The organism is Shewanella sp. A22 (genome assembly GCF_053850585.1).
The window spans coordinates 1-41,430 of the sequence record NZ_JBSQBN010000027.1 but is presented as its reverse complement, the minus strand read 5'-3'; the positions used below and the strand labels follow the sequence as shown (position 1 = coordinate 41,430).

38 protein-coding genes are annotated in these 41,430 nt (G+C 41.7%); 5 read left to right on the top strand and 33 right to left on the bottom strand.

Annotated features, from left to right (window positions below):
- Positions 1 to 516 precede the first annotated feature (516 nt).
- Genes ACWXWT_RS07235 through hinT form a run of 3 tightly spaced genes read right to left on the bottom strand, consistent with a single transcriptional unit; the run spans position 517 to position 1,843 of the window.
- Positions 517 to 984: a PaaI family thioesterase gene (locus ACWXWT_RS07235; RefSeq protein WP_456040946.1), complete on the bottom strand. Its 468-nt coding sequence runs from the start codon at positions 982 to 984 to the stop codon at positions 517 to 519.
- On the bottom strand, positions 981 to 1,490 hold the full coding sequence (locus tag ACWXWT_RS07230) for a PaaI family thioesterase (protein WP_456040945.1): 510 nt from the start codon (positions 1,488 to 1,490) through the stop codon (positions 981 to 983). Before ACWXWT_RS07230 ends, ACWXWT_RS07235 begins: the two co-directional genes overlap by 4 nt.
- Positions 1,490 to 1,843, bottom strand: coding sequence for a purine nucleoside phosphoramidase (gene hinT / locus ACWXWT_RS07225; protein WP_456040944.1), 354 nt, complete (start codon positions 1,841 to 1,843; stop codon positions 1,490 to 1,492). The genes ACWXWT_RS07230 and hinT overlap by 1 nt, the downstream gene beginning before the upstream one ends.
- A gap of 204 nt (positions 1,844 to 2,047) precedes the next feature.
- On the opposite strand from hinT, the gene ACWXWT_RS07220 reads away from it, so the two are divergent.
- Positions 2,048 to 3,805: a M61 family metallopeptidase gene (locus tag ACWXWT_RS07220; RefSeq protein WP_456040943.1), complete on the top strand. Its 1,758-nt coding sequence runs from the start codon at positions 2,048 to 2,050 to the stop codon at positions 3,803 to 3,805.
- Between the two features lie 83 nt (positions 3,806 to 3,888).
- On the opposite strand, the gene ACWXWT_RS07215 is transcribed toward ACWXWT_RS07220, so the two are convergent.
- The 25 genes from ACWXWT_RS07215 to yceD all read right to left on the bottom strand — a co-directional run bounded on the left by ACWXWT_RS07215 (position 3,889) and on the right by yceD (position 29,797).
- Positions 3,889 to 4,740: a CsgG/HfaB family protein gene (locus ACWXWT_RS07215; protein WP_456040942.1), complete on the bottom strand. Its 852-nt coding sequence runs from the start codon at positions 4,738 to 4,740 to the stop codon at positions 3,889 to 3,891.
- A gap of 2 nt (positions 4,741 to 4,742) precedes the next feature.
- The gene (locus tag ACWXWT_RS07210) at positions 4,743 to 5,144 is read right to left on the bottom strand and encodes a curli assembly protein CsgF (RefSeq protein WP_456040941.1); all 402 of its coding nucleotides are present in this window, start codon (positions 5,142 to 5,144) and stop codon (positions 4,743 to 4,745) included.
- Positions 5,145 to 5,157: 13 nt separating this feature from the next.
- Entirely contained in the window at positions 5,158 to 5,754 is a 597-nt protein-coding gene (locus ACWXWT_RS07205; RefSeq protein ID WP_456040940.1) for a curli production assembly/transport protein CsgE, read from the bottom strand.
- Positions 5,751 to 6,383, bottom strand: a complete 633-nt coding sequence (locus ACWXWT_RS07200; RefSeq protein ID WP_456040948.1) for a LuxR C-terminal-related transcriptional regulator — start codon at positions 6,381 to 6,383, stop codon at positions 5,751 to 5,753. The genes ACWXWT_RS07205 and ACWXWT_RS07200 overlap by 4 nt, the downstream gene beginning before the upstream one ends.
- 138 nt (positions 6,384 to 6,521) lie before the next feature.
- Positions 6,522 to 8,042, bottom strand: coding sequence for a beta strand repeat-containing protein (locus ACWXWT_RS07195; protein ID WP_456040939.1), 1,521 nt, complete (start codon positions 8,040 to 8,042; stop codon positions 6,522 to 6,524).
- A gap of 41 nt (positions 8,043 to 8,083) precedes the next feature.
- The gene (locus ACWXWT_RS07190; protein WP_456040938.1) at positions 8,084 to 8,611 is read right to left on the bottom strand and encodes a curlin; all 528 of its coding nucleotides are present in this window, start codon (positions 8,609 to 8,611) and stop codon (positions 8,084 to 8,086) included.
- A gap of 483 nt (positions 8,612 to 9,094) precedes the next feature.
- A complete protein-coding gene (locus tag ACWXWT_RS07185) occupies positions 9,095 to 10,885 on the bottom strand; it encodes a protein kinase domain-containing protein (RefSeq protein ID WP_456040937.1) in 1,791 nt (596 codons plus the stop codon).
- Between the two features lie 55 nt (positions 10,886 to 10,940).
- Positions 10,941 to 12,407: a NarK family nitrate/nitrite MFS transporter gene (locus ACWXWT_RS07180; RefSeq protein ID WP_456040936.1), complete on the bottom strand. Its 1,467-nt coding sequence runs from the start codon at positions 12,405 to 12,407 to the stop codon at positions 10,941 to 10,943.
- A 10-nt stretch (positions 12,408 to 12,417) separates the two neighbouring features.
- Entirely contained in the window at positions 12,418 to 12,744 is a 327-nt protein-coding gene (gene nirD, locus ACWXWT_RS07175; protein WP_456040935.1) for a nitrite reductase small subunit NirD, read from the bottom strand.
- Complete coding sequence (gene nirB / locus ACWXWT_RS07170) at positions 12,741 to 15,344, bottom strand: nitrite reductase large subunit NirB (RefSeq protein ID WP_456040934.1); 2,604 nt, start codon at positions 15,342 to 15,344, stop codon at positions 12,741 to 12,743. Before nirB ends, nirD begins: the two co-directional genes overlap by 4 nt.
- Positions 15,345 to 15,584: 240 nt before the next feature.
- The gene (locus ACWXWT_RS07165) at positions 15,585 to 16,259 is read right to left on the bottom strand and encodes an ANTAR domain-containing response regulator (protein ID WP_456040933.1); all 675 of its coding nucleotides are present in this window, start codon (positions 16,257 to 16,259) and stop codon (positions 15,585 to 15,587) included.
- A complete protein-coding gene (locus ACWXWT_RS07160; protein WP_456040932.1) occupies positions 16,247 to 17,425 on the bottom strand; it encodes a glycosyl transferase in 1,179 nt (392 codons plus the stop codon). Before ACWXWT_RS07160 ends, ACWXWT_RS07165 begins: the two co-directional genes overlap by 13 nt.
- Positions 17,418 to 18,296: a uroporphyrinogen-III C-methyltransferase gene (gene cobA, locus ACWXWT_RS07155; protein WP_456040931.1), complete on the bottom strand. Its 879-nt coding sequence runs from the start codon at positions 18,294 to 18,296 to the stop codon at positions 17,418 to 17,420. Before cobA ends, ACWXWT_RS07160 begins: the two co-directional genes overlap by 8 nt.
- Complete coding sequence (locus ACWXWT_RS07150) at positions 18,296 to 21,109, bottom strand: nitrate reductase (RefSeq protein ID WP_456040930.1); 2,814 nt, start codon at positions 21,107 to 21,109, stop codon at positions 18,296 to 18,298. The genes cobA and ACWXWT_RS07150 overlap by 1 nt, the downstream gene beginning before the upstream one ends.
- 291 nt (positions 21,110 to 21,400) lie before the next feature.
- A complete protein-coding gene (gene cctA / locus ACWXWT_RS07145) occupies positions 21,401 to 21,736 on the bottom strand; it encodes a tetraheme c-type cytochrome CctA (RefSeq protein WP_456040929.1) in 336 nt (111 codons plus the stop codon).
- 327 nt (positions 21,737 to 22,063) lie between these two features.
- On the bottom strand, positions 22,064 to 22,939 hold the full coding sequence (locus ACWXWT_RS07140) for an NAD(P)-dependent oxidoreductase (RefSeq protein ID WP_456040928.1): 876 nt from the start codon (positions 22,937 to 22,939) through the stop codon (positions 22,064 to 22,066).
- 13 nt (positions 22,940 to 22,952) lie between these two features.
- Positions 22,953 to 23,441: an acyl-CoA thioesterase gene (locus tag ACWXWT_RS07135; protein ID WP_456040927.1), complete on the bottom strand. Its 489-nt coding sequence runs from the start codon at positions 23,439 to 23,441 to the stop codon at positions 22,953 to 22,955.
- Between the two features lie 111 nt (positions 23,442 to 23,552).
- Complete coding sequence (fabF, locus tag ACWXWT_RS07130) at positions 23,553 to 24,794, bottom strand: beta-ketoacyl-ACP synthase II (RefSeq protein WP_456040926.1); 1,242 nt, start codon at positions 24,792 to 24,794, stop codon at positions 23,553 to 23,555.
- 162 nt (positions 24,795 to 24,956) lie between these two features.
- Complete coding sequence (gene acpP / locus ACWXWT_RS07125) at positions 24,957 to 25,190, bottom strand: acyl carrier protein (protein WP_011496723.1); 234 nt, start codon at positions 25,188 to 25,190, stop codon at positions 24,957 to 24,959.
- A gap of 163 nt (positions 25,191 to 25,353) precedes the next feature.
- Entirely contained in the window at positions 25,354 to 26,100 is a 747-nt protein-coding gene (fabG, locus tag ACWXWT_RS07120) for a 3-oxoacyl-ACP reductase FabG (RefSeq protein ID WP_456040925.1), read from the bottom strand.
- A 10-nt stretch (positions 26,101 to 26,110) separates the two neighbouring features.
- Entirely contained in the window at positions 26,111 to 27,037 is a 927-nt protein-coding gene (gene fabD / locus ACWXWT_RS07115; RefSeq protein ID WP_456040924.1) for an ACP S-malonyltransferase, read from the bottom strand.
- Positions 27,038 to 27,071: 34 nt separating this feature from the next.
- Positions 27,072 to 28,031, bottom strand: a complete 960-nt coding sequence (locus ACWXWT_RS07110; RefSeq protein WP_456040923.1) for a beta-ketoacyl-ACP synthase III — start codon at positions 28,029 to 28,031, stop codon at positions 27,072 to 27,074.
- 8 nt (positions 28,032 to 28,039) lie between these two features.
- Positions 28,040 to 29,068, bottom strand: coding sequence for a phosphate acyltransferase PlsX (gene plsX / locus ACWXWT_RS07105; RefSeq protein WP_456040922.1), 1,029 nt, complete (start codon positions 29,066 to 29,068; stop codon positions 28,040 to 28,042).
- 15 nt (positions 29,069 to 29,083) lie between these two features.
- Entirely contained in the window at positions 29,084 to 29,254 is a 171-nt protein-coding gene (rpmF, locus tag ACWXWT_RS07100) for a 50S ribosomal protein L32 (protein ID WP_011636967.1), read from the bottom strand.
- 18 nt (positions 29,255 to 29,272) lie between these two features.
- Positions 29,273 to 29,797, bottom strand: coding sequence for a 23S rRNA accumulation protein YceD (gene yceD, locus ACWXWT_RS07095; protein WP_456040921.1), 525 nt, complete (start codon positions 29,795 to 29,797; stop codon positions 29,273 to 29,275).
- Between the two features lie 248 nt (positions 29,798 to 30,045).
- Between yceD and ACWXWT_RS07090 the strand changes: the two genes are divergently transcribed.
- On the top strand, positions 30,046 to 30,645 hold the full coding sequence (locus tag ACWXWT_RS07090) for a Maf family protein (protein ID WP_456040920.1): 600 nt from the start codon (positions 30,046 to 30,048) through the stop codon (positions 30,643 to 30,645).
- Between the two features lie 76 nt (positions 30,646 to 30,721).
- Here ACWXWT_RS07090 and ACWXWT_RS07085 read toward each other — a convergent pair whose 3' ends face one another.
- A complete protein-coding gene (locus ACWXWT_RS07085) occupies positions 30,722 to 31,363 on the bottom strand; it encodes an HAD-IA family hydrolase (RefSeq protein WP_456040947.1) in 642 nt (213 codons plus the stop codon).
- Positions 31,364 to 31,407: 44 nt separating this feature from the next.
- Positions 31,408 to 32,364 (bottom strand): 23S rRNA pseudouridine(955/2504/2580) synthase RluC, encoded by a 957-nt coding sequence (rluC, locus tag ACWXWT_RS07080; RefSeq protein ID WP_456040919.1) that lies wholly within the window; start codon positions 32,362 to 32,364, stop codon positions 31,408 to 31,410.
- Between the two features lie 627 nt (positions 32,365 to 32,991).
- On the opposite strand from rluC, the gene rne reads away from it, so the two are divergent.
- On the top strand, positions 32,992 to 36,408 hold the full coding sequence (gene rne / locus ACWXWT_RS07075) for a ribonuclease E (RefSeq protein WP_456040918.1): 3,417 nt from the start codon (positions 32,992 to 32,994) through the stop codon (positions 36,406 to 36,408).
- Between the two features lie 255 nt (positions 36,409 to 36,663).
- On the opposite strand, the gene ACWXWT_RS07070 is transcribed toward rne, so the two are convergent.
- Complete coding sequence (locus tag ACWXWT_RS07070) at positions 36,664 to 37,578, bottom strand: bifunctional methionine sulfoxide reductase B/A protein (protein ID WP_456040917.1); 915 nt, start codon at positions 37,576 to 37,578, stop codon at positions 36,664 to 36,666.
- Between the two features lie 158 nt (positions 37,579 to 37,736).
- On the opposite strand from ACWXWT_RS07070, the gene ACWXWT_RS07065 reads away from it, so the two are divergent.
- Both ACWXWT_RS07065 and ylqF read left to right on the top strand, forming a co-directional pair.
- Complete coding sequence (locus ACWXWT_RS07065) at positions 37,737 to 38,576, top strand: isopenicillin N synthase family dioxygenase (RefSeq protein ID WP_456040916.1); 840 nt, start codon at positions 37,737 to 37,739, stop codon at positions 38,574 to 38,576.
- 120 nt (positions 38,577 to 38,696) lie between these two features.
- A complete protein-coding gene (gene ylqF / locus ACWXWT_RS07060) occupies positions 38,697 to 39,638 on the top strand; it encodes a ribosome biogenesis GTPase YlqF (RefSeq protein ID WP_456040915.1) in 942 nt (313 codons plus the stop codon).
- Positions 39,639 to 39,710: 72 nt separating this feature from the next.
- On the opposite strand, the gene ACWXWT_RS07055 is transcribed toward ylqF, so the two are convergent.
- Both ACWXWT_RS07055 and ACWXWT_RS07050 read right to left on the bottom strand, forming a co-directional pair.
- Positions 39,711 to 40,208, bottom strand: a complete 498-nt coding sequence (locus tag ACWXWT_RS07055; protein ID WP_456040914.1) for a low molecular weight protein-tyrosine-phosphatase — start codon at positions 40,206 to 40,208, stop codon at positions 39,711 to 39,713.
- A 74-nt stretch (positions 40,209 to 40,282) separates the two neighbouring features.
- Entirely contained in the window at positions 40,283 to 41,131 is an 849-nt protein-coding gene (locus tag ACWXWT_RS07050; RefSeq protein WP_456040913.1) for a DNA ligase, read from the bottom strand.
- Between the last annotated feature and the right edge of the window lie 299 nt (positions 41,132 to 41,430).

The window sequence follows — 41,430 nt, the reverse complement described above, 5'->3', positions numbered from 1 at the left end:
TTCCATAAAAAATAAGACATTCCCACCCTCCATGGCGGTCAGATGCTGGAGGTAGAGTAACGCAGGAGCTTGTTACCGAGGATCACTATTCGCTTCAATCATCTGCCTTGCCTACAGCACTTTGAACGCCCGCTGAAAGACCACATAGTTAATAGGATTGGTATCAAAACGTGTTTCTTGAGAATTTGGCGCCACGCCACTCACTTGCAACTGCTGCATGCCATGTAATTAACCGACGCCCAACTGCTTGCCTCATCTTCAATGAACAATCCGTTAGTACCATACCAAGTAAACGTATATTATACGTGTAAGTCGTGCCTCTACTGACTTTGAATAAGTGCCAATGCTTTAACTAAATCGGCCACCATCAAGGGTGACACACACGTTACGTTAATTAACCACTATACCCGCGGTATTGTGCGCGTAAGCACCAAGTCACAACGTAGAGGTAAAAACGATAGTTGATGCTAATTTCATGCTACTCCCCTTCATTTACGCTAGCTAAAACACCTTACGTTAATCTAACAAAAAGTGTGCTCTTGCCGTGGCAATTAACTGTTTACGGTTAGTCTGCCAACAATTGATACTTACGTTTGCCACGCGGCGGCCTTGACGCGTAATTTTACATTCGGCAAACGTATCTTGATGCAAACCAGCACGTAAATAATCAATGGAAAAATCGACAATTTTCGGCACTTTCTTGGCTTGCATAAATACCATTAATTGCACAATTGCCGACATCTCCATAAACCCAGCAATGACCCCACCGTGAATAGCGGGCAATATTGGGTTACCAATATTGTCATCTTTAGCGGGGAGTCTAAACACCATTTCGTCACCAAAACGAGCGACTGACATACCAATAAATTGTGAGTAAGGCACTTTTTCAAGTAGGTAACTATAATCATTGAGTTCAATGGCACGCTTGACCACATCTTGAACATCTAACCCCTTTTGTGTATCGATATTGGTTAGGTCACTCATGATGTCGCCTCCGCCAAATTACCCATTAATGCTTGACGAAACTCTTCACCTACCATTTCAGGACTAATACGCATAAATGAACCCACAGCATGAGCAATAGGTTCATCGATACTATCTTGATACGCAATTGCACGAGTAAAGGCAACGCTTGACGATAAACGGTAGCATTCGGCAAAAGCATAAACCGACTTATGAGGCTCTGCGGGTTTCATATAATCAACACGCAAGTCTAATGTGGGTGATAACTCTAACAACTGGTACTTTTTCAAAATGGCGCATACCACAGCGGTGCCACAAGCAGTATCGATTAAGGTAGTGATAACCCCACCGTGAATGACTCCGGTGTCTGGGTAACCAATAATATCTTGACTGTAAGGCAGCTCAATAAGCACATGATGCTCGCTGGCTTCTTGCACCGTAAGCCCTAAACGACGACATTGGGCCAGTTGATTGACAAACCGCGTGGCCACTTCTGTTAACGGAAAAAAATCACTGTTAATTTTCATTATCCACGACTCAGCATTGGGCCTAATGGTTCGCCCCCTAAAAGGTGCATATGAATGTGGTACACCTCTTGACCACCATGCTTATTGCAATTCATGATTAAGCGATAACCGTCTTCTGCAATACCGGCTTCATCGGCAAGTTTGGCCGCTACAGTCATCATTCTCCCTAATGCTTTTTCATCAGACGCTTTAACATCATTCGTTGTAGCAACTAAATGATTAGGAATGATAAGTATATGGGTTGGTGCTTGTGGTGCAATATCTCTAAACGCAGTCACTAACTCATCCTGATATAAAATATCTGCTGGAATTTCACGACGAATAATTTTACTAAATATGGTTTCTTCGGCCATTAGGGGATCCTCATTAAATAACTGCATTGTTGCTATTGATAATACTATCAAGTCTTTGATCTATCACTCCAGTAAAAACGCTTTTTATAGACAATCTTTTCCTTAAAATGGGATTCGTTTGCTTAACGTCAGCATTTTTGGCAGCATTGTCGATTATAGCTCAATCGTTTTGATTGCGACTCGCCTACTTATTCGGAATTCTTTATGCATTACCATATTCATGCGATCGATCCCAAAGCCCACTTATTTGAAGTTACCTTTACACTAACAAACGCAAAACCATCACAAATATTTTCATTACCGGCTTGGTTGCCGGGAAGTTATATGATCCGCGATTTTGCCAAAAATATCATTGAAATAGATGCCAAAGAAAACCAAAAAAAGTTATCTGTCACTCAATTAGATAAACAAACATGGCAATTGAATAACCAAGGTGACCACATTAGTTTGTGCTACCAAATTTATGCATGGGATTTGTCTGTTCGAACTGCACACCTTGACACTAACCATGGCTTTTTTAATGGTAGTAGTGTGTTTCTAGCGGCTAATGGTCTTGAGTCTCTGCCACATACAGTAACCATTGCTAAACCTGCACTTGCAGAATTAACCCATTGGACGCTGGCCACCAGCATGACGAGAACAACTGGCGAGCAATTTGGTTTTGGTGATTTTAGTGCTGAAAACTACGATGACTTAATTGACCATCCAGTTGAAATGGGTGAACTCACCATCAACACCTTTTATGCGGCCGGTGTTCCACACGATATCGTACTCAGTGGTAAACACCGAGCCAACATGGCTCGTATAGCTAAAGATTTAAAGGCCATTTGTGAATATCAAATCGATTTGTTTAGTACCCCAGCGCCATTTAAGCGCTATGTGTTTATGACAACGGTTTTAGATAATGGTTTTGGCGGTTTAGAACATAAAGCATCAACCGCCTTAATGTGCTCTCGCAACGACTTACCCCTGTCAATTGATGCACCTGTAGATAAAGGTTATCGCACTTATTTATCATTATGCAGTCACGAATACTTCCACTCATGGAACGTAAAACGCATTAAACCAGCTGAATTTACTCCGTTTGATTTATCACAAGAATCCTATACGTCTCAATTATGGGCTTATGAAGGGATTACATCATACTATGATGATTTAATTACTTTTAAATCACAATGTATTGATGAAAAAGGTTATCTTACTCTGCTCAGTCAAATTATGACTCGAGTATACCGAGGCGAAGGACGCTTTAAACAAACCTTAAAACAATCGAGTTTTAATGCTTGGACAAAGTTTTATAAACAAGATGAAAATGCTGCCAATGCCATTGTCAGCTATTACACCAAAGGGGCATTGTTTGCCTTGTTTTTAGATTTATCCCTGCGCACAGAAACACAAGGAAAACACAGTTTAGATGATGTTATGCGCCAATTATGGCAACAATATGGATTAACGGGTGTGGGAACCGACATCACTAGCCATCAGCGTATTGTTGAAACAATACTGAATAGACCCTGTGACGATATCTTTGCTTATTTGGACAACACCGACGATTTGCCATTAAAAGCATTATTGGCTCAAGTTGGCGTTAACATGACGTTACGAGCAGGCGAAGGTGTTGCAGATTTAGGTGGTGCTGAAGCTACAGGCTATAACATTGGATTTGGCGCGAAAACAAAAGCAGAATCATTTGGGTTAAAAATACTAACAGTTAGCCAACACAGTCCAGCACATCAAGCGGGGTTAAGTGCAGGTGATTTATTAATAGCTGCCGACAACTTACAAGTGACTAGTCAATTTGAACAACAATTGCAAAATTTGTCAATTGGCGATCAAATCACTTTACATTGGTTTAGACGGGATGAACTCATGCAAGGTCAATTTCATATTAAAGAAGCTATATTAGATACTATTTCCTTAACGATCAGTGACTCACAAAAAGCTAAAATGTGGTTATATTGATTAAGTTAACGTAACATAAAAACGAATACCAATGATGGTATTCGTTTTTTACGGTATTAATCATTTAGCGTAAAGACCAAAAGTTAGCTTTGTTTAATGCGGATACTGACTTGATTTTCAGGGTGAGCTTCTAACCAATATTTTTGTAATGTTGGATTTTTCAACCCTACCGTTGGGTCAAGTAAATTCCAAGAACGCTTCCAGATACCATCTGCAATCATATGTACCACAGCGCTTTCAATTGCTGCAGCAATACACAAACTAACAGGTTCATTTGAGGTATAACCCGCTTCTGCTTCTAATAAGTCTTGAGCATCCAAAAACTTAAACACACCTGCAGTAATTTCTTTTGAAATAACAGATTTGGTTGTGGTGACACTGCTTAACAGTCGTCCGGAACGAATATCTACCGCACGAAGATTAACCGTTATACTGTCAACACGATATTGCCCTGATGTACCAATCCCCAAATATCGAGCACCTGCTCCACCGGTTTTAACATTAGTATCATAAGCAACAATGCCACCTTCCATTAAAATTTGTGCGCTGTTCAACTGCGGTAATTTACTCGCATCACCATTCAGTCCTGCTCGAACAATTTTTCGTTCAGTCAGTAAATTTTGCAACCCTTCACGCTCAACAGGCACAAACCAAGCAGAGTCGTTCAATGCTTGAGCGAGAAAAGCAGTTCCAGACTGCGGCACAGCGGTCGAAAAGTTACTCGACGGTGAAGGTTTATATTGCCCTGTTTGATCACGAAAATCATACACTGCCGCAACCATACTCCCTTGTGGCGCGGGTAAGCTCACTAAATCATAGTAGGTGTCACTTTTTGGCATAAGACTCGTTGAAGCTTCTATACCATCAAACTCTCTGTCAATAGAAGAACAAGCCGTAAGCGAGATAACCAATAGGCTAAGCAATAGTTTTTTCATGATTAACCTCCAGTAGACGTGCCAACAATGCCACCGACTTCAATAATAGTGGTTTCGCCAGTTAATACATCGGTGATGTGAACGAGTAAAGACCCGTCTTCATTGACTACATTTATCTCAAAGTCATCGGTTTTTAAATAGCCCTCTCCCCCGTTAGCGGCATCATTAAACAGTTGGCTCATTAAACGTGACTGTAACGAACTGGCTAGCCGATCTAACGCTGTAGGAGCTACATAGGAAGATCCACCTTGATGGTCATTTTGCGCTGACGCATTTGCAAGCAGATACGTACCATTAAGATAGTTACCACCAAAAGCTGGATTCACTGGTGTGTACACTAACTGTGTGGCCATTGAGCTTGACGAAACGAGTAGCGTGAAAGTGATTAATAGTATTTTTTTCATATACTTTCCCTGCCTAAAATTCATCAGGTGCGAGATCTGGATCAAAAAACGCACTCCATTTTACTTGCTGTTGGTACTGCATTAACATCGAATCAACTCTTTTGGCGGCGACAATCGCTTGTTTATCAATATTACGACTTGCAGGCGATAGAACGGTCACGAAAACGGGTTTTCGATTGTGTAACACTAAAATTTTACTGCCACTTCTTGCTGTTGCTTGTTCAACAACGGTTAACCCTGAGTGATCTGTTGTGCCATTAATATCACGATAAGCACTTACAAACTCACGGTAAAATCTGTGCCCAAACCTTGTCATGGCGCGATTTAAAATCAACCCGTCGATTAAATCTGTTTCATGCTTTGGTTTTTCATCACTGACACTCACCACTTGCTCATTGGGTTTCTTTAATAGCGTTTCTTGAGCAGCTGAGGCTTTTGATTGAGGCTTAAGGTTGTCGGTTGTCGGTGCAATTTCTGCTTTCGTAAATTCTGGTACATTGACGGCCGAATTTTGGTGGTTATCATTTTGCAAATCATTAGCGAATGCACCATTGATAAATACGACTAAATAAACCATTAAGCAGAAAAGCATCGCTAGATAATGTTTCACACTCTCACCTCATGCATATGAGTTTGTGCCCAAGCAATTGCTTGACCACGACTGGAAACGCCAATTTTTCTAAATGCACGATATAGATGAGTTTTAATCGTAGATTCACTGACAAACAGCTGGTTAGCAATATCTAAATTGGTGCTACCAGACAATAAAGCCTGTAATACCTCTCGCTCACGAATAGTCAGATGTTCACTCTCTTCATCATGTTCATCGTTTAATATTGAATGCTGTAAACCTTGCGGTATAACACTTCGGCCTTTAAGAATGTTATTCATACCATGACTAATCTCCGCTAAACTTGCATCGGTATAAAACACGCCAATTGTTGTTGCAGGATGAATGAGAAATTTGGTATCAAGTTGTTTAGGGAAATTGAGAAAAATGGTGTGAATGGCACAATATTCACGTTCGATAAAGCGTTGTAATTGATATGTTTGTTGTAAATCAATTGTTGATAAGTCAAACACCACTACAGAAATATGTTCACTCGCTAACATTTTTGCCATTTCGCAGGGTTGAGTCTTCGTTAATTTGATTAAAAACTCTTGCGGCCAACGACAATCCAGTAAATCAGTCAATAACTGCGACCGAGACACTATCATCCAATTTACGACTTTAAACATCATTTACACTCCATGTGAAGATTAACTAGGTGCCAATTAACACAGAACCTACATCAATGTTTATGTACATTATCAAGGCTACTTTTTTTTAACAATTAGTCAAAAGGGTGCTTACGCACCCTTTATTATACTTTTGTACTACATGCCTTGAGTAATTGTTACAGTGTTACCAGAACCAACACTGGTCACAATGGCAGAGTTATTCATATCTGTTTGAGTAACATGAATAATATTACTACCTGCACCATTCACAAATACATCTGAGAAATGGCTGAAACCTGTTTGACTAACCAGTATTTCGTTATCAGTTCCCAACCAAGATTCAGCATAAGCTTCGTTTTCATTTCCGGTTTGGTCAATATCAACCACGGTTGATAAATCAGATGAATCGGCATACGCTTTGTTATCATCGCCTAACTGATCAACTGTAATTGTATTTTCAGCACCATATGTGCCAGCACCAACTCCAGTATCATAATAGTTAGCGGTGTTTGGTGAATTATCAATAATATTACGATTACCTGTTTGAGTAATTGTAATGGTGCTTAATCCACCTAATTGAGTTGAAGCGCCTGCATAGTTGTCATCCCCGAGTTGACTAATCGCAATCGTGTTATTAAAGCTGTCAGCACCTTGTTCAACAACAGCTAAGTTTGATAAGCCTACTTGCATAATCGTTGCGGTATCACCCACACCGTCTTGGTCCACATTGGCAGTATTTCCCAAAGTGGAAGTAGAACCACTTTGTGTAACTGTTGCATTATTATCGGCATTCGATTGATTAACTTCAGCATAATTATCAAAATCGACTTGCGTAACCAATGCCATTTGATTTGTTCCATATTGATTTACTTGAGCATTATTATTTCCATCACTCTGATCAACATGGGCATCATGTAAATCACCATTTTGGTAAACATCAGCCATATTAGATAGGCCAGTTTGCTCAATGAGACCAATATTACTGTTCCCTACCTGTTCTAAAATAGCAGTAGTATCATCGCTACCCGCACCATCATAGTTTTGAGTATTTTGTAAGATATCACCGTTATTATTCGAACCATTTTGGGTCAATGTGGCACTTGCACCATCCGATGCTTCCTGCTCAATATAAGCATCATTACCAGGACCACCCGCTTGATTAACGGTTGCTTCTGCATAATCAGACCAATAGTTGTAAATTTCTGCTGTATCTTCACTGCCATTTTGATTAATTGTAGACGTAGCACCGTTACCATCATTTTGAGTGATGGTTCCCTTGTTATCGTCACCATTCTGATTAACCGCAGCTTCAGCAAAATCACCATTAAAGAACTCTTGTGTCACAATAGCTTGGTTTCTATTACCAACAGATTCCACTATTGCGCTAGCGGTACTTGTCGAATTATGTTGGTCAATTGTGGATACATTACTGTCCCCCTCTTGGTATGATGAAGCCTGTGAATTTGATGTTTCAGCTTGAGTAATCGTTGAACTATTACTATTACCAACTTGCTCAATACCGGCATCATTATCACTACTGTTTACAACTTGAACGACCGTTGCAGCGTTGCTATTACCTGTTTGAGTGACTGTTGTATCATTGTTATCACTTGCAAAAGCACCCGCAGATGTAAATAGAGCTGCTGACACTAAAATCGCTAATTTAGAATGTTTCATCTTCGTATTTCCCTTTATCTGATTGATTAAACTTATTTAAATTAATTATTTTGGGTTACAGTCACATTTTGTGTTGTTCCCCACTGGGTTACACCTACAGCATTTCCGGAACCGTACTGCTGGATCCAAATAGCATTCTCACTACCGGTCTGATAAATAACGGCTAAATTATTGGTACCGACTTGATCCACACCGAGCAGTAAATTGAAACCTATCTGACTTGCAATCACTTGATTACCTGCACCAGATTGGTAAATACTCGCTTCAATATCACTCCCAGATTGAAAGGCAGTAACACTATTTAAGATTCCTTGTTGAGTGGAAGATATCTGGTTATTATTACCTAACTGAGTTGTATTAAATCGATGACCAAATCCATATTGAGTTAAGCTTATTAATAATTCGTCACCATTTTGATTGGCATTTGCGATATTATTCCTGCCAATCCCGAGTTCATCAATATCACTTAAATCTTGTTGTCCAAGGCTAGGGAAAGACATTAAACACAACACTAATGAAAGTATCCTAGCGATTGCGTTTAAACGATGTTGGTGTAGATGCTTATCCAATATCATATTTCCTGTCTCTAGTTATCTAACGTTATGAACATCATGTTCAACTCGCTTAACAACTATCCGATATGTAGTATCAATATTATGACTCCACCACATCTAGACCGAATCCATCTCGAGTATTAAAACAACATAGACCTATAGGTTAAATTAATTCCTTCCCCCTACTTTATTACTACAAAAACAAATAATGCGTTGATTTAAAATGAATAATTATCAAGAAAGTATACCTATTAATATAAATAGATAAGTGATAGGTAAGCGCGAAGTAGAGGGTAAATATAAACTAACGGATATAAAATAATTAAAAACAGCCAAATAGATGTTAGTACCTAATGGTTTTATGGGTAATTTACCAATGAAAAAGTATTTAAATACATTTACAGAAATTTATAAAAAAAGAATAGTTAATAGAGGCAGTTATTATTTAAACTCAGGTAGCATCGCTAAATACACCATTTAAATACAATCAAAGCATCATCAGTTATTCAGCAAAGACAACATTAAAAACAAAAATAAAATAATCGTGGTAACTTTCCAAAATTGAACAGGATTACGAGCGATAATGGGAACATATTTTTTTACTGTATAATTCGCTTTGGCAGTGGTTAATTGATGAATTAACTCACAGGTATCAGCTTGGCGTAAATTAGGGTCAATATTGAGCGCTTTTTGTAATGCTACATCAATCCACTCTGGCACCATTGGATTTAATTGATGCACACTAATGTAGTCCAAACGTTGGTAATCATGCCGCGTTCGACATTTCTCAAGTTTGCCTTTAAAGGGCAATTGTCCAGCTAACATCTCAAAAGCAATCACAGCAAGCGAAAACAAATCGGCACGGCCATCGGCTTGATATCCCAAGATAACTTCAGGAGCGGTGTAATCGGCTGTACCCAAAATACGATCTCGAGTTAATGGACTACTAATTTCTGCTACGCCTTTAATATAACAAGAACCAAAATCGATGATTTTAACTACCCCTTCTCGGGTGATAAAAATATTATCCGGTTTCAAATCTTGATGCAGCGTTTCACGCCGATGAAAGGCTCTGATCCCTAATTCAATTTGTTTAAGTAGCAGTAATACCTCTTCTACAGGAGCTTTTTTATGTTGAATTAACCATTCACCAAGACTTATCCCCGATAAAAATTCAGTAACATAATACAAAGCTGACTTTATTTTTTGCAGCTCAACAACCTTAACTACATGAGTGCTGTTTATACGTTGCCCTATCCAGCTTTCTAACATAAAACGTTCTATGTAAGCGGCATCATCAATGTAATTTACTGAAGGGGTTTTCATGCAAAATGCTTCGCCTTGGTCATTGACGACTCGATAAACTTGGCTGCGTTGTGATTGGTAAAGTGTATTGGTTACCTGATAACCGTCTAACTTCATTCCAACGTTCAATGGTGGTGGAAACGGTTGACACGACAAGCTTTGGTACACGTCATCGATAGCTTGTTTCGGCAACTGGCTGACACTTAACAACTGCGAACTGAGGTTATCTTTACTGCCTAAATCAAACGCCTTTTTGTTTAACATTAAGCAAAATTGCTCACACAAATCATCACTAAGCGCTGGATGTTGCTGACAAAGAACCGTCAGTTTTTGGTGTATTTCAAATTCAGAGAGTACGTCATGCACGCCATCGGTTGTCAGTAAATAAAGATCGTCGACTTCAACAGACAAGGTTTTGTAATCAACATCTAAGTTAACATCCATTCCCAATGCACGCGTAAGGTATTGGTTTGATGAATTAATATTGGTACTGTGGTCATGGGTTAATTGCAATAACTCTCCACGCCTAAAGCGATAGATTCGCGAATCCCCCACATGCAACATATGCACTGAACAAGACTTAAATACCAATGCACTAAAGGTGCATACAAAGCCACGTCTTGCATCGCGATAATCTTGTCCTAACCCATATAACCAACGATTTAAAGCCGTTAATACTTTACGACTCGATGTTTGTACACTCCACGACTCAGGAGTGGAATAATAATCGGCGAGAAAATTACTGACGCTAATGGCAGACGCATGCGCACCGCCTTCAGCAGTACTGACGCCATCACTTATCACACTAACAGCGCCCTTCGATACAAGTGGTATTCCTGATGGAATACGAATACCTATGGCATCTTCATTTTGCAGTTTCCGGCCTTTTTCTGATGCTTGACCCACAACCAACTGTAACGTGGACGCAAAAGGCAACGCCTCTTCGTTGTGTGGGCTAATGGATGCTGCAACCTCGGATGCCATGTTAGTCCTTATATACTTTTTAACTGAAGGCTCAAACAGAGTTTGAGCCTTCGGTTTAACTTACGCTGATTAACGTGACTTCGCCATTCTCGTTCACTTCTGCAATATGCCCTTTTGGTTCATTCATAAAAAACAGAGTAATAAAACCAAATACGGCACTAACCGCAATCACATAAAAGAAAATTTGAGTGGATACGATTGAATATACGGTTAAGAAAAACACTGCGCCAACGTTACCGTAAGCGCCGGTCATACCCGCTATTTGCCCTGTTAAGCGACGCTTGATCAGCGGCACTGCAGCAAACACGGCCCCTTCACCACCCTGAACAAAGAATGAACATGCCATAACGACTGCGACAGCCAAAGGCAATGACCATGACGAGTCAATTTGTGCCACCGATAAATATCCAATCGCTAACCCTGCGGTTAATATTAATAAGGTGGTTTTACGACCAAACTTATCACTTAACCAGCCGCCGCCAGGACGAGACATTAAGTTCATAAAGGCATAGCTTGATGCCAACATACCCGCTTGTGCCATGCCAAGCTCGAACGTTTCAGCAAAAAAGAGTGGCAACATGGATACCACAGCAAGTTCAGAGCCAAAGGTAGTGAAATACAGCACATTCAATACAGCAACTTGCTTAAACTGATAGCGCTCAAACTCTGGTACTTCAATTGAAAACAAATGCTTGTTTACTTGGTATGTTTGGTAAAAATCGAACAAAAACACCACCACCAATCCAAGATAGATAAGGTAGGTAGCATCTTGAGTAAACATACTCACACCTGCAGGAGACAGCTTCCAACCTAACAACGCTAACGTGGCATACATGGGTACCTTCATAATGATCAGTAACACATAGTCACTTTTGCTGGTGACTTCTAAACCGCCAGCTTTCTTAGGCTTAAAGTAAGTTGAGCCTTTTGGGGTGTCGGTTACATTAAAGTAATACACAAATGCAAATAACAAACTCATTAAACCTGTAATACCAATCGCATAGCGCCAGCCATCAGGACCACCAAAAGCAAGGGCAATAGCGGGTAAAGTAAAGGCTGCGGCTGCAGAACCAAAGTTACCCCATCCACCATAAATACCTTCCGCTGTACCTAACTCTTTTGCCGGAAACCATTCACTTACCATACGAATACCGACCACAAAACCCGCACCAATAAAACCAATCAGAAATCGGGCTAACGCTAACTGCTCAAAGGTGTCTGCCACGGCAAACATAAAACACGGAATTGAACAAATACCCAATAAGGCAGAATAAGTGATCCTCGGGCCATATTTGTCGGTCACCATACCAATGATAATCCGCGCTGGGATCGTTAGAGCAACGTTGAGGATTAGCAGAGTTTTAATTTGGGCGGTGGTCAGCCCTAAACTATCAGCAATGACACTCACTAATGGGGCGGCGTTAAACCACACAACAAAGGTGATAAAAAATGCCATCCAGCTTAAATGCATTATTTTCATCTTGCCACGAAAAGAAAATAGATTAAATTTTTCAGCACTCATAACGGCTCCTTTATGACTGAGCCAAGACAAACACATTGCCTTGTTCAGTTTTAATGTCGAATGGTTTAACCACTAAATCAGCATTTTCAATACAACGTCCGTTATTTAAGCGGTAATGTTGTTTATAAAGCGGTGAAGCGACACAAAGCTCTCCATCGATTTCACAAATCAGTCCCCTTGCCAGCAAACTCACACCACTGGCGGGGTCAACGTTATCAAGGGCAAATAAACCGTCATCCCCTAAATTAAAAATGGCAACGGCCCGCCCTGCTACCCAAGCGGCTATTCCCGTGCCTTTTGGCATGCTTGCTTCATTACACACATTTATCCAATTCATGCTAATTCCTCCTCTGCGAGTTGTGCTACATCGTCTGTAATATCTTTAATCGCTATTGTTCCTGCCCCTGCGTCTTTAAAACTCGGAAAACGTTGCGCACGAATTCGCTGGTAAGCACTGGTATCTGCTTCTGGCGCATCACTTGGATTAACAAACTCATTGAAGCGCGCCAGAAAGGCCGGTTGTTCAAGGCTGGTTTTCCACTCACATTGGTATGTGGCGGCAATATGGTCCATCTGCTGCTCTAAGGTCGAGTTGATCCCCAAAACGTCATCAATAACAACTGATTTTAAATACGCTAGGCCGCCTTCTAATGAATCCATCCAGGTCGAGGTACGCTGCAATTTGTCTGCGGTTTTGACATAAAACATCAAAATACGATCGATGTATTTATAGAGGTCTTGAGTGGATAAATCGGTAGCAAATAAATCACCATGACGGGGGCGCATGCCACCATTGCCGGCCACATATAAGTTCCAACCTTTGTCGCTTGCAATAATGCCAATATCTTTACTTTGTGCTTCTGCACACTCTCGAGTACAACCTGACACCGCAAATTTCAATTTATGCGGACTGCGTAAGCCTTTGTAGCGGTTCTCTAAATCAATAGCGAAACCAACTGCATCTTGTACACCGTAACGGCACCAAGTACTGCCAACACAGGACTTTACCGTGCGCAATGATTTACCGTAGGCATGGCCGGTTTCAAAACCAGCATCAATGAGTTTTTTCCAAATTTCGGGTAGCTTCGACAAGGTTGCACCAAACATATCAATGCGTTGGCCACCCGTTATCTTGGTATAGAGGTCATATTCTTGAGCAATTTGGCCCATGGCGATAAGTTTAGTTGGGGTGATTTCACCACCAGCGACTCGCGGCACAATAGAGTAAGTGCCGTCTTTTTGGATGTTGCCTAAGTAAGCATCATTGGTATCTTGCAATTGCACATGACCCAAATTTTGATCCAGCACATAATGATTTTGTAGGCTGGCAAATATGGATGCGGCTGCAGGTTTGCAAATATCACAGCCATAGGCGTGACCACTGGCTGAAGGTTTGCCATGCAGAGTGATTAAGGTATTAAAATCATTAATGCCTTCGACTTGGCATAAGTGATACAAGGCTTGTCGGTCATGCTCAAAATGGGCACAAATCCCAGCATTAAAGTCGAGCCCTGCTGCTTGTAAGGTTTGATCAATAATTTTTTGAACTAACGGTGCACAACCACCACAACCCGATGCTGCACGAGTACATGATTTGATTTCAGCCATTTTATGATTGCCAGCGGTCACAGCTTCAACAATGTCACCCTTGGTCACTTGATGACAAGAACACACAATAGAAGTGTCTTTTAAATCGGCTTCGTTTTCAGCACCTGCTAGCAATAACTCAACCGCAGAACCTTCAATCTCGTCTTGAGACAAATAGCTATCGAGCAAGCGACTGTAATCGCTGTTATCACCAATTAACACTGCCCCTTTCAAAAATTTACCAGTTTCATCTAACCATAATTTTTTATAAATACCCGCCTGGTTATCAGATAACTCAACAAACTGGGCGTTATCAAAACCTCGGCTAGCACCAATAGCAGCCACATCAACACCCAGTAATTTAAGCTTGGTGCTCATGTCTGCACCAGTGAATGACTGTGACACGCTATCAGAGGTTAAAGAGGCAATGTGCGAAGCCACTACTCGGGCCATTTGGTAACCTGGTGCAACTAAACCAAATATTTTTTGTTGCCATAACGCACACTCACCAATGGCGTAAACATCGGGCGCAGAGGTTAAACAGTAATCGTCAATTTCAATGCCGCCACGTTCACCAATTCTGATATTGGAAATACGTGCTAATGAATCTTGTGGGCGAATACCGGCAGAAAACACAATCATGTCGGTTTCAAGATACGATTCATCATTAAAGGTCATGCGGTGTATTGCCGTTTCACCGTCGATAATCTCTGTAGTGGCTTTTGAGGTATGTACACTCACGCCGAGCTGTTCGATTTTACTACACAGTAATTCACCCGCTTTATCATTTAGCTGAACGGGCATCAATTGTGGGGCAAACTCAACAACGTGAGTCTTTACCCCAAGCTGCATCATGGCATTAGCGGCTTCTAGGCCTAATAGCCCACCGCCCACGACCACCCCAACTTGGCTGTTTTTCGCAGCAGCTTGAATGGCTTCAAGATCTTCAATGGTGCGATACACCAAGCACTGAGCGCGATCGTTACCTTGGATAGGTGGTACAAATGGAAATGATCCTGTTGCAAGTACTAAACGGGTATAAGAATAATAGTCACCTTGCGCGCTGGTCACCGTTTTGGCGGCAATATCAATTGCCGTAATAGGTGTATTCAAGTGAAGCGTAATGCCCCAATCTTGATAATCTTGCGCACTGGTTAACATCAATGGATCCGCGCTACCGGTCTCAAAATATTTTGACAGCTGCACTCGGTCATAGGCTGGACGCGGCTCTTCTCCAAACACATGTACATCAAACGTTTTATTGAGTCCTAAACTGCACAATTGCTCAATAAAGTGATGACCTACCATGCCATTACCGACGACCACTAATTTGGGTTTTGAGACTGCCATATCCTACTCCTTCATGCCACGGACGGTAAAAAAACAAATGGCGCCAACTCCGCTTAAAGAGTTGGCGCCATTGCCAGTTACAATCCCAATTTTTTTAAATTTTACTGTTTGAATCTAAATGGATAAAAACCATTATCGACATTCAGTATCATACTGTGATGTTGCAGGCTCTATGCCAACAAATAAAAATCCATAACAGATTGATTAATAACAAATTAAAACTCAACAACCATTATATTTTTACGATTGCATGTCCACTTTAGGGATAACCGCACCAACATGAGGCGCACCATCCTTGCTCATTGCTAAAGTGACTGCTGATACCTGACTTTTTTGCGGACTGGCCACTGCAATAATTTGTGCCGACATTTGTGCCAAAGACAACCCTTTTTGCATCGCTTGTTGTTGAATAATTTGGTGTGCTTTCGCTTCATCAAATCCTTGCGCCATAACAATTAATTTTGCTTGACTGAGCAATTTAATGCGGCGAATTTCATCATCCAATTTCTTAAATTCAGCTAAAGTTTTACTGGCCGCATCAAAACGCGCTTGAGCTAAACTTATCACGCTGGTTAATCGATTTACCGTTAACATCTCTGGGATAAAAGTAATGCGGCCACAATCAAGTAAATCGGTTAACGCTGTCTGCTGCCAAGTTTTGGCATTGACAACTATCACCATCGGCTTATTGGTTAAAGTACGTTGGATCAACCTTTGAATTTGGCCGTGTAATGTGTCGGATAATACTAATAAAGTATCAAATGTTTGTTGATGTAATCGTTGCTCAACTTGGCTTACAGAAGTCAGCACAGTGACATGTCCAAATGCCGCTAAACCAGCCTGATACTGCACCACATCACAATCGACTACTGGCACGGCAGAAAAACTCGGGTCACAAAATATTAAACTGCGCATAACAACTCCCTATTCCGCCATTGTTTTAGTGGACTATCTGTTGTATTGAAACGGTTTATCCAACATTGTTGGCTTAAATTAACTGCTTGTTCTGTTGTAATAATTGCAGTTGTATTGGGTTCCGTCATAGCTGATTTACGGCTCAGTAATAGCAGCACTGCAGCCAACGTTGTCGTAACACTGCTAAGCGCTTGCTCAATCATGGTGCGCGACATTAATGTCGTCAGCGCCTCAGTAGATAAAGGCTCTTTTTCGCGCCATAGTAGCGCAAGAATGTCGCTAGGCAACTCAGCTTGGCCCACTTTTGCACCAGAAAACCCCTCTAATAATGTCGGGATAGTTAAGATCGAAACGTCCACATTACCAGCTTTCCCGTTGACAAATTTTATCGTGGTTTCAACTCTTGGATTCAATTCGGTTTCGCCTTGCAAGCCTTTAAAAATTGCCACGCTGCCGACCTGATATTCGTTATTGGAAAATAAAATCTCACATACACCTTGATGTACTGCATCTAACCCTGGGTGAAAATAACTGCGAAGGCCTATTGGTGCGTTGGTTGGATTAATACAACGCGCTGCAGTTTGAATTAAACTACGAAGGCCTAACTCTTGATGCAATTGGCGACACTCATCTAACACAGGGGCTAAATCACCTGCGCGTACATAAGCAATATTATCCGACTGTAATGCCACATTGGCCATTTTGGGTGTAGTACAACAGGCAATGTTAAGCGACGCTAAACATGATTCAACATGACGGCGATGAGGTAGAGCTTGGCTGTCACCATGTAACATCACCCGAACACCCTGTGTTGCTAATAACTTAGCAACGAGTAAAAGCCAAGGTAACTGCTCGCGCTTGCCCGCATACACAGGCCAGTCGATATCGACCTCAAGCGAATGCCAATCTTTGTCTACAGTGCGACGTAAACCGGCTACCATACCTGCTATTTCTTCAGTCGTTTCACCGCGCACGCGCATGAGCATCATGGCACTGGCCATTTGTGCGCGCGTTGCTTTTCCTTTGGCAAAACCTTCAAGCAGCAAACATGCCTCAGCAAAAGTTAATGCCCGCGAGCCTTTCTCCCCCTTGCCTAAGGCTTTTATCAATAACCGAAAATCAAACTCATCGGCTGATGTCAGGGTTAACTCGCCAATTTTAGGCATATAGTGCCTCATACTCATCAACTGGTTGTGGTGAAGCAAAATCAATGTCGTCGAGTAAAGCACCAAGCTGTTGACCCACACTCACTACTTCACCAATAATGATTAATGTTGGCCCTGAGTCTCTAATGCTTAACGCGGCGTTAGTCATAGAAGCAACCGTTGCATAAGTGACAATTTGGTTCGGTCTACCACCATTGGTGACAAATGCCACAGGTAAATCAGCAGCACACTGTGTATCAAGTAATCCAACGGAGATTCTTGCCGCTTGTTCTTTACCCATATAAAACACTAATGTTGATTGCGCCGCTAACAATGCTTGCCACTGGGCTGGAGCATTGGCATTATCGGCATCGGTCATTTTGGTGCCGGTGATCAGCGTGACACTGCGGGCCATACCACGATACGTTAATGGAATGCCGGTACTTGATGCACAACCTAACGCTGCGGTAACGCCAGGAATAAATTGCGAACGGATACCATTTTGTGCAAGGTAAAGCGCTTCTTCTGAACCTCGACCAAAAATATGCGGATCGCCACCCTTTAAGCGCACCACTTTTAATCCTTGCTGCGCCAATGTCAGTAATAATTCATTAATATCGTCTTGCTTTATACTTGGCTGACCACAGCGTTTACCCACAAAGTGACGCTGGCAAGATGGCGTCACCAACGTTAAAATATCGCTGCTCACAAGGCTATCAAACACTAATGCATCTGCTTGGGCAACTATTCGTGCAGCCTTAATCGTCATCAATTCCAATTGACCACAACCCGCCCCCACAATAGCCACATCACCTGCGTGTAACTCATTTGCGGCATGCCCTAAAGCATTCATAGATTGACGACCTTTTATCATTGCTTCTACTGTTTTCATTAGGCTACGTCCTCTGCTACTGATGGTTGATGGTCAATGTCGGAATATGATTCGCAATAAGATAAGGCATCTTGCCAGCTCTGCTTAGCACACTGCCTAACTTCACTATGACAACTGCCACATTGTCGACCACAACCAAGTAATGACTGAGTACTCTCTAATGCCTGCTCAAAGCTGATTTGCGCAAAACCGTCACTCATGACTTGATCGTTAAATTGTTGATTGATTTCGTCATTAATATTCGCTTCGGTTACCCCTGTACAAGCACAGATTAACGGGCTATTACCGGCTTTAATTTGCTGATGTAGCAACTTCATTAACGGCTTGTCGACAGGTTTACCAATAAAATTATTCATCTGATTTAAGGCCACATTCACTTGAGTGTGAGACAACACTTTTAATGCCTTAAGTAATCCATTATCCATATTGCATTGAATGTATAACGGTTGACCATCTACTGTTAAAGTCCATTTTAGTGAATGCGCTGTTGCTTGGTAGGCAAAGCCGTCATCGGTATCGGTAAAACCAATGTGATAACACACTCCGTTCTCTAGCGTTTGTGCAACTTGCCAACATAGCCCATGAGCAGAAGCGTCGTGTTGACCAAAAACCACACCTTGCAGCGCAAGTTCAACAGGGGTTAATGTCACGGGTTGGCACTTAAACCCAGGTTGTTTTGATATTGGGTCGACGCGAGCATCTAATGCTTGATTCACGCCTTTGGCCAGCGAAAACTGTGCAGACCAATGCATCGACATCAAAACCATATTTGTCGGCATTTCATCATCGACAACGGCGCGAGCCATCGTGAATGAAGCGTGGTTTATAAGGTCAGGGTTAGCAGTCTCTACAGAGTTTTGTTCAATTTGATTTTGAATAGCTTCAATGCGGACCAAGCCATCTTCTGTTAACGACAATGCACTGAGTTGTGATGAATGCAGGCGTACTATTGGTTCTGGAATGCTGGCTCGTAGGCTAGCAATATGCCCGGTGCGAGTCATGGTATGCCACTGATCTCGGCTGCGGCCAGTATTTAATAACAGCGTGTGATTCGGCAATAATTGCTGCGATACATTAGCGGCTGGCGCGACAAACTGAGCTTTACCCGTTGCAGTAGCAAATACACTTAGGCCGAAAACACGCACGTTTTGTTGACCAATTTGAGTTGCTGAAGCAATAGGCCATTGCGTCGGTGCCAATGCATCATATTGTGCTTTGGATAATTCTGTTAGCCCAGTAAGATCAAACACCTTAGTTGGAAAAACCTGTTTAACCTTAGCCGATAGGGCTGCAAATTCGCTAAATATGCTGGCATTGTCATCAAACTCAAAACCCTCGAAGCCCATTTTGTTAGCTACTTGGCTAACGGCCCACCAATCTGGTTTAGCTTGCCCTTTGGCTGTGATAAAACCGCGTTGACGAGTAATAGTGCGTTCACTATTAGTGACGGTACCGCATTTTTCGGACCAACCTTGTGCGGGGAGTAATACATCAGCAAGTTTAGCGGTATCAGAATCAGGGCTGATTTCAGACACTACCACAAAAGGACAATCTGCTAATGCTCGTGCAATTTTTTCACTGTTGGGTAAAGACACCACTGGATTGGTACCCATAATCCAAATCGCTTTGATTTTACCTTCGGCAAGGGCATCAAACATCTCAACTGCAGCTAATCCTTTTTGATCCGCAACACTATCAACTTTCCAAAAATCAGCTAATAACTGCTGCTCCGGTTGTGAAAAACCCATATGGCATGCTAACTGAGTGGCCAACCCACCAACCTCACGACCGCCCATGGCATTAGGCTGCCCTGTTAACGAAAAAAAACCGCAACCTGCTTGTCCAATATGCCCTAACGCGAGGTGGCAGTTAATCATCGCATTGGTTGCATCGGTACCAATAGTTGACTGGTTAACCCCCTGACAAGATGCCGTAAGCACTTTGTTATTGGTGGTCACGAGTTGATAAAATTGCATCAGTTTGGTAACAGATACGCCGACTTGCGTTGCAAGCTCAGCTAAATTGGCACTTAATTGTTGCGCCTGCAAAACCACAGTATAAAAGCCTTCTGTATGTTCAACAATATACGCGTGGTCGACACGATTTTGATCTGCTAGGTAACCGAGTAAGCCATGAAATAATGTTAAATCAGCACCCGGTTTAATGGCTAAATGTAAGTCAGCTTGTTTAGCTGTGGCTGTTGATAACGGGTCGATCACCACTAACTGAGCATTATTGGCTTTTTTTGCTGCTAGAATTCGTTGAAAAAGAACGGGATGAGTCCAAGCAGTATTGGCCCCCACAAGTACAATCACATCCGCTTGCTCTAGGTCGTCATAACATCCAGGAACAACATCTTCACCAAAGGCACGCTGCATTGCGCTCACCGCTGACGACATACACAACCGTGAGTTAGTATCGACATTAGCCGTTTTTAAAAAGCCTTTAGCAAACTTGTTGGCAACATAATAATCTTCAGTGAGTAATTGGCCAGAAAGATACAGTGCGACTGAATCTGGACCATGTTCTGCAATGGTTTGCGCAAAGGTATCAGCAATTAAGGTGTTTGCCTTGTCCCAATCAAGTGGCATACCTGACCGAAGTTTGGGGTAACGCAGTACATTGGGTTGAGCTAAACTGTCGAGTAATCGCTCACCTTTGGCACATAAATGACCATAATTAGCAGGATGCTTGTTGTCACCGCCTAGTACTAAATCTGCAACATCGACATCCGCCCAATCCGCTTTATTTGAAGACACGCTCACGCCGCATCCGACACCACAATAAGCACAACTTGATTGGACTACTGGCATACATCTACCCTTTCACTTTGACTATTTACATGGGTAAGGTATTGCGAAAGCTGTGCCAGAAAATTAACTTGCTGATTTTAAATAGAAATGGATATTTACAACGATAAAAGGTTACAACATTTGCGCAACAAAAGTGCACGCCTTGCGCAATTATGTTGCGCATCTGGTTGAAATACAACACATTTTAATACCTATAAAGAGGTATACTCATTTAATGTTAAGTGACAAACTCGACGTTCAGAAACAAAAATACCGACATTACGTCGGTATTTTTCAGGTTTCTAAAGAAGCTTATTTTGCAACACGACCATCATCATGGCATGTATCACATGTTGGCTTTTCACCTACTTTGGCTTCATGTGGTGCATGGCAATCTGCACACATCAACATTCCATCATGGGGCTTATGGTTATCGTCCATTTCAGCAAGTGAACCATGACAACTTTGACATTGTTCGAATTCATATGCGCCATCTGTTGATGGTTCCCCATCTGCATGACAGTTTTCACAGCCACCCATTTCAACATGAAACTCTGCGAGGGTCTCATCAGCAGCAAATGATGTAGAAGACATCATCATTACTGCGAAACCTACCGCAAACAATGCGCTTAGTAGTTTATTGTTCACTATTCATTTCTCCAATTTAGTGTGTGTCCGCATTCTTGTTATATGACGCAGATCAGCACACTTCAGCACGACACTTTACTTAGTAGTTTACTCACAACTTAGTTTTGAAATTACTCATCAACATATAGATATAAGACTATTATTGACTGGCAATATAAACGTAGTTTAGCAATCCACTTTAAGCAAAATTAATTTAGATTCTGCAATAATAGCAGTGTTAACAATCGGAATGTGTGCGCTACATCATGTAAATTGATGGTTTTTATTGAATAACGCTATTTGCACAGCCCTTAACCATTAATACCAAAAAAACGAATGTTATAGATATTAACTACGCGTCTTCTCTAAACGAGCCAGTAAACTTGAGGTATCCCAACGGTTGCCTTTCATCGCCTGAACTTCTGAATAAAATTGATCGACTAATGCTGTCACAGGTAAATGACTACCGTTTCTGCGCGCTTCATCCAGAGCGATACCTAAATCTTTACGCATCCAATCTATCGCAAAACCGAAATCGTATTTACCATGCCACATGGTTTGATAACGATTTTCCATCTGCCAACTTTGTGCAGCGCCTTTACTAATGACTTCAATCACTTTCAAGCCATCTAAACCAGCACTCTTAGCAAAATGGAGTCCTTCAGCTAAGCCTTGCACAACACCAGCAATGCAAATTTGATTAACCATTTTGGTTAGCTGGCCAGCTCCTACAGGACCTAACAGTTCAGCACAACGGCTATAAGCAGCGATAACCGGTTTTACCGTATCAAAATGAGCTTGTTCACCCCCCATCATCACCGTCAACACGCCATTTTCAGCCCCGGCTTGACCACCTGAAACAGGCGCATCCATAAAGGCTATCTGAAATGACTCAATCTGTTCGGCAATTTCACGTGCTACATCCGCAGACGCCGTAGTATGGTCTACCAAGATAGAACCTGCATGCATACCATGCACAACACCCTGTTCACCTAATACCACTTGACGCAGGTCATCGTCATTACCTACACAGGTAAAGACAATGTCTTGCCCTTTAGCGGCATCTTTTGGTGTTGCGGCATACTTGCCGCCATATTGTTCTACCCACTGTTTAGCTTTAGCCTCAGTACGGTTATACACTGTAACGTCATGCCCTTGCTTAACTAAATGGCCAGCCATGGGGAACCCCATTACGCCTAAACCAATAAATGCTACCTTAGCCATAATTTCCTCTTATTTATTCAACTGAAGGTTTAACGTGAGCTTCCATTTCAGCCCCAATGCGCTTACGCATATCCATTAAACGTAAAGCGGCGTCACGTAAACGAATGTCATCGGCAGTTTGTGGGAGCCATTCAGGCACTGTTGTCGGCGTTCCGTCATCGTCGACAGCGACCATTATCACAATACAATGCGTGGTTAAGTGACGTTCTGACTCCTTCGGATCGCCAGCTTTAACGTCAATGGCAATATGCATCGAAGTCGTACCGGTATAAATGACTTTACCTGTTACTTCAACAATATTACCGACAAAAATAGGCTTTACAAACCTGATACCGCCTGCGTAAACCGTTATACAATATTTACCGCTCCATCCTGCAGCAGCGGCATAAGCGGCTAAATCAATCCATTTCATGACTGCCCCACCGTGTACCTTACCACCAAAATTGACATCTGCAGGTTCAGCCAAAAAACGCAATGTAAGCTGTCTATCTTTACCGGCCATAAAGCCTCCAATTCATTCGATGGTGTATCGGAAGTCATCTAAATCGTATCAACGATACACTGAGTACTGTTACAAAAAAAGCGCACTAGGCGCTTTTTTAATTGATGTCAATTAATCCACTTTCTTAAACAATAACGAGCCGTTTGTACCGCCAAAACCAAATGAATTACATAAGGCATAATCAAACTGATGACGACGTGAAGTGTGGGCAACAAAATCTAAGTCGCAACCTTCATCTGGGTTATCTAAGTTGATGGTTGGCGGTACATGTTGGTCGCGCAGTGCAAGTAAAGTAATAATGGCTTCAATTGCACCAGCTGCGCCCAACAAGTGTCCGGTCATTGACTTAGTTGAACTGACTAACAAATCATAAGCGTGCGGACCAAATACGGCTTTAACCGCAGCAGCTTCTGCTTTATCGCCTGCATTAGTTGAAGTGCCATGGGCATTGATATAACCCACTTGCTCTTTTTCAATTTGAGCATCATTAATCGCGTTAACCATTGCAGCGGCAGCACCTGCACCATCACTTGGAGGTGATGTCATGTGAAATGCATCGCCACTCATGCCAAAGCCAGCTAATTCGCCGTAGATTTTAGCACCACGGGCTTTAGCATGTTCGTACTCTTCCATCACAATCACGCCTGCGCCATCACCAATCACAAAGCCATCACGGTCTTTGTCCCAAGGGCGACTTGCAGCAGTTGGGTCATCGTTACGTGTCGACAATGCTTTCGCGGCGCTAAAACCTGCTACGCCTAATGGGCTAGTCACATCTTCAGCACCACCGGCAACCATCACATCAGCATCACCATAAGCAATAGTACGAGCAGCAAAGCCAATATTGTGTACGCCAGTAGTACAAGCTGTGGTGACGGCAAAATTAGGACCAGTCATGCCATACATAATTGACAAATGTCCTGCTATCATATTGATAATGGTGCTCGGCACAAAAAATGGAGATACCTTACGTGGTCCACCATTTAATAGTGCAGAATGGCCTTGCTCAATTAACCACATGCCGCCCATGCCTGCACCAATTGCCGTACCAATACGAGATGGATTTTCTTGGCTCATATTTAAGCCAGAATCTTTTACTGCTTGAATGCCTGCAGCCATGCCATATTGGATAAATAAATCCATTTTACGGGCATCTTTTTTGCTTAGGTATTGTTCGACGTCAAAATCTTTCACAGAGCCACTGAAACGAGTACCAAACTCACTGGCATCAAACTTAGTGATTGGAGCTATACCACTCTTACCAGCTAATAAGGCATTCCAAGAAGACTCGACATCATTACCCACTGGAGTCACAAGGCCAAGACCTGTGATGACGACACGACGTTTAGACATGATATTCACCTTTAAATAAAATCTGCCACGAAGCCATTATTGCGATATAGATAAAGAAGGTTAAGGAAGGATGTTCTAATGCAATTAAATGGAACGAGCGTTTACAAATGCTTTAAACAAAAACAGGCGGCATAAATGCCGCCTGTTCCTGTGAATTCTTGATTACTGATTCTTTGAAACGTAATCGATCGCTGCTTGAACAGTAGTGATCTTTTCAGCTTCTTCGTCAGGGATCTCGGTATCAAACTCTTCTTCTAGAGCCATAACCAATTCAACAGTGTCTAGAGAATCCGCACCTAAATCGTCTACAAAAGAAGCAGCTGATTTAACGTCTTCTTCTTTAACGCCAAGTTGCTCGATGATGATTTTCTTTACACGTTCTTCGATGTTGCTCATTAGTTTTCTTTCCTATTCAAATTACGCACTTGCGTAAGATTGCGAGTAGTTTATTCGAATTAGATAACAATGCAAGCTTAGATTTTGTGGTCTAACCACAAAAATTAACATTGAATTGTCACTAACACTGACTCAAATGAAGGTAGTTACCTACCTATCGCTCTTAAACCATGTACATACCGCCATTCACATGCAAAGTTTCACCTGTGATATAAGCGGCTGAATCCGAGGCCAAAAACAATACTGCATTGGCAATTTCTTGTGCTTGCCCTAATCGTTCCATCGGAACTTGCGACATAATAGCTTGTTGCTGCTCAGCTGTCAGCTCATCTGTCATATCTGTCTGAATAAATCCAGGTGCAATAGCATTCACTGTTATTTGACGAGATGCAACCTCTCTTGCAAGAGATTTTGTAAATCCAATCAAACCCGCTTTTGCAGCTGAGTAATTCACTTGGCCTGCATTGCCCATTGTTCCTACAACTGAACCAATGCTGATTATACGTCCGAAACGTTTTTTCATCATAGATCGCATTACGGGTTTAGACAATTTAAATAACGATGTCAAATTGGTATCGATAATATCTTGCCATTCATCGTCTTTCATTCGCATCAATAAATTATCACGTGTAATACCCGCATTATTGATAAGAATATCAACTTCACCTGCTTTTTCTTTGATCTGGCTATATAAATCAGCGACTGACTGATTGTCTGTCACATTTAACACCATCCCAAAGCCTTTGTCACCTAAGTACGCTTGAATTGCTGCAGCACCTTTTTCACTGGTTGCGGTCCCAATAACCATCGCACCCGCTTGGACTAGCGACTCAGCAATCGCACGACCAATACCACGGCTTGCACCTGTTACCAGAGCAACCTTACCGTCTAAACTAATGCTAAAGCTCATATCAACTCCTTTATTCGACTAATGTTGCAAATGAAGCAACATCATTGACCGCTTGAGCGGAAATCGATTTATTAATTCTTTTTGTTAAACCGGTTAATACTTTACCTGGTCCGCATTCAATTAATTTTGTAACACCTTGTGTTGTCATAAATTCAACCGTTTCGCTCCAGCGTACTGGACAATACAATTGACGAACTAAGGCATCTTTAATTGCATTGGCATCGATTGGCATTGCCACATCAACATTGTTAACAACATTAATTGTTGGCTGAGAAAATGTCATCTCAGTCAATGCTTTAGCTAATTCATCTGCCGCAGGCTTCATTAATGCACAGTGTGATGGCACGCTAACAGGTAACGCAACGGCCATTTTGGCACCTGCAGCTTTACAGGCAGCAGCAGCACGTACAACAGCAGCTTTCTCACCGGCGATAACCACTTGACCAGGGCTGTTGTAATTAACAGGGCTGACCACATGACCGTCTGCAGACTCTGCGCAAGCTTGTGCAATCGCATCATCATCAAGGCCAATAATAGCAAACATAGCACCAGAACCTGCAGGCACAGCTTGTTGCATTAATTTTCCGCGTAGTTCAACTAATTTAACGGCATCGGCAAATTCAATCACATCAGCACACACTAGGGCAGAATACTCCCCAAGACTATGGCCTGCTAGCAAAGAAGGCATAGGTTTGTTAGACGCTTTATATGCACGCCAAATGGCCACGCTTGCCGTCAGTAATGCAGGCTGAGTTTTATCTGTTTCATTTAAAGTCTCAGCGGGACCATTGGCCACTAAATCCCATAAATCATAACCTAAAGCGTTACTGGCTTCGGCAAAAGTTTGCCCAATGATGTCATTAGATTGAGCCAATTCAGCTAACATTCCTACGGCCTGTGAACCTTGACCAGGAAATACAAAAGCAACATTTTTCATAAACGCTTACCTGTATAAAAATTAATGTAAATATTTAAAAACGAATTAATGCACTACCCCAAGCAAAACCACCACCAAAAGCTTCAAGCAATAATAATTGCCCACGCTGAATTCTGCCATCACGAACAGCTTCATCAAGCGCAATAGGCACCGAGGCGGCAGACGTATTACCGTGCCTTGCTAGCGTCAGTACAACTTTATCTAAGCTCATATTCAATTTTTTGGCTGTAGCATTAATAATCCGGAAATTCGCCTGATGTGGGACGAGCCAATCAATTTCTGATTTATCGACATTATTAAGGCGCAAGGTTTCGGTGACCACATTAGACAACTGTGTTACCGCAACCTTAAACACATCGTTGCCTTTCATTGTCATAAAGCCGACAGCTTCAGAACTTTCATTAGCACGAGGAGGGAAAGAGCATTTTAATAAATCCCCTTGGCTGCCATCGGCATAAATGTGAGTCGCAATAATACCTGGAGCGTCACTTGCACCAATAACGGCGGCACCGGCACCATCACCAAATAATATGACAGTAGAGCGATCTGCAGGATCACACATTCGTGATAATACATCTGCGCCAATCACTAATACTTTTCTGGCGGCACCCGTTTTAACAAATTGATCCGCTACCGATAATGCATAAATAAAACCAGAGCATGCTGCGGCAATATCAAAGGCTGGAATATTTTTAATGCCCAATAAGGCTTGAATTTCACATGCTGCTGCAGGAAATGCGTTTGACGCACTGGTGGTTCCACAAACAATCATATCCAGATCACTTGCTTCGATACCGGCCATTTCAAGCGCTTTTAATGCAGCCTGATGACCCATGGTTGAAACCGATTCGTCTGTTGCAGCAATGCGCCGCTCAGAAATACCGGTTCTGTCTACAATCCATTGATCAGTGGTTTCAACCATTTTTTCGAGATCTTGATTGCTACGAACTTGCACAGGCAGATAGCTACCTGTTCCGAGAATTTTTGTATGCATATATGAGATCAGCTATTGATGTCTAAAAGAATCGACTCCAAACGATCTTTAATCATTTCAGGAAGACGACGTTTTGCTTCTGTTGCTGCTAAATTTAATGCTTGTAAAAATGCAGCTTCATCCGCGTTACCATGACTCTTTACTACTATTCCGCGCAATCCTATCAGACTTGCACCGTTATAGTGGTCGGGGTTCATCTTACTGAGAACAGCTTGTATACGAGGAGCGATAAGTTTGGAGAGTAAACGTACAAAAAAACCGTCATTTAAACCGCGTTTTAATTGATGCACTAATAACTTTGCAATGCCTTCGGAGGTTTTGAGGGTTATGTTGCCCACAAAACCGTCACAAACAATCACATCAACATTACCAGTATAAATTTCATCGCCTTCAACAAAACCAATATAATTAACTTGATCTGTGTGCTGCAAAAGCTGTCCGGCTTGTTGAACTTGATCGTTACCTTTAATTTCTTCAATACCGACATTCAATAATGCCACTTTCGGGCGTGCTTTTTTATGCACGGCTTCACATAACACTGAGCCCATAATCGCAAATTGAAATAAGGTCTCTGAATCACAAGAGACATTTGCACCTAAGTCGAGTAAATAAACCGGTTTTCCACTCATTGCGGGTAAACAAGACACAAGTGCAGGCCTATCAATGCCCGGTAGTGTTTTTAACAAAACCTTGGCCATTGCCATTAACGCACCTGTATTGCCAGCACTTACACAAGCTGCAGCTTTTCCGTCTCGTACGAGTTCAAGGGCAAGTCTCATTGAACTGTTTTTGCGTGAACGCAAAGCGTGAATAGGTCTATCACACATGGTGACTACTTCGGTGGTGTGAACGATTTCGATACGTTCTAAATCAGCAGAAGGACTTTGAAGTAAATATTTTTCTATCTCGGTTTGATTACCAACCAAAATAATATTGAGGGTGCTATGAAATTTCAATGCCTGCAAGGCTGCAGGCACTGTCACGTGGGGGCCATGGTCACCCCCCATCGCATCTAACGCAAGCGTCAGATTTATCATCAGATTAACAACAAATTACTTGTTGATAACCTTTTTACCGCGGTAAAAACCATCAGCAGTCACATTGTGACGTAGATGTAATTCACCGCTAGTTGCGTCTACTGATAATTGAGCTGTGCTCAATGAATCATGTGAACGACGCATGCCGCGCTTTGAACGTGATTTTTTATTCTGTTGTACAGCCATTGGACCTGTCTCCTACGATTACTTGCTCTTCAGTTTTTCTAACACTGCAAACGGATTTGGACGCTCCTCATGAGCGGGGTCGATCTCGCCTACAACTATATCTTTCGATCCTGACTTACAATTATTATCTTCGTGCATCGGGATGATCGGCATAGCGACTATCAATTCATCTTCAATCAATTGATGCAGACGTATTTCACCAATCTCATTACACTCAATTGGGTCATACGCATCCGGGAGCTCATCGATTTCTGCCTCAGTCTTACAAGGACTAAAACAAAAGTCGACCGTAACCTCGGTAGTAAATTGTGTCATGCAACGTTGACATAGCAGAGTGAGCTCCGTCACAGCCTTCCCGCGAAGGTAGACTATCCCCTGTAAATCGACGCCACATTCCAACGACACAACTACGTCGGAACAGTCGCCGGCACATAACTCGCTTAATCGCTTTAGTTGCTTGCCTAAAATAATACCTTCGTATCGAAGGCCACTTGAGGCAGCGCGTATAGGATCAATTGAAACCGGTATCTTTACTGTTTGCATAAGGCGCGCATATTATAGTTTGAAAACGCTGGAGTCAAAGAAAATTTCCGTAAAAATACGGTAAACACACCTAACAAGTCACATTAGGCACTCTTTTATCCGGCATTGAATTTGAAAGTTGGCGAATTTTACCGAACCCGACTCCATCGCACAAGCATTACTCGGTGAAAAATGCTCCATTTGACGCAATGAATACAGTAAACTGAGTAATAATTGCCTCTCAACAAAAATACAGTGACATATAATCAATGAAATTCAATCTTGTATTAGCCTCTACCTCACCTTTTCGTCAGCAGTTATTACAAAAATTAATGCTCCCATTTGACTGTATTAACCCCAATATTGACGAAAAACCAAAAGAAAATGAGGTGGCAACAGAATTAGTTCAAAGGCTCGCGGAACAAAAGGCCTTAGCGGGAGCTAAATTAGTCACACCAAACGCGCAAATGCAATTGATAATAGGCTCAGATCAAGTTGCTGTTATTAATGGTCAAATTATTGGTAAACCCCACACTGTCGATAATGCTGTTGCACAGCTATTAGCAGCATCAGGTCAAGCCATAACGTTTTATACTGGACTTGCCGTCTACAATCAGTCTACTCAGCAGATGTTGTCTTGTATTGAACCGTTTACTGTTCATTTTAAATCTCTATCTGAAGCGCAAATACGTCGCTACATCGAAATTGAACAGCCATTATATTGTGCTGGGAGTTTTAAAAGTGAAGGGCTTGGTATTGCATTATTTAGTCGCCTAGAAGGTGATGACCCGAACACATTGATAGGACTACCTTTGATTAAATTAATCGAATTACTTCACCACCATGGTGTTGATGTACTTTCTGATTAACAAGATTAAAACGGTGCTAGGTATGGGGCAAACTGTGGGCCTTAATCAACGGTGATTTAGGCCCCAAGACATATCACTAAAGATAACGAGAGATAGCTAAAGGTTGATCGACTACAGCTAAAGGGTTAAGCATTTGCAGCCTGACTTCATCATGTGCACCATAACTGACACCAATGCTGGCCATATTTGCATTATTTGCCATAGTTAAGTCATGAATTGAATCACCAATCATAATGGCTTTACCTGCATTTATATCAAAATGATTAAGTAAAGCATGAAGCATTTCAGGATGAGGCTTACTTTGTGCGTCACTTGCACAACGGGTGGCATGAAAGTATTGCCCAAGCCCAGTCAATTCCAACACCTTATCCAACCCATCACGCGCTTTACCAGTAGCAATCGCCAATTGATAACCCGCATCATAAAGCTGTTTAATCAGTACCTCTACCCCATCAAATAATGGTGTTGGATAAGTGCTGGCTAAGTGATGGCGTCGATAACAATCGATAATTTGCTGAGGATTTTGATGCTCAGCAAATAAAATGGGCATAATGTTAGGTAAAGATAAACCGATGACATCCCTTACAGCTTGTTCGGTTGGCATCGGTAAAGTTAACTCTTGCGCCACACTTTGCATACAAGAAACAATTTTACCCACGGTATCCATCAACGTGCCATCCCAATCAAAAATGACTAAATCGAATGCTTTATCTTTAATATCCAATGCTATGCCCTACTCCAATGATTAACAACAGCCTAACCTTAGGCTCTTTTTAGTTTATCGAGCGTATTCAGTAATACTTTGTCGAGTGGCGCTTTAACTTGCATTACTTCATTGTTTTCAGGATGAGTGAACTTAAGTTCTGCTGCATGTAAAAACAGTCGATCTAAGCCTAATTCTCTCATACTGTTATCGAATTGTTGTTCACTGTATTTATCATCGCAGGCGATTGCATGCCCAGTATACTGGCAATGAACCCGAATTTGATGGGTACGTCCAGTAACAGGGCTTGCTTTAACGAGAGTGCAGCCTTGATAACGTTGCATGATTTTATAACGCGTTTCAGATTCTTTACCCTCTTTATTAACCCGCACGATACGTTCGCCCGACTTTAAGGTGATTTTTAACAGCGGTGCTTTCACCACTCTATCACTTGCTTGCCACTCACCGCGCACTAAAGCTAAATAATCTTTTTGCATGGTTTTACTACGGAGCTGTTCATGCAAGTGTTTTAGTGCACTGCGCTTTTTAGCCACAAGTAACACACCTGAAGTGTCTTTATCTAATCGATGAACTAACTCTAAAAACTTTTGTTGTGGACGCAGCGAACGTAAGCCTTCAATCACACCATAATCAACACCACTTCCCCCATGTACCGCAATTCCAGCAGGCTTGTTCAGCACAATTAAATGATTGTCTTCATGGATAATACGCTCTTCGAGTTGTGACACTCTTGATAAATTAGCAGAAGGAGCTTTACGATTATCCTTTTCAGCAACTCGAACTGGTGGCACACGAACAATGTCGCCAATTTGCAATTTGTACTCAGGTTTAATGCGCTTTTTATTCACACGCACTTCCCCTTTACGCACGATTCGATAAATCATGCTTTTAGGGACGCCTTTTAATTTGGTTAGTAAAAAATTATCGATGCGTTGTTCAAAATGATCTTCGTCGATAGTCACGTATTCAACTTGGGGGGTAGTTTCAGTATTCATGATGCGCCATATAGTGGTTACCCTATTAGTGTACCTTATCTTACAAATGCTTGGCTATTGCCACATCAGACTTGGAATAAATACACGAAAGAATATTGGCTTTTGATTGCTGAAAATACTGTTTGTTGCTATATTTGCGCACAGGTCGAGAGTAAACAGTGGATAAAGTGTTCACAACTTTCACCAAATGCGAAAAACCAACAGTTAAAAAAATGAACGTTACCGGTAGCAACTCATTGATTTGCAAATTACATTTAATAAAAAACGACAAAAACCGTTTGTGTAATTAAACCGTAAGTATTTAATAATGAATTTAATTTAACTGTAGTAAATCGCCCCAAATTCGAACAACATTTTAGCTTGTTATCAAACAAACCGATTCGACTTGGGCATTAACGGATTAAAATACCATAATTTATGGGGTTGGTTGTAATTCAACGAATTCCTTGTTTTTGTAAACATTAGAAAATAAGCCATAAATAGGATGCGACACGCAGTGATTGCGTTTTACAGCAATGAGCACCTAAATTGCCTGGATCTAACCGCGAGGTTACACCGATTAATTCAGGCCCGTAATGCAGAAAAATCGTGTTGTTTGATGACCTTATTTAGAAGAATCACGTCATCATGAAACGTATGTTAATTAATGCAACTCAATCAGAAGAGTTGCGCGTAGCCCTAGTAGATGGGCAACAGCTGTATGATTTAGACATTGAAAGTCCTGGTCACGAACAGAAAAAATCAAATATCTATAAAGGTAAAATCACTCGCGTAGAACCATCACTTGAAGCCGCATTTGTTGATTACGGTGCAGAGCGTCATGGTTTCTTGCCTCTCAAAGAAATTGGTCGTGAATACTTCCCTAAAGGTTATTCATTCCAAGGTCGTCCTAACATCAAAGAAGTGGTACAAGAAGGCCAAGAAGTCATTGTTCAGATTGATAAAGAAGAACGTGGCAACAAAGGTGCTGCACTCACCACGTTTATAAGCCTAGCCGGTTCATACCTTGTATTAATGCCTAACAACCCTCGTGCAGGCGGAATATCTCGTCGTATTGAAGGTGATGAACGCACTGAATTAAAAGAAGCAATGGCAGAGCTTGAAGTGCCCAATGGCATGGGGCTAATTGTACGTACTGCTGGAGTTGGCAAAGAGTCAACTGAATTAAAGTGGGACTTAAAAGTTCTACAGCATCACTGGGATGCCATTCAAGAAGCGGCTCAAAGTAAAGCGGCACCATTTTTGATTCACCAAGAAAGTAATGTAATAGTGCGCGCGATTCGTGACTATTTACGTCGTGATGTTGGCGAAATTCTTATCGATCACCCACGTATTTTCGAAGAAGCCAAATTGCACATTGGTTTGGTTCGCCCTGATTTTGTCGAACGTGTAAAGCTATACGATTCTGAAGTACCATTATTTACTCACTTCCAAATAGAATCTCAAATTGAATCTGCGTTTCAACGTGAAGTGCGTTTACCTTCTGGTGGCTCTATTGTTATTGACCCAACAGAAGCGTTAACGTCAATTGATATCAACTCTGCCCGCGCAACAAAGGGTGGCGATATTGAAGAAACTGCACTTAACACAAACCTAGAAGCTGCTGATGAAATTGCTCGTCAATTACGTCTACGTGATTTAGGCGGTTTAGTGGTTATCGACTTTATTGATATGACGCCTGTGCGCCATCAACGTGAAGTTGAAAACCGTTTACGCGATGCCGTTCATCATGACCGTGCACGTGTGCAATTAGGTCGTATCTCTCGTTTCGGCTTAATGGAAATGTCGCGTCAACGTTTACGTCCATCACTTGAAGAGTCAGCGGCGCATTTATGTCCACGCTGTCATGGCCAAGGTACGATTCGTAGTACGGAATCACTCGCGCTTTCTATCTTACGTTTAATGGAAGAAGAAGCGATTAAAGAAAACACCACTCAAATCGAAGCCATTGTGCCGGTTGATGTGGCGGCGTTCTTGTTAAACGAAAAGCGTAAAGCAATTCGTATTACTGAAGAACGCCACGAAGTTGAAGTGTACGTGATCCCAGACGCACACATGAATACCCCTGAATATCGTGTTGTTCGTCGTAAAAGCGATGACGAAGTCAGCGAGTCAAGCTATAAGCGTGTTGATACACCTGCGGCAGCCTTGTATGAACCACGTAAACTTGAGCGTGCAGCATCACCAGAACCTGCATTAAAAGGATTTGCGGCACCGCAGAAAACGCCAGCCGTTGAAACGGCAACCAGCCCTGTAGCAAAAGCTCCTACGGCTTCGGCGCCAAGTCAACCAAGTTTCTTTACGCGCATCGTAGCAACTATTAGCGCCTTATTCTCTGATAGCAGCAAAGAAGCCAAAGACACTAAAACCAATACTCAGACAAAAGACAATAACCAATCAAACAATCGTCGCCCTCGTCGTAATGACAGCCGCAACGATAACGCTAATCGTAATGACAAACGCAATGACAGCCGTCGTCAGCGTAATGACAACGATAAGCAAAAAGAAAGTGTCGAACCACGCACTCGTAATAAGCGTAATGACCGTAACAATAAAAACAGCGCTCAAGACGACAACACAAGAAATAAACCACGTAATGAGAAAGTAGATAAACCATTATCACAAACCAACGCACCTAAAGTTGCTGACGCTAAAGCCAGTACTGAAAAGTCACCTAAACAAGAAGCTGCTCGTGAGCGCCGTCAGCGTCGTAATCTACGTCGTAAAGTTCGTATCGAAAATGAACAAAACGAAGATGCTGTAGTAAAAGCAACGGATGTTAATACTGCAACAAATCATGAAAATGATAACGTTGTAGCAACGGCTAACGAACCTGAAACGAAAAAAGCGGAAGCAAAAGTATCTGAAAACAAATCAGAAACGAAAGCTGCACCTCGTAGCCGTCGTCAGCCACGTAAAGACCGAAATGAATCGTCTACTGAAACGCAAAGTACGGCCAATGTCACTGCAGACAAAGCAGAGCAAACCGCTGTGGCAACAGAGACACCTCAAGAGGTTAATGCCGAGCTTGCTAACAAAGAAACAAAAGTAAAAGCAAATACAGTAGAGCCTGACCAAAAAGATAAGCAATTACCTGTTGTCACAACACCTATTGCAGATACAACAAACCAAGATACATCAGTTGAAAATACTGAAGCAACATCTACTGAAAGCGATGAAGCATCAAACACTGATGAAACAACTGAAGGTCGTGAAGGTCAACGTCGTAGTCGTCGCAGTCCTCGTCATCTTCGAGCAGCAGGCCAACGTCGCCGTCGAGATGATAGTGACTCAGCTCAACCAGCGGTATTTACTTCTGTTGATGAGCTGGAAAAACAACTAGATGCTGAGCAATCACAAACTAAACCGTCTGCGACTAAAGCAGACCAACCTACAGAAGTGAAAGTGGACGAAACGTCATCTGAAACACAAGTCGCTCCAGTTGACGTTATAGCGGAAACCAAAGTGGTAGAGACTCCTGCCGTAGAAGCAAAAGTGGAAACTAAAGCGGTAGAGACTCCTGCCGTAGAAGCAAAAGTGGAAACCAAAGCTGTTGAACCTGTTGTTGAAGTAAAAGCTGCCGAGCCAGTTGCACAACCAACTGCTGAAAAAGTGATTGAACCAACCAAGGTTGTAGAGCAACCAGTTGTTTCTGTAACGGCTGAAGTGGAAGTTAAAGCTGAAACCATCAATGCAGAACCTGCACGAAACATCGAGGGTGAAAAAGCAGTTTCATCAAATGCCTCTGCGCCTATGGCAAAACCTGCTGCAATTACACGCAAGGCTAAACCAGAAACCACGCCAGAAATTAAAGTCGATGTTAGTAAAACTGCACCGGCAGATACGGCACCTAAAGTAGCAGCCAAAACCAGTCGCTTTGGTTCTATGGTGTCATCTGATATGACTAAACCAACTGTCGACGTGCGTGAGCAACAAGCCGTACCGCAAGGACGTTCTTATGAGGCGCAAACAGCTGAATCCAATACGCCAAAAGCGGCAATGGGTAATAGCGCATCATCTGGCATGGCTCGCCCAGGTAAATAATAGGTAACAATCCCAAGCTGTCATAAAAAGGGGCGATTGAGAAATCAATCGCCCCTTTTCTATTGTAAACAACAGACTCATCAACTCCAAATCCATTCCTTATGTAATCAATAGAGTCATACCAGTCTCATTAAATATCTGGTCAGTTCACATATTTAATAGGATTGGTATCACTTATGCTTTATCGTTTAAGAGGGTATTGTTTTATAATGTTTACTCCCTTATAAAACAATACAACAACGCAATAAATAAGAACTAACGTTTACGTTTATCTGCAAATTTACTCATCACTTTATCAAATTTTGGCTTAACCACTAATTGGCAATATGGTTGTTCTCCATGCTGACTAAAATAGTCATCATGGAAGTTTTCTGCTGGATAAAAATAATCAAATGTGACGACTTCTGTCACAATGGGTTTTGGCCAAACATGTTGCGCAGTTAACGCTTCAATAAAAGCTGTCGCCATATCAACCTGTTCACTCGTATGAGTAAAAATCACCGAACGATATTGTGGCCCTTTGTCATTACCCTGCTGATTTAATGTCGTCGGATCATGGCTTTCAAATAGCACTGTTAATAACGTCTCATAACTTATTACGCTTGGGTCAAACTCAATGTGGATCACTTCTGCATGACCTGTACGGCCAGAACAAACTGCATCATAATTAGCATCTTTTGCATCCCCCCCACAATAACCCGACTTAACACTCAATACGCCATTCAACTGGGAAAAAATAGCTTCTACACACCAAAAGCACCCTGCGCCAAAAGTAGCTTTTTGTTTACGTGTAACGGCAGTTGTTTTGTCTAGCTTTTCTAATGGTCTGAATTCCATCGATACAGAGTTAACACAGTGACGAATATTTTTTTCAGTCAACAATTCACCCTCAAACACATGACCTAAATGACCTCCGCATTCATGACAAGTAATTTCGGTTCGGCGGCCATCTGCGTCTATAGTGCGCTTAACAGCCCCTTCTATTTCATCATCAAATGCAGGCCAGCCACAGTGAGCATTAAACTTATGTTCACTTTTATATAACGGTGCATGGCACTTTTTACACAAATACACCCCTTGAAGATCATGATCGACAAATTCACCGCTAAAAGGACGTTCGGTACCTTTCTGTTCAATAACGTATTTTTCAAATTCGGTTAAATTATTCATAGCTTGCTCTCATTAAGTTGTTTGTCACCTTGATAAAGAATACGCGTGATCTTCAGCACCAGTTCAACCTGCGTTATTTGAATGCACGCAAAGAATTGCGACAAAGTGTGACTAAGGTTAACATTGCAGTGGGTCAACACACTAATAAGAAATATATAATGAAACTGAATACAATTGATTACTTAGCACCAGATAGTGCTGAGCGCTTTGTCGAGTCACTTCGTGAAACGGGTTTTGGGGTCTTATCAAACCACCCAATCCAAAAACAACTTGTCGAGAACATTTACCAAGAATGGTACGAGTTCTTTCAGTCAGAATACAAAAATGATTTTTTGTTTAAAGCTGAAACCCACGATGGTTTTTTCCCATCTTCAATATCAGAAACCGCCAAAGGCAACACCGTAAAAGACATCAAAGAATATTATCATGTGTATCCTTGGGGGCGTATTCCTGATTCACTCAGAACTAATATCCTTGCTTACTACGAGCACGCCAATGGGTTAGCATCGGAACTACTCAGTTGGATTGAAAAGTATACTCCGCCAGAAATTGCCGTTAAGTTTTCAATTCCACTACCGGATATGATTGCCAACAGTCAAAAAACATTATTGCGTATTTTGCACTATCCTCCTATGAAGGGTAATGAAGAGATGGGCGCTATCCGTGCGGCTGCGCACGAAGACATTAACTTAATAACCTTGTTACCCGCTGCTAACGAACCTGGGTTACAAGTTAAAGCCAAAACAGGTGAATGGATTGATGTACCAAGTGATTTTGGTAGCATCATTATTAATATTGGTGACATGTTACAAGAAGCATCAGGCGGCTATTTCCCGTCAACCTCACATAGAGTCGTTAACCCCGAAGGCACTGATAAAACTAAATCTCGTATTTCATTACCCTTGTTTTTACACCCAACCCCTGAAGTGGTGTTATCTGAGCGCTATACTGCAGATAGCTACTTAATGGAAAGATTACGTGAATTAGGCGTAATTTAATTTGGTTTACCATAGATACCAAGCGTCTTAGGACGCTTTTTTTATGTTTTTCCACACCTAACAAGGTACAATAACACTTTTATATTTATTCGTTTTAGCATTCGGTTATAAGGCAACATCATGGCAATTCAGTGGTATCCAGGACACATGCACAAAGCACGTAAAGAGATTGAAGAGGCTATGCCTCAAGTGGATCTCGTTATTGAAGTGCTCGACGCACGTATACCTTACAGCAGTGAAAACCCTATGGTGTCACAATTACGTGGTGATAAACCCTGCATTAAATTACTGAATAAATCAGATTTAGCAGACCCAGAAATAACGGCTCAATGGATTGAGTACTTAGAACGTGAACAAGGCGTCAAGGCGTCAGCCATCACAACCTTGCAACCCGCTATGGTCAAAAGTATCCCAGACCTTTGCCGTAAACTGGTACCTCATCGTGACATTGTAGAAAAAGACATCCGCACCATGATTATGGGTATTCCTAACGTTGGTAAGTCAACAATTATTAACACCCTAGCCGGCCGCACTATTGCAAAAACAGGTAATGAACCTGCCGTCACTAAAAATCAACAACGGATTAATCTACGAAATGGTATCGTTTTGTCGGACACTCCCGGTATTTTATGGCCTAAAGTAGATAACGAAGCCAGTAGCTACCGTTTAGCCGTAACAGGGGCAATTAAAGATACCGCAATGGAGTATGAAGATGTCGCAATGTTTGCTGCAGAATATTTTCTTAAAGCTTACCCTGAGGAAATTTGTGCTCGCTATAAACTTAAATCTTTACCAAATAGTGATATTGAATTACTCGAGGCGATTAGCCGCTCACGTGGAGCACTTCGTCCCGGTGCGCGAGTCGATTACCATAAAGTCTCCGAATTATTATTGCATGAATATCGTTCAGGAAAAATCGGCTTATTAAGCCTTGAAACACCCGCTATGGCTGAGAAAGAAAAAATCGAAGTAGCACGCAAACAAGCCGAAAAAGAAGCAATAAAACAACAAAAAATTGAACAAGAAAAACTAAAACGCTCAGGTAAGCGTCACAATGATTAATCGTATTTTCGACTAATTTGACCATAGCCGTAATTAAGGAAGCCTGTTACTTATCGTTTTATTATGTGAAGTTTACATTCTATTTTTTGCTGAAGCCAGTTGCGTTGCTAATGCTGCAAGGCTGGTTTCAAGTAAATCAATGACCAACTCAAACCCGCTATCTCCACCATAATAAGGATCTGGTACGTCTCGTACACCACCATCAGAAAACGCTAAAATCAAGTGTAATTTATAGTGAAAATGACGTGGGCAGCGCTCAAGTAAATCAGTCAAATTACTTTCATCAGCAGCTAAAATCAAATCAAATGCTTCAAAGTCGCTATCGCAAACCTGCCTTGCCTTCATACCTGAAAAATTTAGTCCGCGCTTGCTTCCCACTTCAACACTCCGCTTATCGGGTTTGTTTCCCTGATGGTAAGCAATCGTTCCAGCAGAATCTATATGAAGGTGTAAATCAAATAACTTAGCTTGTCGCGTAAATACAGCCTCGGCAGTGGGCGAACGACAAATATTGCCCATACACACAAACAACACTGAAGAGACACTTGCTAAGTATTCTTTATCAATCAATATCTTATACCTTTTAACATTTTAATTTTTTGAAATCACTTGTTATTTAAGAAAAATTTTGATTTTACCTGTCATTATTGTTGCGGCCGTTCTCGCAAAAAAGTAGCAAAACGCGGCGTGCCCTTTTGAGTAAAGCCTAAATATTGATACGTTATCCTAGTACCTATCGCCGGTGGATTACGTCTTTGTTGATCACTAAACCCACTACCAATATTAAACACGACACCTTGCTGAGTTTTAACCGTTAACGCACCTAATTGCCCTTGGTATTTCCCTTTACCCTCGGTATGTCCAATGACCACGGCTTCTGCATCATATTTGGGTTTTAGTTTTACAATATATTTGCTTCTTCCAACAGTATAAAAGGCTTGACGATAATGCAACATCAAGCCTTCACCACCAGCGGAAACAACCTTGTCTAGTTCAATAAGTAATACATCTGTACTTGGGAGTATTTGTTGAGAAATCACTTGTAAATGAGCAGAGCCCACCTGCGAGACTAATTGTTTCATCATATGATAACGCGCTTCAAATGGTGCGTGGTATTCCGGTAAATCAAATAGCATAAATTTAACATCTTGCCAATCATTGTCCTGAGTCTCTTTTCGCCTAACCAATGATGATATTTGTTCAAACTGCCCACGCCCTAACCATAATTCTCCATCCATAGGATAATCAGGAAATCCTTGCGTGAACCACATAGGCAACGACACAGAACGACCACTTCGAGTCAACATTTGCTTACCATCCCAATAGCCGCGAACACCATCAAGCTTTTCACTAATCAAGTAATCAGCTACGTCAAGATCATCCGAGTATTGACTTGCAAGTTGAATAGCAGGTTTAGGCAGTATTTCACTATGGCAGGTTAAACTACTAAGCAATAATAAACTTAGACAAAAAAATCGAAAAACACTCAACATACGCAATCCTTGCAAACTGTATTAAACCTCATGGCATTGTTAAGCCTAGTACATATCATGCAACCCCGCTTTCATAGACGAACTCACAGAATCATCATTATACCAATCCTATTAAATATGTGATCTTTCAGCGGGAGTTCAAAGTGCTGTAGGCAAGGCAGATGATTGAAGCGAATAGTGATTCTATTTTGAAAGTATCTAACGAAGCATAAAGGACTTTGAAACCCGCCAGAATGGAGTCTCTCAGGTATTCCACTTCTGTGTTACATCGATTTAAAAGGCAACAACCATTTCTACAT

Bases quoted from the DNA above. Each gene is read 5' to 3' on its own strand.
- ACWXWT_RS07235 (WP_456040946.1), bottom strand. From the start codon at position 984: ATGAGTGACCTAACCAATATCGATACACAAAAGGGGTTAGATGTTCAA.
- ACWXWT_RS07230 (WP_456040945.1), bottom strand. From the start codon at position 1,490: ATGAAAATTAACAGTGATTTTTTTCCGTTAACAGAAGTGGCCACGCGG.
- hinT (WP_456040944.1), bottom strand. From the start codon at position 1,843: ATGGCCGAAGAAACCATATTTAGTAAAATTATTCGTCGTGAAATTCCA.
- ACWXWT_RS07220 (WP_456040943.1), top strand. From the start codon at position 2,048: ATGCATTACCATATTCATGCGATCGATCCCAAAGCCCACTTATTTGAA.
- ACWXWT_RS07215 (WP_456040942.1), bottom strand. From the start codon at position 4,740: ATGAAAAAACTATTGCTTAGCCTATTGGTTATCTCGCTTACGGCTTGT.
- ACWXWT_RS07210 (WP_456040941.1), bottom strand. From the start codon at position 5,144: ATGAAAAAAATACTATTAATCACTTTCACGCTACTCGTTTCGTCAAGC.
- ACWXWT_RS07200 (WP_456040948.1), bottom strand. From the start codon at position 6,383: ATGTTTAAAGTCGTAAATTGGATGATAGTGTCTCGGTCGCAGTTATTG.
- ACWXWT_RS07195 (WP_456040939.1), bottom strand. From the start codon at position 8,042: ATGAAACATTCTAAATTAGCGATTTTAGTGTCAGCAGCTCTATTTACA.
- ACWXWT_RS07185 (WP_456040937.1), bottom strand. From the start codon at position 10,885: ATGGCATCCGAGGTTGCAGCATCCATTAGCCCACACAACGAAGAGGCG.
- ACWXWT_RS07180 (WP_456040936.1), bottom strand. From the start codon at position 12,407: ATGAGTGCTGAAAAATTTAATCTATTTTCTTTTCGTGGCAAGATGAAA.
- nirD (WP_456040935.1), bottom strand. From the start codon at position 12,744: ATGAATTGGATAAATGTGTGTAATGAAGCAAGCATGCCAAAAGGCACG.
- nirB (WP_456040934.1), bottom strand. From the start codon at position 15,344: ATGGCAGTCTCAAAACCCAAATTAGTGGTCGTCGGTAATGGCATGGTA.
- ACWXWT_RS07165 (WP_456040933.1), bottom strand. From the start codon at position 16,259: ATGCGCAGTTTAATATTTTGTGACCCGAGTTTTTCTGCCGTGCCAGTA.
- ACWXWT_RS07160 (WP_456040932.1), bottom strand. From the start codon at position 17,425: ATGCCTAAAATTGGCGAGTTAACCCTGACATCAGCCGATGAGTTTGAT.
- cobA (WP_456040931.1), bottom strand. From the start codon at position 18,296: ATGAAAACAGTAGAAGCAATGATAAAAGGTCGTCAATCTATGAATGCT.
- ACWXWT_RS07150 (WP_456040930.1), bottom strand. From the start codon at position 21,109: ATGCCAGTAGTCCAATCAAGTTGTGCTTATTGTGGTGTCGGATGCGGC.
- ACWXWT_RS07140 (WP_456040928.1), bottom strand. From the start codon at position 22,939: ATGGCTAAGGTAGCATTTATTGGTTTAGGCGTAATGGGGTTCCCCATG.
- ACWXWT_RS07135 (WP_456040927.1), bottom strand. From the start codon at position 23,441: ATGGCCGGTAAAGATAGACAGCTTACATTGCGTTTTTTGGCTGAACCT.
- fabF (WP_456040926.1), bottom strand. From the start codon at position 24,794: ATGTCTAAACGTCGTGTCGTCATCACAGGTCTTGGCCTTGTGACTCCA.
- acpP (WP_011496723.1), bottom strand. From the start codon at position 25,190: ATGAGCAACATCGAAGAACGTGTAAAGAAAATCATCATCGAGCAACTT.
- fabG (WP_456040925.1), bottom strand. From the start codon at position 26,100: ATGAGCTTTAGCATTAGTTTAGACGGTAAGGTTGCTCTGGTAACAGGT.
- fabD (WP_456040924.1), bottom strand. From the start codon at position 27,037: ATGAAAAATGTTGCTTTTGTATTTCCTGGTCAAGGTTCACAGGCCGTA.
- ACWXWT_RS07110 (WP_456040923.1), bottom strand. From the start codon at position 28,031: ATGCATACAAAAATTCTCGGAACAGGTAGCTATCTGCCTGTGCAAGTT.
- plsX (WP_456040922.1), bottom strand. From the start codon at position 29,068: ATGATAAATCTGACGCTTGCGTTAGATGCGATGGGGGGTGACCATGGC.
- rpmF (WP_011636967.1), bottom strand. From the start codon at position 29,254: ATGGCTGTACAACAGAATAAAAAATCACGTTCAAAGCGCGGCATGCGT.
- yceD (WP_456040921.1), bottom strand. From the start codon at position 29,797: ATGCAAACAGTAAAGATACCGGTTTCAATTGATCCTATACGCGCTGCC.
- ACWXWT_RS07090 (WP_456040920.1), top strand. From the start codon at position 30,046: ATGAAATTCAATCTTGTATTAGCCTCTACCTCACCTTTTCGTCAGCAG.
- rluC (WP_456040919.1), bottom strand. From the start codon at position 32,364: ATGAATACTGAAACTACCCCCCAAGTTGAATACGTGACTATCGACGAA.
- rne (WP_456040918.1), top strand. From the start codon at position 32,992: ATGAAACGTATGTTAATTAATGCAACTCAATCAGAAGAGTTGCGCGTA.
- ACWXWT_RS07070 (WP_456040917.1), bottom strand. From the start codon at position 37,578: ATGAATAATTTAACCGAATTTGAAAAATACGTTATTGAACAGAAAGGT.
- ACWXWT_RS07065 (WP_456040916.1), top strand. From the start codon at position 37,737: ATGAAACTGAATACAATTGATTACTTAGCACCAGATAGTGCTGAGCGC.
- ylqF (WP_456040915.1), top strand. From the start codon at position 38,697: ATGGCAATTCAGTGGTATCCAGGACACATGCACAAAGCACGTAAAGAG.
- ACWXWT_RS07050 (WP_456040913.1), bottom strand. From the start codon at position 41,131: ATGTTGAGTGTTTTTCGATTTTTTTGTCTAAGTTTATTATTGCTTAGT.